This window comes from Acinetobacter sp. YH12064, assembly GCF_013419735.1.
Classification (GTDB): domain Bacteria; phylum Pseudomonadota; class Gammaproteobacteria; order Pseudomonadales; family Moraxellaceae; genus Acinetobacter; species Acinetobacter amyesii.
The window spans coordinates 55,392-113,062 of sequence record NZ_VOZP01000003.1; the positions used below are offsets into that span (position 1 = coordinate 55,392).

Here is a 57,671-nt window from a genome sequence, read left to right on the forward strand (position 1 = left end):
TCACGATCGATGCCGTGACTGTCACGATGTTAACTACTTTATTCGTAGCTAACCCCCTTCATCAAAGGGTCGCCCATTATAGCTATTGTTTAATGCATAAGCAAATCCCTTTTGCTGTTTTTCTTATATTTTTCATTTTTTATGCAAGATCAATTGCTTAACTTTTAATCAACAGGCATTTTTTCTTAATACATACTCTATTGCTTGGTTTAGTATTTGATTTCCCTCAATAAATTTGTTTTTTGCGCTTTTCCGCAGATCATGTACTGGCTGTACATGTGTTCCTGAAAAAAATGCCAACTCTTCATCATTTTCCAAAAATAAATCGAGTACTTCAGGGGTAATTTCAGGATGAAATTGAAAGCCCAAAACATTTTGTCCAATTTGATACATTTGATTACGACATGCATCATTTTCCGCCAGTAATACCGCTCCTTTGGGAATTTCAAATGTTTCACTGTGCCACTGCATGACTTTAAACTCTTCAGGTAGTTTGAAACAGCCATGCGGTACGTTAGCGACCTTACGGATGGTCGTCCAACCCAATTCTTGTTGTGCATTTCGACTCACCGCACCACCCAAAGCATTAGCAATCAATTGCCCACCTAAACAAAGGCCGATTGCGGGTTTACCGATGGCTAAATAGCGTCGCAGCCAACGTTTTTCTATTTTTAACCATGGGAAATTTGCCTCATCATTTACGCTCATGGTTCCACCCATAATGATAAGTAAATCGACATCTTCAACATGCGGCAAAGCCTCGAGATCTAAGGCTTGATCGACAGGTAATGCAAAGAATTCTGTGGCCGTAATTTTGGCCTGATGCTGTTTTAAAAATTCATAACAACTGCCGAACCCTTCGCCAGCAATATGCTGAAAATAATGTACTTTTAAATGCGACTTCATGCGCTAAACCTATTGTTGTTGCTCTGATATCGGTTTTGCAAGAATGAAGCCAACTTTGCTTTTCACTTAATTTTCTATACAAAAGCATCGTAAATCCATGCGTTTTAGTCGTATTCTTTTGAACATTCATTATTATTTTGATCATTTCAGAGCGCCACGTGAAAAAGAATCCTCAAACCGAACTCATTCATGCACCAAGAAAGGCACCGCAATACATCAATAGTGTTCAACCTCCCCTGTTTCGTGCATCCACTATAATTTTCGAAAATACAGATGCGCTATTTAATCGCCATTGGACTGATGATTATGACTATAGCTATGGCACACATGGTACCCCCACAACATTCACCCTAGGTGATCAGCTTGCTCAGATTGAAGGTGGCTTGTATCACTTACTCGCACCAAGCGGTTTATCTGCAATTAATTTGGTCAATTCATGTTTTTTAAGTCAAGGGGATGAAGTGTGGGTCGCAGATAATATCTATGGCCCAAATATGGACCATTTACGCAATTTAGAAACCCGCTATGGCATCGTGGTCAAGGTTTATAACCCTATTGATGTCGATTCATTTAGCCCTTCAGCGCAAGCCAAGCTTATCTGGTTAGAAGCGGCGGGTTCTGTCACTTTAGAGTTTCCAGATTTAGTCGGCTTGGTCAAAAAAGCTCAAGCGCAGAACATTCTCACTGCACTGGACAATACGTGGGGCGCTGGACTTGCCTTTAATGCTTTTGATTTTAGTGCTGAGCACCTGGGTGTCGATATCAGTGTGCATGCCTTGACCAAATACCCAAGTGGCGGCGGGGATATTTTGATGGGTTCAGTAATTACACGAGATAAAAAGCTTCATCACAAACTGTTTCGTGCGCACGCCATTCAAGGCATTAGTATCTCTGGTGATGACGCCGCGCAAGTACAACGCAGTCTGGCTTCTATGCGCCTGCGCTATGAACACCAGTCACAAAGTGCTTTAACTTTATTAAATTGGCTAAAACAGCAACCAGCCTTTGTACAGGTTTTACATCCTGCTGATGAAGCTTCCGCAGGACATCAGTATTGGAAAGAAATTTGTACAGAACAACACAGTGCCGGCTTGGTCAGCGTGGTATTTAATGAAAAATATAGCTTGCAAGATGTACGCCGTTTTTGCGATGCGCTGAAACTATTTAAACTCGGTTTTAGCTGGGGTGGCCCAGTCAGTTTAGTCATGTTATATAACTTAAAAGATATGCGTGTACTCGAACATTCACATATTCAAACCGGCTTACTGGTTCGCTTTTGTATAGGACTAGAACATCCTGCAGATTTAATACAAGATATAGAAAATGCACTACAACATTTAAATAAACAGCAACTCGAATAAATACAGGAACATCTATGGGTACACCAATTATTATTGGCAAAAAAACACAAGACACCACACAGGATGTGGTGCTTCATTCACAATTTGCAAACCGCCATGGTTTGATTGCTGGGGCCACAGGTACTGGTAAGACTGTGACGTTGAAGGTGTTGGCAGAAAGTTTTTCTCGGCTGGGTGTACCTGTATTTTTAGCCGATGCCAAAGGGGATGTTTCTAGCCTTGCCAAAGCAGGTGAAAGCAATCCTAAGTTTGACGAACGAATTAAAAGTTTAAATATCGAGAGCATTCCTTTTGCTGCCTCCCCTGTGGTGTTTTGGGATTTGTTTGGTGAACAAGGACATCCTATTCGCACCACCATTTCTGAAATTGGTCCACTTCTCCTTGCCCGAATTCTCAACTTAAATGACACGCAAGAAGGTGTGCTATCTGCGGTCTTTCGTATTGCCGATGATCAGGGCTTATTGCTCATCGACTTTAAAGACTTAAAAGCCATGATCAGCTACGTCAGTGAACATGCAGCAGAATTTAAAAATGAATATGGCAATTTATCACCTGCAAGCTTAGGTGCAATTCAACGTAATTTGCTCGCATTGGCAGATCAAGGTGGTGACAAGTTTTTTGGTGAGCCTGCGCTCAATATCATGGATTTCATTCAAACGGATGAGCAAGGTCGTGGCAACATCAACCTGCTCGCAGCCGACAAGTTAATGAATACCCCTAAGCTCTATGCGACTTTCTTACTTTGGATGCTGTCAGAACTATTTGAACAATTGCCCGAAGTTGGAGATATGGATAAACCCAAACTGGTGTTCTTCTTCGATGAAGCACATTTATTATTTGATAATGCCAGCCCTGCTTTACAAGAAAAGATTGAACAAGTGGTTCGTCTGATTCGCTCTAAAGGGGTCGGCATTTACTTTATAACGCAAAATCCACTTGACCTACCTGAGAGTGTTTTAGGACAACTGGGTAACCGTGTTCAACATGCCCTACGTGCATTTACCCCCAAAGATCAGAAAGCGGTCAAGACGGCAGCAGATACTTTTCGAGCCAATCCTGCGTTTAAAGTCGATCAAGTAATTACGGAACTGGCTGTAGGTGAAGCATTAATTAGCTGTTTAGATGAACAAGGCACACCACAAATCGTTGAACGTGCTTGGGTGATGCCACCCTACTCATCATTTAGCCCAATTGCTGTAGAAGAACGCAAAGCACTCATGACAAATAGCGTTGTTGCAGGCGTGTATGACACCGAAGCAGACCGTGAAAGTGCCTATGAACTTTTACAAAATAAAGTGGCGGAGCGCCAACAACAAGCCGTCCAAGCGGAACAAGATAAAATACAAGCCAAAGAACAAGAAGCGTTAGCCAAACAACAAGCCAAAGAAGCAGATGCACTCGCCAAACAGCAAGCACGTGAACAAGAACGACTTGCACGCGAACAACAAAAAGAAGCTGAGCGTTCAGCCAAACAACGTGAAAAACTGATTCAAGACACGGTAGGAACTTTTGCAAAAAGTGCTGCACGCAGCTTGGGTGGGTCGACAGGTCAGAAAATCGTACGCGGTTTGCTAGGTTCACTGTTTGGTAAAAAATAATTCGCCATTACGATTATCTATGCTGAATTTATGGGATATTTTAATATCCCATATTTTTTTTATGGTTTTTACTAAAACATGTATTGCGCGGATGTATTTAAAAATGTATTTTAAATACATCTTATAAATAACAGCCATGAGAGATCAGCTATGACTCCGCAGCAAATTGACCTAGTAAAAGCTACTGTTCCTGTTCTACGTGAAAATGGTGTCGCGCTGACTGGTTACTTCTATAATCGTATGTTGGGCAATAACCCTCACCTCAAAGAAACCTTTAACATGGGACATCAGCGCAGCGGTGCTCAGGCACAAGCTTTGGCGGGTGCTGTATTGGCTTATGCTGAAAATATTGAGGACCCATCTGTACTTTTACCAGTTGTAGAATTAATTGCGCATAAACATGTGAGTCTTAACATTCAAGCTCCAGACTATAATATTGTCGGCGAAAATTTGCTGCACTCGATCAGTGAAGTATTAAGCATTTCAATGGAAGATCCACTGATTGCAGCTTGGGCAGCAGCATATGGACAATTGGCAGACTTGTTTATCAGCACTGAAAAAGCGATTTATGAGCAACATCAGCAAACTAAAGGCAGTTGGTTAGGTTGGCGTAATTTCAAAATCGCGAAAAAAGTGGCTGAAAGTGATGAAATCACCTCATTCTACCTTGAGCCTTCTGATGGTGGTGATTTACCAAAATATGAAGCAGGTCAGTACATCTCTGTACGTGTATTGGTCGATGAGCTGGGTCTAAAACAACCACGTCAATATACACTGTCTACCAGCCCACAAGACAACTACTTACGTATCTCTGTAAAACGTGAAGATCAGAAAGGTGACTTGGTTCCAGGTTGGGTATCAAATACACTGCATGGCTTGGAGATCGGTTCAGAAATCGAAGTGTCTGCACCAACAGGTAATTTCTTCCTGATTGATTCACAAAAACGCAATGTCTTTATCAGTGGTGGTGTAGGTCTAACACCAATGATTGCGATGCTGAATCAGTTGGTGACTTTAGACATGCCACAACCTGTAACCTTTATCCATGCCTGCCGTAGCAAACAAGTGCATGCAATGCATAAACACATTCAGGATTTGGAAGCAAAATACCCACGTCTTAGCACTTTTACAGCGTATGAGTTCCCTCATGCTAATGATAAATTAGGTGAAGATTATGATGCTGCTGGTCGTCTAGACTTAGGCAGCATGGATACTGCACTGTTACCGATCAATGCGGATTATTACCTTTGCGGTCCAATGCCATTTATGGCTGAACAACAGAAAGCTTTAATTGCTCGTGGTATTCCTGCTAGCAATATTCACAGCGAAGCTTTCGGCACTGGTGGTGTAAAACACTAACTAAGCTATTCACCTGAAATACAAAGGGTTAGTTTAGTTATGCTAGACTAGCCCTTATTTATTTCTCTCAGACTCACAGTATTATCATGCAACTCAATAAATTCACCGATTATGCATTACGCATTTTGCTCTATATCGCACGCCCTCGTGATGTGCCTTATAACATTGCTGAAATTGCAGAAGACCTGCTTGTTTCGCGTAATCACTTGGTGAAAATTGTGCATTTTATGGCAAAACAAAACTGGTTAATCACCAGCCGCGGCAAAGGTGGCGGCATTCGCTTAAACCCTGAAGCACTTGACGCTCAGCTCGGTCAAATCGTACGAATTCTGCAAGGCCATCACCAGATAGTAGAATGCAATGACCCACCCTGCGTACTACGCAGTCAGTGTGGTTTAAAAAGCCTCTTAGACCAAGCTTTAGAACAGTTTTATCAAAGTCTCGATCAGTACAAACTTGCCGATGTTTTACAACCAAGCAGCGCATCTAAATTTACAACACAATCTCCAATTCAAATGATCAATCTCTAATTTCACTTTGCCTGCGACAAAATTCGCTTGCCTGCCCGACTTCCTTTATAATGCGTGTTGTTAAATCAGTTATTGAAGTTGGGTTATGCATCAGCACAGAGGAAAATCACGAAACAGTAAAGCGGCCAATGCGCCGAAGCAAAAGATTACTTATGAGAAAAAAGTAGACTCTGCGATTACTGAATATGCTGTGCGCTCGCTCAACTGGCTACGCAAAGCTGAGTTCTTAATGAGTGCGCCTAAACTCAACCTCTGCGTTGAAGATACCGGCTATGAAATTGCCTTTGCTGGCCGCTCTAATGCGGGTAAGTCGAGTGCCATTAATGCGCTCACTAACCAAAAACAATTGGCACGTGCGTCGAAAAAACCGGGTCGTACCCAAATGATCAACTTTTTCAGTTTAGGAAATCCTGATCAGCGTTTGGTCGACTTACCGGGTTATGGTTATGCCGCTGTACCTGAAGCAATGAAAATCGTGTGGCAAAAAGAGCTAGAAAACTATCTGATACACCGTGAAAGTTTACAAGGTCTTGTGCTGTTGATGGATATCCGTCATCCACTACAACACTTTGACGTCATGATGTTGGAATGGGCACATTCACGTAAATTGTTCGTACATGTACTGCTCACCAAATCAGATAAATTAAACCGTGGCCCAGCCTCTAAAGCACTACAAGAAGTGAAAGCGGCATTGAAAAAAATGAAGCTGAACTTCTCTATCCAATTGTTCTCATCATTGAATAAACAAGGTTTAGAAGAGTTAGCGAGTGTCATGGCGGGTCGTCTAAACTTCACTCTAGAGCAATCCACAGAGTTTGATCTCGACAGCATACCTGAAGCATCGGAAGATGATATTGAAATCGATGTGGACGCGGAAGCATTCAATGACTTCCACACTACATCTGAAGATTTACCCCAAGCTGAAGACAAAAAATCAGACCACTAATCCATTATTTTTAAAGTCAGCGCAAGGATGATTGTCTGACAAAAAGTATCATCTGAAGATAATGAAATGTCCTGTATTGCTAATCACAATGCAGGATTTTTTTTGGATACTGAATACATCAGATGTGCACTCGATCACATAAAAACAAGGATAGGTCATGAAATTACTCTCCCGCTTGAGAAACACAAAACTTGGATCATCAATCGAATATAAAATTAAGCCACGCAAAGTGAAATTTGAGTGGCAAGATACTCAAGTTGACTGGGTGCCTAACCAACCTTTTGTCAGCTATTTTATTAATGAAATTAATATGATCTTACCGGCTGGTGAGTTTTGGTTTTGCCGTCTGTATAACAAAGTATTGCCACAAATTAGAGATGAAAAACTAGCAGAGGACGTTAAAGCATTTATCCGCCAAGAAGCCATGCATGCTCAGGCACATAACTCTGCTAATAAAGAATACTTATCTCAGCGCAATATCAGTATTCAACGCAACCTTGAGATCATGGACTTTCTCTTTGGCAAACTGCTTGCGGACCAACCTCTAGGGCTCAACGTACCTAAAGCTTTGGATCATCAATGGGATCTCTTTCGTTTAGGGGTAATTGCAACAGTTGAGCACATGACCTGTGTACTAGGCAAATATGCTTTATATAATAAAGAGTGGGAACACCTCGGTGCTGATCCGAATATGCTCGATCTAGTAAAATGGCATGGTGCAGAAGAAATAGAGCATCGTACCGTGGCCTTTGATTTGTATCGTCACCTTGGTGGGGGCTATATTTCTCGCTATTATCAAAGTGTGATTGTGATTGCTGCCGTACTTGGTCTATGGGTCGATGGTGCTGCACATATCATGCAGCAAGACTCGCGCTATGCATCGATTAAACCTGCCGTATATAAACCGTGGATTTGGCGTGAATGGGCGCGTATCGCGCAAAAAGACAATCGCTTATTGCCACATCCGCTTTGGTTAGTGTCGCAGCAATTGGGGTATTTAATGCCTTGGTACGATCCTGTGCATGAAGCGAAAACTGAAGATGCGATTGCTTACCTCGACAACTCTCCTGCTGCAAAGCGTGCCGCACTGAAAGTTGCTTAAAACACCATTTAAAATCTGTATTAAGCAGGGTTCGCCCTGCTTTTCTTTGTGCTCACATCCATTACGCTCCATTTTTTTTATTGCGCAATCAACACACTCAAGATGGATAGGATCATAAGTTCGATGTTTAAAGTACAGTTATTCCGAACTCCCTATTCTCTTTAAAATGCATTTATATTCAGCCTCATCCTAAAATAAAAATACATCGTTCAGGAGCATCTCCATGCACGCTCACATCTCCGTCATTACACTGGCCGTGAATGATTTACATGCTGCATTTGCGTTTTATCAGGAGGGTTTAGGTCTAAATAGCGCAGGGATTATTGGGACTGAATTTGAACATGGCGCTGTGGCATTTTTTGATTTACAACACGGTTTAAAGCTCGCACTCTGGCCGCAAGATAGCCTTAGTCATGACACAGACATCAATACATCAGTATTTTGTCCAACTCAAATGTCTCTTGGTCATAACGTCAACAGTCCCGCAGCCGTCGATCAAATCATGCACCAAGCCCAACGCGCAGGTGCAAAAACAATTAACCCCGCACAGCCCACGTTTTACGGTGGTTATACAGGCTATTTTCAAGACTTAGATGGGCATCTGTGGGAGATCGTCTACAACCCACATTTTAGTTCTTTATCTGCTTAATTCGACAACGCAGGTTCATCTACATCTCGCGTATGACGATCAACCACCACGCTAATCATCATATCACCCTGTACATTCACCACAGTCCGTACCGTATCTAAGAGTCGATCTATCGGCAGCAATATCGCAATCGCTTCTGCAGGGAGTCCGACTGATTGTAAAACCATAATCATCGTCACCATTCCAGCGCTTGGAATACCCGGCGCGCCGAGTGACGCAATCATGGCGGTTGCACAGACAATTAACTGCTGACCCAAGGTTAAATCTAAGCCCATCAAGTTGGCAATAAACAAGGCAGCAGCAGCTTCATACAGCGCTGTACCATCCATATTCAACTGTGTGCCCAATGGAATCACAAAACCTGCTGTTTGAGGACGTACGCCTAAATTTTCCTGCGCACATTTCATCGACAGTGGCATCGTTGCTGAACTTGAACTAGTTGCAAAAGCAGTGATTAAGGCAGCTCGTGTTCCTCTAAAAAATGTCAGTGGGCTCATTTTCCCAAAAATCCATAGCAGCAGAGGTAACACCACTGCCCCATGGAAAATCGTCGTGCCCGTGACCACCGCAGCAAACTCCGCGAGGCGACTCAACACCGAAATATCTTCGGTAGCAATCAATTTAGCCAATAATGCAAAAATACCAATCGGTGCAAGCGTCATCACCCAGCCGATGATCATCATCATGATGTCGAAAAATTGCTGACTGAGCTTTCTCACACTTCGGAACTTTTCACCGCCTTTGACCAAGGCCACACCGAGAAATAGTGAAAACACCACGACTGCGAGTACGTTGCCATCACTAAAGGCTTTAAACGGATTAATCAGTGTATTTTGAATAAAATTGGTAAAGAATGAACCTGCTGTGAGGGTGTCAGGGCTCTGATGCTGTTGCATTGCATCTTGGAACATGACGATGTCCACGCCCTGCCCGACTTTAAAAATATGCGCGCATGCTAGACCCAAGATCAGTGCCAAAGTTGTGGTAGTGACACAGCACGCTAAGGTAATTTTCCACGTTCGACTCAGCTGACCACCCGCTTGTAAATTCGATACCCCCACCACAATCGAACTAAAGATCAACGGAACCAAGATCATTTTCAGCAAGCCAATAAAAATACTACTGGCAATCCCCAAGCCATACAGGCTGGCAGACAAAAACTGCGTCTCTGGAAACTGAATTAATAAAAAGCCAAATGCCACACCCAATATTGCGGCAATTAAAATCTGCGTATTTAAGCTCATTGTGCCTTGCATTTATCATCCTTTATTCAGGCACTATGCCATGCGACCCACCGGGAATCGAGGAATTTTTTGTCACATGTACTGCTACAATTCTGCAAAGCACGAATTCAGCTCCATTCAACTTGTACTGCACCCTAATAAGATAACTCGATTCCGTGAGTAGTTGCATAACCCAAAATTGACGGACATAAAAAAACCGAATCAGAAGATTCGGTTTTTTCCAGTATTCAGCTTTTACGACTTAACACATAGTGCTCAAAACTTATTGGGTTTCAATTTCGCGTAAACGGATCAAGCCTTCTTGTGTCGTACTACAGACCAACTCACCGTTTTGCCACATGCGACCGAAATTTAGACCACGTGAACTAGCACTGACGGTGGCATCCATGTCATAAAGCATCCACTCATCCACACGGAATGGCTTATGGAAATACATGGCATGGTCAATACTCGCACACTGCAAACTTGGTGATAAATAACTTAAACCATGTGGACGTAGTGCAGTCGTCATCAGCGTAAAGTCTGAATAGAATGCCGCAATAGCCTGATGTAAAGAGATGTCATCAACATCGGCAGCAATCGTATCATGGGTGCGAATATAGTGTGCATACGATGGCGCAGCAGGCTGCGGTTGGTACGGGTTTTGTGGATCAATCGGGCGAATTTCTACGTGACGGTCGCGCATAAAAGACGCACGGACGTTTTCAGGGACAAACTCCACCATCATTCGTTTTAGCTCAGCTTCAGATTTTAAATCCTCTACAGCTGGATATTCTGGCTCTGCAACTTGGTAGTTCAACCCTTCTTCTTGCTCTGCAAATGACACCATACACATAAAAATGGTTTTACCATGTTGAATCGCACGAACCTGACGACTCACAAAACTGCGTCCATCGCGAATACGATCCACTTCATAAATGATCGGTGCACTGATATCACCGCCAAATAAGAAATAGGCATGTAAAGAATGAGCAGGTCGATCTGTCGTATAAGATGCCGCACGTAGCGCCTGACCTAAAACCTGTCCGCCAAAGACACGTTTCCCGACCAAATTTCGGCTTTGCCCACGAAAAATATTTTCTTCTAATTTTTCAAGGCTGAGTAAATCAACCAACTCTTGTGTTAAGGCATTCATAACAAACCTATCTATCATTCGGGATTAAGCTAACGCAGGCAACATCAACAGATGTTGAAATATATTTTCCATTTTGCCATAAATCCAGACTAAAACCCTAAAGATTCGCTGACTGATCTGTCACCTTGCTGATGCAATATAACTGCTAAAAATACGTTTTTTAACGATAAAATCTTACAATATCTATGCAATTTGTCAGAAAATGACATACAGTTTTTAAGTACAATTACGCAGAATAGATTCCCCTCAGAATCTCTGTGGTTTGGTCATGAAAAGTAGGAGTTTGTATGTCCAAGAGCGGCTTTGGTCAGATGTATCGAAAGCTTTCGAGTAAACTGCTTGACCTTGTGGTAACACCGCATGTTTTAGGTGAAGTCCCTGTAGAACCTGTAGTGACTGAAACCGATACAGATACCGGCGTACAGACAACGAAAATTACCTGCTACGTTCTGCAAAATCATTCACGGAGTAATGCTTTAATTGTCGATGGTGAAACCCGTCGTTTAAAGCTACACCCTGCACTCGACCCAATGACAGTGGGTACGCAAACAGAAAAAGCCTCTGTGGTGTTTTTACAACATCATGATGAAGACAATTTACTCAATCCACCGCCACATGCCTTTCCACCTCGTTTATTACGTTTAATTGAGGTTTTGGAAAAAAATCCTGATGCGGATGTTGAGCTCGTTCCTGTAACCGTGCTGTGGGGCCGTGAACCCGATAAAGAAGATTCTTGGTTTAAATTATTATTTACCGATACATGGTCTACACCAAGCAAAGTGAAGCAGCTGGTCAATATTGGTTTGCACGGTCGTCAATCGTACCTCGAATTCCATGAGCCACAGTCTTTGCGTCGTTTGGTTGAATATGCCAAAACTACACATCCGAACCTGTCACCTGCGACTTATATTGTCAGCACACTGAATGATTATTTAGATGCACAGCGTGAAGTGGTTTTGGGGCCGGATTTATCTGACCGTCGTAATGTGATGCATGGCCTGATCAAATCTACGGATGTGCAAGATGCGATTCGTCGTGAAAGCATTCGCAGTAAAATCAGCATGGTCGAAGCTGAACGTCGTGCGATTGGTTATTTAAATGAAATCGTTTCTGACTATTCTGCATCAACAGTACGTTTTGCTGACTTAGCCCTGACTCGTCTGTGGACACAGCTTTACGATGGTGTAGAAGTACATAACTTCAGTACCGTTCGTGAACTGGCCAAAGACTACGAGATCATTTATACCCCATGTCATCGTAGCCATATCGACTATTTATTATTGTCATATGTGATCTATAAACGTGGCTTGATGGTGCCGTACATTGCTGCGGGCGATAACTTAAACATGCCATTTGTCGGGCAAATTTTACGTGGTGGCGGTGCATTCTTTATTCGTCGTTCATTCCGTGGCAATGGTCTCTACACCACTGTTTTTAAAGAATACCTCTATAGTATTTTGGCACGTAATACGCCGCTCGAATACTTCATCGAAGGTGGTCGTTCACGTACTGGTCGTTTATTACCACCGAAGACCGGCATGCTCGCCATGACTGTCCATGGTCATTTACGCAATCCAGCCAAACCAATCGTGTTCTTACCGACCTATATTGGTTATGAGCGTTTAATGGAAGGTGCGACCTACGTTGGCGAAATGAATGGTAAGCCGAAAGAAGGCGAATCGATCATTGGGATTATGAAAACTCTGCGTAAGATCGAACGTATTTTCGGTAAAGTTCATTTGAACTTTGGTGAGCCAGTTTTCCTTGATGATATGCTGAAAAAGCACAATGCAAGCAACATCAAAATCGAGAAGAATGACGATCCAATTCCGCCAGAAGTTTCGGATGCCATTAACAGTTCTGCACACGTGATTTTAGAAAATATTAACCGTGCAGCAGTGGTGAACCCAGTTTCATTGCTTTCACTGATTTTATTGGCAACATCTAAACACACTTTAGATGAAGAGATTTGCATTAAGCAGTTAGATACCTATCGCGATCTTTTAACTGCCTTACCTTACGATGAGCGCATGCAAGTGACACCGCTGTCAGGTAAAGAAATCATTGCTTATGGTTTAAAACTCAAGCTGATTAAACGTGTTAATCATGTCCTTGGCGATATTATTGCCATTGCTGATAATCAAGCGGTGTTGTTAACCTACTTCCGTAACAACATCCTGCACGCATTTATTTTGCCATCACTCATTGCCGCTTTGGTTGAACATAATGGTTCTATTCGCCGTGGTGATTTGATTAATGTCATTCGTACACTGTATCCGTTCTTAAAAGCTGAGTTATTCCTCAAATGGAATAATGAAGAGCTTAAAGATCAGATCTGTGCGTACGCAGGAGTACTGATTAAAGCCAAGCTAATTTCTGAAGATGCAGAAGGCAACCTGATCTCCCCTGCGCCTAACTCAGAGCAGCACAATCAGTTAGTAGTCTTGGCTGCACCCGTGATGCAAAGTCTAGAGCGTTACTACATGACTTTGGCTTTAATCACACAACGTGGTTCGGGTAATATCTCAACGCGTCAGGTTGAAGAACTCAGTCACTTGGTTGGTCAACGTCTATCTGTGTTGTATGAATTTAACTCGCCAGAGTTCTTTGATAAGGCCTTATTCCAAAGCTTTATTAAAGTCTTAACCCAACAAGGTTATATCAGCACCAATGAAAACAACGCCATTGTGTTTGATGAAAATTTCCAAAATGTTGCGCAATATGCCAACCTCGTTTTGGATGATGTGACCCTGCAAATGTTGCAGCACATTACAACCTTTAGTGATGAAGAGTTAAAAGAAGCACTTGATAAAGTTGCTGCGGAACAAGCTAAAAAGCGCTTGAAACGTAAGAAAAAATAAACAGTTCTGATTTTTTCGCCATAAAAGCGGAAGAAGATGAGCAAAATCAGGGACAAGTTGTAAAAGGCTTGTCTCTGTTCATTAGAGATAATGAGCTTTAAATTTTGGAATCTTCATTTTTTTCAGAAGAAAAATTAAAGTAATTATTTACTATGTATCTTAAAGCATAAAAAAACTCTACAGCCTCTTTCATCGTTGGAAGTTCATAATCAATGTCATGAGTTAATGCATTTCTTCTTATTGTTAAACTTGATATTTCATTCAAAATATCATTTGGAAGCTTCCCCTCCCATTTTGCTACTTGTTTCTTATTATATGGACCATCACACGAAACCATAAAATCTTTAAAAATTTCAAATTGTTCAATCATAATCAACTTTGATATTACAGGCTCAACCCTCGATTGATGCGGTTCAAGCTTTGATGTAGGTATCTGTGTTTTCCCCGTATTATGAAATTGATTATCTAAAACAACTCCTGCTATTGCACGCATATAAATACTTGATCTCATACAATATGGCTGGCTCCTATCCATATCTTTCTGATTTGCTCCCAATGACAAATAAGGGCCTTCCTTCCAAGCAGAATTATCTTCTCCCATATATTCCCATCCCATCATTTTTTCAGCAGAACGTGCTTGATCAAAGGTCATGACAGCATCACAAATAGCACTTGTGGAAAGCTTAATATAATCAATATAGCTCGACATAAATCCCCTTATAGTTAACTGAATTGAATTATTCTTTATAAATAAATATTAAAGCACTATTTGTTTTTATCAAATAAACTCAATAATTATTTAAATTCAAAATCTAAATACCCCAAAAAACTCAACACTCCAACTTAAAACCACTCTCCATCATCCGCGTTGCATAAAGCTTTTTACCTGTTTCTACTTCACTCCCTAAAACCAATTCGGGTAAATGCATAGCTCTTTGCAAATCCAAGATTCGCTCATGTAAAGGTTGAGGTTGGTTATTAGTACAAATATATGATTTTTCAGGATGTTCCACGTGGAGTAGATGACACAGAAATTTTGTCAAATCATCGATATGTATTCGATTGGACCAATGAATATTGGGATAGCGATGAGTCGTTTCGGCCAATTTCTGCATTCGTGTTGTCGATGTGCCATAAATCCCTGATGGACGTACGATCACGCATTCAGTAGGAAATGCTTGTGAGTAGCAATGCTCCATTTCGAGTAACAGCATCCCCTGCTCATCGATCGGTTGTGGCACAGTGTCATCATCAATGCGCTCCCCCGCATGCTCACCATAGACACGAGTGGACGACACCACGATTAAACGTTGTATTGGATGACTTGCTAATGCTTGAACAATCGGCTGTACAGAATCGACATAAGTGTATCGATAAGCATCCACAGCATTGAATTGAGCATGATGTGCAGGAGCCAAAAGAACATAGACAGCATCAATCGGTTGAACCTGCGATAAATCCAGTTGGTGAACATCTTGGATTAAATGTTCTGCAAAATCATCCTCTTTCGCACTACGACTCACTGTGGTAATTTGGTGACCTTGCTGAAATAATTGTTTAGCAACACGTTGCGATGTTTTACCATAACCGATAAATAGAATATGCATCAAACGACCTATTCTCAGAACTGATCCATTTAGATCATATAAACCGAAGTTGAGGGGACATGGCTGCCGTCCATCAATTGCAAGGGGTTGGCAATGCCGCCGCTGCTTTACTTGAAAAACTAAATATTTTCACAACAGATGATCTTTTGTTTCATCTGCCACGCGACTATGAAGATCGTAGCACGATCATCCCCATGAACCAATTGACCGTGGGGCGCAGTTATTTACTGGAAGGCACTGTCAAAAGTATCGACTTTCCTCCCGGTAAGCGCAAATCGATGGCCGCCCTACTGGATGACGATTGTGGCAAAGTTACTTTACGTTTTTACCATATTTACAAAGGCATTACTGATCGGGTGAAACCAGGGAATCGTTTACGGATTTTTGGTGAAGTCCGTGTTGGTGCTCGTGGCTTAGAAATGTATCATCCTGAACTACAGGTGATTACTGAACACACGCCTTTACCACAAACCCAACTCACTGCGATTTACCCCGCAACCGAAGGCTTAACGCAGTCCAAACTGCGTGAATATGTCAAACAAGCACTACAGTTATATAGTGATGACTTACCTGAATTACTGCCAGAAAAATTCACCAATGGCTATGCACTAAAACAGGCTTTGGACTATATTCATCATCCCCCTGTCGATGCCAATATGTTGCAACTCAGCCAAGGTTCTCATCCTGCACAGCAACGTTTAATTTTCGAAGAATTGGTTGCCCATCAGGTCAGTTTGCTCAGCCGCCGTGCTTATATTCAACAAATCGAAGCACCGTCATTCTCTACAAGTAAGAACTTCACCAAACAACTTTTAAGTACACTGCCATTTGAAATGACCGGCGCACAAAAACGTGTGTCCAAAGAAATTGCGGTCGATCTGAAAAAGAACAAACCTATGCTTCGACTCGTACAAGGCGATGTGGGTGCAGGTAAAACCTTGGTTGCAGGTGTGGCAGCCTGTCATGCGCTTGAGGAAGGTTGGCAAGTGGCCATGATGGCGCCGACAGAAATTTTGGCCGAACAACATTATCTAAATTTCAAAAAATGGTTTGAGCCGATGGGACTGACCGTGTCTTGGCTTTCCGGTAAACAAAAAGGTAAAGCTCGAGCTGCGGCAGAACAATGTATTCAAGATGGTTCAGCCAATTTAGTGGTCGGCACACATGCTTTATTTCAAGACAATGTACAATTTGCCAAATTGGGTTTAGTGATTATTGATGAACAACACCGTTTTGGCGTCGATCAGCGTTTGGCGCTACGAAACAAAGGTCTCAATGGCATGACACCGCATCAACTTGTGATGACGGCAACCCCTATTCCTCGTACCTTGGCCATGTCGGCTTATGGCGATTTAGATACCTCCGTCATTGATGAACTGCCGCCCGGTCGTACACCGATTCAAACAGTCACTATTCCACTTGACCGTCGTGAAGAAGTGCTACAGCGGATTGCCAGCAATTGTGCTGAAGGTAAACAAGCCTATTGGGTCTGTACCTTAGTTGAACAATCAGAAACTTTAGATGCTCAGGCCGCTGAAGCGACTTTTAATGAAATTAAAGAACGCTTTCCAGACCTCAATATTGGTCTTGTTCACGGCAAAATGAAGGCCGATGAAAAACAAGCAGTGATGCAGCAATTTAAAAATAATGAATTGCAATTACTGATTGCAACCACAGTGATTGAAGTCGGTGTTGACGTCCCAAATGCCTCAATCATGGTAATTGAAAATGCAGAGCGTTTAGGGCTTTCACAATTGCATCAGCTACGTGGTCGTGTAGGACGTGGTGCCAAAGCCAGTTTCTGTGCCTTGCTGTATAAAAATCCCTTATCGCAAAATGGGCAAGAGCGTTTACGCATCATGCGCGAGACCAATGATGGCTTTATCATTGCTGAAAAAGATTTGGAAATTCGTGGTCCCGGCGAGCTCCTCGGCACTAAACAAACAGGCGATATGGGCTTTCGTGTAGCAAAATTAGAGCGAGATGACCATTTACTCAATCAGGCACACTATGTGGCTCAACAAGTCCTAAATGATTATCCTGCACAGGCTCAAGCGCTTTTAAAACGATGGCTGCCTGAAGCACCCCGTTATGCCTATGTATAATTAGGATGATGTTTCGATCATCCTAAAATACAGATTGGCTTTAACCAGTAAGCTTGTCGAACAGATTGCTGTAGTGTCGTGATTGCACTTCACAGCAATCTGTGCAAAATACTCAAAAAAGAATGATTAGAATAAAAATATGCTCCAATCCATCCAACATTTCATCCGAAAAGGAATGCAGAGCGTTTCCCCTTGCCTGCTCTGTGGTATCGATCGACAACAACATCATTCGCTTTGTACTGACTGCTGGGAACAACTGCCTTGGTTTAAAAAAATGGTTAATCGCCATGAACACAGCATCTCTTGTGCCTTTCACTATGATTTTCCAATAGATCGCATCATCCAAAGCTATAAGTATGAGCAACAATTGCAGTATCAAAATTTACTGGCACAGAGCCTTTTAAGCATGCGCTTAGCTAGAGTTCAAGCCATCGTGCCGATGCCTATTTCAGTAGAACGCCTCAAAGACCGTGGGTACAACCAAATGCTACTCGTTGCGCACATGATGGCAAAGCAATTATGCATCCCTGTTTGGCAACCGGTGATGCGTCAAGCACAGCACGCTCAAAAAGGTTTAAGTCGGCTAGAACGCCTAGAAAATATCGAACAGCAATTTATTATCGACCCAACTGAAAAACGCCGTTTCCGTAAAGTCCTCATCATTGATGATGTGGTGACCACGGGAAGTTCAATCCATGCATTAAGCAAGCTGTTACATCAGCTACATTGCACGCAGGTATATGCCGCATGCATTGCTGCAGCACAGCCTTAGTTTCAAACATCAACCTCTAAAGAAAATGAACACGCGAAGCGGTTTAGCTTTCAACAAGAGATCCCGCCTGCTGCTTCACCCAAGGAATCACCACCTCACGTGTTAAAGGGGCGAGTTTTGTTTGTGTATCATCCAAGCTGACCCATTGCATTGCTGCAATTTCCGCATCAATTTTCGGTTCACCTTGCAACTGGACCAGATAGACATAACTCACCAGTAGATGATCGACTTCGTTCGCAGCAGCCGTTTCAAAACGACCAATGAATTGCTCAATCTGCGCAGCGCAGCCAATTTCTTCCTGAATTTCACGCAGCATGGTGATTTCAGGAGCTTCATGGGGTTCTAACTTGCCACCTACTTGCATAAAGAATGCCGTGTGTTTTTTACGAACCACTAAAAGTTCATGCTGTTCATTTAAAATAATGGCTGCGGCAACAGTGATAATTTTCATCTATCTTGTTCCAAATCGGCGATAAAGGCTGTACGTTCAACCATGCCCCATTTCGGCTCTGGCGCAGTGAAATGTTGAAACTGCTCAACAATCGTTTCAATATTATCTTCTGCAATTAAGCCTTCGATAAAACGCGGATGGGTAAAGCCTTTTTCTGCAGTTGTTTTTAGAAAATTCAATAAATCGTCATAAAAACCATCTACATTGAGAAAGGCACATGGCTTTAAATGAATGCCCAATTGAGCCCACGTCCACTGCTCAAAAATTTCCTCTAAAGTCCCTGCTCCACCTGGAATCGCCACAAAACCATCCGAGAGTTCAGACATTTTAGTTTTCCGTTGTTGCATATTTTCTACCACATGCAATTCGGTTAAATCTGGATGTGCCAATTCTTTATCGACCAGGACTTTTGGAATCACCCCAATGACTTGCCCGCCTGCACGCAAAGCACTATCTGCCACAACTCCCATCAAACCTGAACGACCACCACCATAGACCAGTGTGATGCCTTGTGCCGCCAAATGACGACCGACATTTTCAGCCACCTGTAAATAGGCAGGATTGTTACCAAGGGCGGAACCACAGAAAATTGCGATAGATTTCATTTATAATCACCATCAGATCAGGAACGCTATGCTGGAAAAATCAACTTTAAACAGATTTTTTCATAAATTAAGCATTAGAACAGTGTTTTTCAGCAAATCCTTGTCTAAAATACACCCATTCATTTTTAACTTACTGCGTAAGGGGAAAAGACAACATGCTTGAAGCCTTTTACGCCACAGAGCGCGGTAGCCTGGAAGATGTCACCATCAATGGTGACTTCGATTTACATCAGGATTTAGTCTGGCTCGATCTCATTGCCCCGTCTCAGGAAGAGCAGCAATGGATTATGGATGCCTATGATCAAAATTTACCCACATTAAAATCATTAGAAGATATTTCATCGAGTGCACGATTCTACCGTGATGACGATGGTATTTTGCACATCAGCACCTATTTTTTAACGAAAAATAAAAATTTCCAGGTCGATGGCGAACCCGAAGAAAATGCCAGCACCTTAGCTACCGTGCAGACAGTTGCCTTTATTTTGCATAAAGAGCGCTTATTCACTTTACGGGGTGAAAAGCTGGTGGCTTTCCGTGCCTTTCGTGCCCGTGCGCGTCGTAATGACTATGAAATTGACTATAAAGATCCAACTTGGATTTTATTGGGTCTTTTAGAAGCCAAACTCGATGAGCTTGCGGATATCTTGGAAGATATCCACAAGGACTTAGAAAAGTATTCCACAGAAGTGCTGAATAACCGTCATCGTGAGATGATTTTAGACTTAGATGACATGATTACCCGACTTGCGCATTTAGAAGATATGCTCGGGAAAGCACAGCTGTGTCTGATCGATTTACGTCGTGTTCTCACCTTCCTATCACGTCCTCGCGCCTTGGGCAGTCATATTTATGATGCCGACATCCGAGAACTCAGTGAAGACGTGCGCTCTCTTGTTGAGCATGATGCCTTCTTGTTCCAAAAGGTTCGATTCTTACTGGATACCACTTCTGGGTTCATTAACACCGAACAGAACGATACGATTCGTCGATTCTCGATTTTACCAAGTATGCTTGCGCCACCGATGTTAGTAGCTAGCGTCTATGGAATGAACACCGATGTACTGCCATTCGCGCATGGTACAACCAGTTTTATCGTGGTCAGCTTAATCATCGTGGCATTCTTTATTGGCCCATTGATGTACTTCCGCTGGAAGAAATGGATTTAATCCGTTCCTATTGCGTAGACTTGCGAGAGTTTCTTGTCCCGCTAAAATAAAAAAAAGCACCTTACGGTGCTTTTTTTTAGATCAATTGCAAGTCATGCTCAAGATGACAGGCTTGAATAATCTTCATCATTTTTTCAGGGACTGCTTTAAACTGTAAACCTTGCGCTTTTGGCGTTTGACGTAACCAACGGACCAAAACAGCTAAAGCCAAAGTACTGCCATGCTCAAGCTCAGCAAGATTGACCACTAAGGGAAAAGCTTGCTGCTGCTGTTGAATCAATTTCAAGCCGTCTTGATAGTACAATTCGGCATTGTTGTAATCGATTTTGCCTGAAACCATCAATTCTTGTTGATGAAGTTTAATCACACATCACCTATCTTATTTTTTCTTGTCTAATGCTGCATCAGCATCAGGTTTGAAGTTCGCAATTGCTTTATCAATGTTACCGCCATTACGTTTTACAGTTGCCGCAAACTGATTACGGAATTGTAAGCCTAGGTCGATACCCGAAACGTTGATATTACGAATTTTCCATTGTGAACCTTTATCCGCCAACTGGAAAGAGACTGGAATTTTTTCACCGTTGTTATGGAAATCAATCGTTACAACAGGGTTCTTACTGTTCGACGCTTTATATGGACGCATGCTATACGTTTGGTTACTAAACTTGGCAAAAGCTGAACCATAGTTTTCGATCAGTGTTGCACGGAAGTTACGTTCAAACTGCGCACGTTGAGCCGCTGAGCTGTATTGATTCGTTGCATACGTACCCATCACGATACGTGTGAACGCTTGTGAATCGATATACGGGTCTAAGTTTTGACGAACAATCGTTTTCACAGCCGCAGGGTTATTTTGTAGTTTTGCGTGGTCTGCTTTTAAACGTGTAATGAGGCCATCAGCCACTTTTTTTACAAATGCAGGTGGTGCTTCGCTTGGAGCAGCAAAAGCTGTACCTGCCATCATAGTTGATAAGATACTTGCTGTAAGCGTATGTTTTAACAATGTGTTCACTTAATTTCTCCTAAAAATTATTCAACAAATGCAGGTTCGTCTGCCGTTGTTGTGTCAGCAGCTTCTGTTTTTTGTTCAGCATCTGCTGTGTTGTCAGATTTGTTCCCTGCACCACCGGTCACAAATTTAGACACCAAATCTTCGATTTCCATCGTACCTTGGGTATTACCAATTTGGTCACCACGTTTTAAGAAGTTGACACCACCACCCGGTACAATTTTCAAATATTTCTCGCCCAATAAACCATTGGTTGCCACCATAATGTAAGCATCTTCATCGATATTGGTGATGGATTTCATGTTAGCAATCAGTTGCTGTTCCATTTCTTTTTGTTTCGCAGGTGTCGCTGCTTCATAGTCTGATGTGTAACGCAGTTCTTCGAGTGCATTCTTTTGCACTTCTTTTAATTGTTCTGCATTGTAGGAGGTTAATGAGCCATCCATAATGAGATGTGCTGTCACTAAACGCGTCACAGGATCGAGTTTCAACGATTCCACTTGACCAACTTTAACACCGCTTAAGGTGACTTTGGCACGGGGTTTAATCCCGTTTACATTTTCAAATGTCGCGGTCAATTCATAACTGTCTTCGATGTTATTGCCGACCAAACCACTCACACGCATCGCCAAGAAGAAAATAGCGATAGCAAACAGAATGACAAAAAAACCGACGGCCAGTTCACTCGTACGTGATTTCATTAAATACCTCCGAACATGACCGCAGTCAACACGAAATCTGAACCTAAAACACACAACGAAGAATACACGACAGTACGTGTGGTCGACGTTGCAATACCTTCTGAAGTTGGGACACAGGCATAACCCTGATAGACCGCAATCCAAGTACAAATTAATGCAAAAACAAAACTTTTGATGATGGTGCCATTAAAGACGTCTTTAAAGAATTGCACACTGTTCTCGATGCCACTCCAATAAGAGCCTTCATCTGCACCTAGAAAATCAACACCCACCAATTTACCGCCCATGATGCCGACTGCAGCGAAAATCACCGACAACATTGGCAAGCTAAAAATACCGGCCCAAAGTCGTGGCGAGATCACCCGTTTTAAGGGATCGACCCCGATCATTTCCATACTCGACAACTGCTCAGTGGCTTTCATCAAACCAATTTCAGCCGTTAAAGCTGAACCTGCACGACCTGCAAAGAGTAAAGCCGCAACCACAGGTGCAAGTTCACGTAATAACGTCAGTGCAACGGCGGTGCCGAGCATCGCTTCACTACCAAAAGTCGACAGAATGCTATACATCTGCAACCCCAGTACCGAGCCAATAAATAAGCCAGATACCACAATAATCAGTAATGAAAGCACACCAACACGGTACATCTGATCAATAAACAATTTCACGCCAAGTAAAGTCGGCATGGAAAAAAGAATCTGCAGCAACATAATGGTTGCTACGCCGATTCCTCGAACACGTTCAATGACGCGTCTACCTAATGCGGCAATAGCATTCATGAACGAACCTCATGATTTAAATAGGGCTGATGACTGAATTGATAATCGACTGGACCTTCTACCGAACCCGTCAAGAACTGCTTCACAAACGGCGAGGCATGTGCTTTTAACTGCTCAGGTGTTCCCTCGCCCTGCACTTTCCCTTCAGCCACGACGTAGATGTAATCTGCAATTGATAAAGTTTCAGCTACATCATGCGAAACAATAATCGTGGTTAAATCTAAAGCTTCACGTAGCGAACGAATCAAGCGGGTTAAAACCCCCATCACAATAGGGTCTTGCCCTGCAAAGGGTTCGTCATACATGATCAACTCAGGATCGAGTGCAATAGCACGAGCCAAAGCCACACGACGATTCATACCACCTGAAAGTTCAGAGGGCATCATTTGTTCTGCACCACGTAAACCAACAGACTCTAATTTCAACGCCACAATTTCAGCAATCAAATGCTCTGGCAACTTGGTATGCGCACGAATTGGAAAGGCTACGTTTTCGTATACCGACATATCGGTAAATAATGCACCGCTCTGAAACAACATCCCCATACGCGCACGCGCAGCGAAGAGCTCCTGACGTGACATCTGTGCAATGTTTTGCCCATCAAGCAACACTTCTCCATTATCGGGAGTCAATTGACCACCAATTAAACGGAGTAAAGTCGTTTTACCTGTACCAGATGGACCCATAATTGCAGTGATCTGACCACGACGAATTTTTAAACTGACATTGTCATAAATGACGCGCTCTCCTCGCTTAAAACTCAGGTTTTTCACTTCGATCAGTGCCTGAGTCTGAGAAGACGTTTGATTATTCATAGCTGAGGATTTTCCTGCATTTTTTTCAGCATGCATACTATAAAGGATTGAAGTTTAAAATGTTACCATTGCATGAGCGCATATCCCTGCATTCCATCAGGTAAATTGTTTTTTATTATTAATGCGATTTTATAGAGGGTGTTTTCAACCCAATAGAAGAATTTAGTTAAAATAATTGTATATATAGTAAACGATATTACACAATAAGAGTGTCAAACCGATATAAGGCATAAGTACCTCGATCATCACTGTACGCATATTTGCCAACGCGTTTCCGTTCATATTAATTATCATTAAACACATAAAGTTTGATCAAGTATACATTTTTCTGATTAAAAAGCTAATTTAAATCCATAAAAAAAACCGGTGTTTCCACCGGTTTTTTCGATATTTCTTTCGAAATTCAATTAGTCATTGAATTTACGACGTGGACGATCTTCACCGAAAGTGCGTTCGCCACGTGGTTTATCATCACCGAAACGTTTTGGACGGTCATCGCCGAAACGTTTTGGACGATCTTCACCAAATGAACGTTGAGGACGGTCACCGTTGAATTCACGACGTGGACGATCTTCACCAAATGAACGTTTTGGACGATCGCCATAACCTTCACGAGCTGGTTTGTAATCTACACGGTTACCACGGTTGTCATCGTTAGAACGACGGTCAAAACCACCTTCACGACGTGGACGATCGCTGTTAAATTCGCGACGTGGACGATCTTCAAAACCGCCTTCACGACGTGGACGATCGTTGTTAAATTCACGACGTGGACGATCTTCGAAACCGCCTTCACGACGTGGACGATCGTTGTTAAATTCGCGACGTGGACGATCTTCGAAACCACCTTCACGACGTGGACGATCGTTGTTGTATTCGCGACGTGGACGATCTTCGCCACCGAATGAACGACGTTCGCCATCACGGTTGCCTTCACGACGTTTGAAGTTTGATTCACCTTCAAAACGACGACCGCCACCGAAGCCACCACGACCACCGCGACCACCATCACGACGACCACGACCGCCATCACGGCTACCGCGTGCAGGAGGTGGAGATGGCTCAAGACCTTCAATTTCAGACACATTTAAACGTGCATCTAAGAAGTCTTCTAAAGCACGGATTTTACCGCGTTCACGGTAAGTCGCTAAAGTAATCGCGTTACCAGTACGGCCCGCACGACCTGTACGACCGATACGGTGTACATAGTCTTCGTTCTTCATTGGAAGACCGAAGTTAATTACGTGAGAAATAGTTGGTACGTCTAGACCACGTGCAGCAACGTCAGTCGCAACTAAGATTTTTGCACGACCTTCACGAATGCTGCGTAAACGACGGTTACGTACAGTTTGTGGCATTGCACCGTGAAGAGCGACAACTGAGTGACCTGCTTCTGCAAGTTCTTCAGCCAACATATCTGTATCTTCTTGAGTAGATGCGAATACAACTGCTTGATCTACAGACTCATCAGATAACCAGTGAGTCAAAAGTTTTTTCTTGTGTTCAAAACCGTCAGTCCAATGAAGAGTCTGAGTAATGTCAGTATTTGTAGAGTGACCAGTTTCAATCGCAATACGCTGTGGATCATTCATCATGCGTTCTGCAAGTGTAATGATACGCGGCGCAAATGTTGCAGAGAACATTAATGTTTGTTTACGGTTAGCAGCCAAGTCGCTGATCGCTTCTAGGTCTTCAGAGAAACCTAAGTCAAGCATACGGTCAGCTTCGTCAACGATTAACGCATCAACGTTGTCTAGTTTAATTTGACGACGGTTAACCAAGTCAAGTAAACGACCTGGAGTCGCTACGACAACTTGTGCACCTTTAAGCTGTTGAATTTGTTTACCGAAAGGCATACCACCCATAATTGCAGCAATACGAACACCTTTCATATGACGTACTAAAGCAATTGCGTCTTGGCTAACCTGTTGAGCCAATTCACGTGTAGGGCAAAGTACAAGAATAGACGGTGCAGTTACCGCTTTCATGCGCTCTTTGAAAGACATCAAAGTGTCTTGACCAGCCAAAGCATTCACAGTTGGGAGTAAGAATGCAGCAGTTTTACCAGAACCAGTTTGGCTTGATACAAGAAGGTCTTTACCTTCTAATGCAGCTGGAATTGATTGTTCTTGCACTGGAGTCGGAGTAGTAAAACCTAGACCTTGTAATGCTAGTTGTAACGACTCATGTAAAGGAAAATCAGCAAAAGTTTTGCTCATAGAGTATTTCACCCCAAAAATGGGTGCTCCATTAAAAATATAAATTCAGATGGACATCGGCAAAAAGCGGCACAGCAAAAAACGCTGAAAATATAGAATCAGCGGCGATCCGAGAACGACGATGTGTATAACGCACACATGATTACAGCCGCAACCTGAAGGAATCGCTTAGCGATTGGGTGGGGCGCGAAATATCGTCCTCTCTTTGGACCGGAACGCGCATACACAATGATAGAAGAGAATGTTCAGGTAATGAACGAAATTTAGTGCGTGCGGGGATTATAGCAGAAAGTTTTTAAATGTCACCTGTTTTAGTCAACTTCAGAATATTTTTTGTAAGAAGCTTTAAATATAGGTGTTTAAGCCTTTATTTTTGACCGATTAGACAAAAATAAAGCCCTCATAAAGAGGGCTTTATTTCATTATTCTGTCAATAAACTCGAACTAAGTGTTCTATTATTTAGCAGCTTCACCCCAAGCTGGAACAACAGCTTGCATAAGTGGTTTAAGCATTTTCATAGAACATGCAAGTACTTGACCATTGTCCATTGAGTCGTTACCACCACGAGCATCAACCACAGTACCACCCGCTTCTTTTACAATAAGTTCACCCGCAGCGATGTCCCATGGTTTCAAACCAAGTTCGAAATAACCATCGAAACGACCTGCAGCAACATATGCTAGATCAAGAGCAGCAGAACCTGAACGACGGTATTGAGCACCGGCTTCAGTCACATTTAACAATGAGTTGAAATGGTTTTTCGCATAAGAAACCACTTCACCATTACGAATTTTACGATACGCATGACCCACTGAAAGGAAAGTGTTTTCTAAGCTGTCTTTTACATTTACACGAATACGGCGTTGGTTCATCATCGCACCGCGACCACGGCTTGCAGAGAACAACTCATCTTTCACAGGGTCATAAATAACACCGTGCTGAGTTACACCTTTATGTTGAACTGCGATAGAGATACAGAAATGTGGAACACCATTAACGAAGTTTAATGTGCCATCAAGTGGGTCGATGATCCAACACCAATCAGCGTCATGACCTTTACCTTCTTGAAGACCAAACTCTTCGCCTAGGAAACTGTGATTTTTATAGCTTTTACGTAGGGTATCGATGGTCAATTGTTCCAAATAACGGTCTACACGCGTTACTGGACCATCAATTCCTTTTTCTTCGACTTGTAGATCGAGTTTATGACGATTTTGATGCGCTTTTAAAAGCTCTTGACCAACTAATTGAGCCGCACGCGCAGCCATAACCACCATAGGTTCCATTGAACACCCACTACAAATTTGAAGATACTGATAAAGAATAATGCATAAAAGCCCTTATATCTTATCAAATATAAGGGCTTTTAGGGAAAAAATGTTTCTAAAAATTAGAAATTCAGCAAACTACAGTTGAATTATGTTTTAGCCAGCTTTGTGTCACAGAAGTGATAATACCTTCAGCATCTAGTCCAGCTTGTTGTAGCATTTGAGCATGTGTCGCCTGATGCATAAATTCATCGGACAAACCTAAATTCAGCATCGGTTTAACAATACTAGCCTGCGCTAAATATTCATTTACCGCACTACCCGCACCCGCCATCACTGCATGCTCTTCAACTGTCACAAATAGTTGCGTGCTTGCCGCGATTTGATCGATCAACTGTGTATCTAATGGTTTTACAAAACGCATATTTAGCACACGAACTGCAACATCCAGTTTTTCAGCCAATACTTCAGCCGCCTCAACCGCTGCCTGAACACGGCTACCAAATGCTAAAATCGAAATTGTTGCATCTTGCTGAACATTGAAGTTTGCAAGAACTTCACCACGGCCAATTTCAAGCTCGGTCATCTCTTGCTGAATCTCGACACCTAGGCCATTACCTCGTGGGTAACGTACTGCCGCTGGGCCTTTATACAAATAAGCCGTATGCAACATTTGACGACATTCATTTTCGTCTTTCGGCGCCATGATCACCATGTTCGGCACGGTACGCATAAAGGCATAATCATATGCACCGGCATGCGTTGGGCCATCTTCACCAACCAAACCTGCACGGTCGATACCAAATGTCACATCAAGATTTTGCAAAGCGACGTCATGAATCAGTTGGTCATAACCACGTTGTAAAAAGGTTGAATAGATTGCAACAACCGGTTTTACCCCTTCACAGGCCATACCCGCAGCCAAAGTCACCGCATGTTGTTCTGCAATGGCAACATCAAAAAAACGCTCAGGGAACTGCTTTGCAAATTGCACCATGCCTGAGCCTTCACACATCGCAGGAGTAATCGCTAATAAACGATCATCCTGTACAGCTTCATCACATAACCACTGACCAAAAACATCTGAATATTTCGGTGCAGTTGCCACTGCAGCAGGTGCATTCAGTTTACTGATGGCATGGTATTTAATTTGATCTGCTTCGGCAGGTGCAAAGCCTTTACCTTTTTTGGTATAGACATGCATTAAACGTGGGCCTTTGCGTTTTTTTAAGGCTTCAAACACGTATGTTAATTGTTCAACATCGTGCCCATCAAAAGGACCAAAGTAGTCAAAGCCAATGGCTTTAAATAGGTTGTCTGCAGCATCGGTCGCAGCACAATGTAGGCGTGAGTTATACGCCCATTCAGGATGAGGTTGAATATAGGCTTCGCCATTTTCAGAAATATTCACCGATTGACCACTTTCCCAAATCGCAGCCAAATGCTTAGCAAAACCACCAGTACTGCATGAGATCGACATATCGTTGTCGTTCAATACCACCATAAGGTCAGCATTGTGTGCCACCGCATCGTTCATTGCTTCAAAAGCCATACCCGCTGTCATCGCGCCATCACCCACGATTGCCACCACATGACAGGGATCTTGCTTGAATCGACGTGCCAATGACATCCCAAGACCAGCAGAAATCGCAGTTGATGAATGGCCTACGCCAAAGGTGTCAAATTCAGATTCTTCACGGGCAGGAAACGCTGCCAAACCATCTTTAGCACGAATCGTCACTAATTGTTCACGACGACCCGTTAAGGCTTTATGCGGGTAGGCTTGATGACCCACATCCCAAATCAGACGATCACGTGGTGTATCAAAACAGTAATGCAATGCCACGGTTAATTCGATTACCCCAAGATTGGCACCAAAATGCCCACCACTTTGTCCGGCCGCATACAAAATAAATTGACGTAACTCATCCGCCACTTGCTCTAATTGGCTGCGCTCGAGTAAACGAAGTTGTTGAGGATGGTTAATCGTATCCAGCAACGGTGTTACAGGGCGTTGAAATGGTATTTCTTTATACAGCATAATGTGGCAAAGCCTTCTAAAGCCTGGCAAATTCCTAAGCTCGGTCTAAATGGGTAACTCGATCATATCGTCGAATTGTATCACCTTACAATCAGCCAAACTTGTAGCGATGTAATTTTTAGCAATGATCTCGTTGGGGAGATTTTGAATGAGTCAGATTATCCTGAATAATCTTCCTATTTATCAACTATTATCGTTCGCTTTATACAAAAAAGAAAATGTTCTGCATAAATTCGTCGTTGCAATTCTACCAATGTCCAAGCATTACGCTATACTTTAGCCAATTTATAATCGAATAAACGGGTTAAGCAGTGCCTATAGAATTTGTCGCAACGTCAAGATTACCGACCGCTTTTGGTGAATTCAATATTACGGTTTTTCAGGATCCTGAAACCGGTGAAGAACATGTCGCACTCTCTAAAGGACTAGAACAAGCTCCCACTGAACCTGTTTTAGTACGTATCCACTCCGAATGCCTCACCGGTGATGCCTTCGCTTCACTCAAATGTGACTGCGGCCCACAACTTCAAGCCACCCAAAAATTAATTAATGAAGCGGGTCAAGGGGTGATTTTATATTTACGTCAAGAAGGTCGTGGTATTGGTTTAACCAATAAAATCCGTGCTTATGCCCTACAAGACCAAGGCCATGACACAGTGGATGCCAATTTATTATTGGATCTTCCTGCCGATGCACGTCGTTATGATATGTGCCCTATCATGTTGAATCATCTCAACATTACGGCTGTGCGTCTCATTACCAATAACCCATTAAAAATTGAAGCGCTCCAAGAGCAAGGCGTGAATGTCGTTGATCGTGTTCCGCTGACTGTGGGTTTAAATCCCTTTAACGAACAATATTTAAAAACCAAACATGATCGTATGTCGCATATGTATCAAAAGGACGATTTTTAAAAAATCTCCCCTGCCCCCTCTTTAAAAAAGAGGGGGAAAATAAACCATCCTTTGAAAGAAAGATTTCACTCCCTCCTTTTTAAAGGGAGGTTTGGAAGAGATTCAAATCGTCATCGAAAAAATACGATTTTCAGGAACACGACGTTTTAATCGTAAATCAAAAGCCATGCAGATATTACGGACAAAAGGCTTGCCTGCATCACTCACCTGAATGTGCTGATCAAAAATCTCGAGCAAGCCATCTTCTTGCATTTCAGCCAATTGCGCTAATACTTCATCAAGCTCAGGAAATTGCATTTCTGGACCTGCCCAAGAAGTTTGGAAGGTACACATCAAATTGAGAATATGTTTACGAATGATTAAGTCCTCATCTGTCAGCACATGCCCCCGATAGACTGGAATTTCATTCGCTTCTAAACGTGCATAATAGTCTTCAATTTTCTTTTCATTTTGTGCAAAGCTGTACCAACTATCACTGATCGAAGATAAGCCGAGACCAATCATTACTTGGGTTTTCGATGCGGTATAGCCCATAAAATTTCGGTGCAAACTGCCCTGCTGAAAAGCTTGATACATTGGATCTTGGGTTAATGCAAAATGATCCATTCCAATTTCATGATAGCCTTGCGCCAGTAGCTGTTTTTTACCTTCTTCATAGCATTGACGCTTTAAATCATCTTTCGGGACATCGGCATCTTTAAAACCACGCTGACCATTGCCCTTAATCCACGGCACATGCGCATAGCTATAAAAGGCTAAACGATCTGGCATCAAACGATTGGTCTGTTCAATGGTATGCAACACGTCGTTTAAATCCTGAAATGGCAAACCAAAAACCAAGTCATGCGAAATAGAGGTATAGCCAATATCACGTGCCCACTGTGTCACTTGTTCAACATGTGCAAAGGGCTGAATACGGTGGATGGCTTTTTGCACCTTCTCATTATAATCCTGCACTCCATAACTTACGCGTCGAAAACCAACATCATACAAAGCTTGTAAATGCTCACGTGTGGTATTGTTCGGATGCCCTTCAAAGCTAAATTCATGTGTATCGGCAATATCAGCATGCACTAGAATGCCTTGAATCAACTGGGTGAGATGCTCAGGAGAAAAGAAAGTAGGCGTTCCCCCACCCAAATGTATTTCTTTAATTATTGGCCGGTCGACCAAGAGCTGACAATATAAGTCCCATTCTTTCAGCACCGCCTGAATATAAGGCAGCTCCATCTCATGTTTTTTCGTGACTTTTTTATGGCAACCACAAAACGTACATAAGCTTTCACAAAATGGTAGATGGATGTACAGACTGATGCCTTCGCTGTGATTGGTCTCATCAAATGAACGCTTCAATCCCTGTTTCCACTGTTGCAATGAAAACTCAGCTTCCTCCCAATACGGTACGGTTGGATAACTGGTATAGCGTGGACCTGGTACATTGTATTTTTGAATTAAAGAACTCGCCTGCTGAGACATCGATGCACCATTTCAATCAATGAGATTCAATTTAAATCTACCTTATGATTATTGTGCTGAGCTTCAGATGTGAATTCAACCTAGCAAATTTGTCGGAATAGTCCCAATTTCAGTCTGAGCAATTGCTGCTAACTTTGCATGATCTTTTGGTTTAATCACTAGATTTCCAGGTTTAAAGTAAAGAGCCGATGCTGAGTATCGGGAAAAATGCCTTAAGTTTTCACCTAATTTATGCTTTGATGACACTTATCTTTAAATTATTTTAATAAAGGTCACCATGCAGAATCCAACTTCAGCCGATATACAACGTGTAGATGAATTCCTTCGCGATTTACAGGCACAGATTTGTGCCGCATTGGAACAGCAAGAACGTGCTGGTGGCGGAAGTGCCGAATTTGCGATCGATGACTGGGAACGCCCTGAAGGTGGTGGTGGTCGCTCACGTGTTCTTCAAAATGGAACGGTGATTGAAAAAGGCGGTGTGATGTTCTCACACATCAATATTTCAAAATTACCCGCCTCTGCGACTGAACGCCATCCCGCTATTGCAGGTGCAAAAGCACAAGCCATGGGCGTGTCGTTGGTAATTCACCCGAAAAACCCCAACGTCCCAACCTCACATGCCAATGTGCGTTTATTTGTCGCGGAAAAAGAAGGACAAGATCCGATTTGGTGGTTTGGCGGTGGTTTTGACCTCACTCCATTTTATCCAAATGATGAAGATGTCTTGTCTTGGCATCAAACTGCCCATGATCTTTGTGCCCCATTTAGCGATACGCTCTATGAAGAACATAAAAAATGGTGTGATGACTATTTCTATCTAAAACACCGTGATGAACAACGTGGTGTGGGTGGTTTATTCTTTGATGATCTCAACCAATGGGACTTTGAAACCTGTTTCAAATATATGCAGGCCGTCGGTAATGGTTATTTAGAGGCAATTTTACCGATCTTCCAAAGAAACCAAGACAAAGCCTATACCGAAGCACAACGAGACTTCCAACTTTACCGTCGTGGTCGTTACGTTGAATATAACCTAGTGTATGACCGTGGCACCTTATTTGGTTTACAAACTGGTGGGCGTATTGAATCCATTTTAGTAAGTATGCCACCTTTGGCGGGCTGGTCGTATCGTCCTGAATGGGAAGAAAATTCTGCCGAGAAAAAGCTCACCGACTTTTATTTAAAACCGCATGATTGGCTTAATATATTGAAATAAAATAGATAGACATGTATTTGCCTCTGTCCATCAGGGGCTTTTCATTGCCTTTTAATTAAAGTATTTATATTTCTAGGTAATATCTTGATGCATAAATAAATTTTTTAAGCATTTACTTTGTAATCATATTGCTCAACAATGACACATCTTTTAAACAGCTTTACGCTATGTCATTGCACAATGTGTCAATAAACTCATGGCTGTAACTTTCTTGTACGGAGTACAACGCACATGACACATCAAACACTCAATAAAAAAGCAGTCAGTCTTACTGCCTTGGTGTTTTGGAGCTTTGCTGTTGTGCTGATCAGCGCTATCAGTACTAATATTTTTTCCGAAACGTCTTTGAATGACAATTTGGCTATTGGCTTCATGGTGGTTGCCTTGATTGGTTTAGTCATCAGTGCTGCCAGCATCTTGATTCAAAGCGTCTTAGATATTTGTAATCCTTAATTTTCCTCCTTTATTTCACGATTTTAAGACTGCCCGAACTTTAGCCATCATCACATTTGGCGTATATTGTCTGCTCTTTCACATCTACATGGACGCTGTGCAATGAGCAAACAATTTGCCGTGATTGGCAACCCGATTGAACAATCACGCTCACCTGAACTTCATCATGCCTTCGCTGAAAAAACAGGCCTCGACATTCAGTACAGCAAACGACTTGCGCCACTCGATGGTTTTCAGCACAGTGTCGAATCCTTCTTTGCCGAAGGGGGTATCGGTATGAATGTCACTGTTCCATTTAAAGAACAAGCGTATGCACAATGTACCGTCCTTACTGAACGTGCCAAAATTGCAGGTGCGGTCAATACATTATGGATGCAAGATGGTCAATTACACGGTGATAATACTGATGGTCAAGGCTTGGTGAATGCCATTCATGCCTTAGATTGGAATTTAGAACAGACCGATATTTTAATTATAGGTGCAGGCGGTGCAACACGTGGCGTAATTTATCCACTGGTACAAGCTGGGGCCAAAAAAATCGTCATTGCCAACCGGACTTTAGCGCGTGCTGAACAATTGGTCGCTGACTTAAAAACTGCTGTCACCAATGCCGAACTTATAGCCATTGCCCTCACTGACTTAGCAGGTCAATTTGATCTGGTGATTAATGCCACATCGGCAAGCTTAACGGGTGATCCGCTAATTTTGCCTGAAGCTTTACAATTCACCCACGCCTATGAAATGGCCTATGGCAAACCATCGACATTTTTGGATCAAGCCAAAGCACGCCACGTTCCAACCTCAGAAGGTTTTGGCATGTTGGTTGGTCAAGCGATTGAATCTTTTTCCATTTGGAATGGCGTCAAACCTGATCTAAAAGACTTTCTATAATTCAAAATGATTTGCTCAATTTACTTTCAAAGCAGTCGAAACACCTAAAAAAAGAACCTCGATTGAGGTTCTTTTTTTATCCAACTTAGTTCTTGTGTTTTTGAATGGCCTTATAGGTCTCATAATAAGCCGATTGGCTGAACAACTCTTCGTGTTCTGCTGTTAGGCCTTGTAATGACGCTTCTGATAATTTTCCTTTGATATCATCAGCGAAGGCTTGCGCATAGATTTTTGATGCTTTCACCAAATGCGCTTTTTCAGTTCCTTCCAGTTCATAACTGGCTAAAAAGTTTTGTTGATATAAATGTGCAAAAATCGCCTGATCAGTCTTATAAGTTTTTTGCAATTGTTTCCACTCAACCTGAGCTTTGTACTCACCAATCCCCGACTGCACATAATGATTGACTGAAGAACCTAAGTCATCAAAGTCTTGATAGCGATGCAAAGCATGCTTATCACGTAATTGATTTAAACGTTTCAGCGCATTGCCTGTTGGCTCTTTTAAGCCATCAACAAATCGATATGCATAAACTTCTGCAATTTCATTCAAATCATTGGCTGAGTAATAACGCACATACTGAGCGCGATAATTAGCAAATGCCACGACAAATGCCGCTTGATAGGCTTTCACTTCAGATTGATGACGTTTATAACTTTGCAATGCCACAGTACTGAGATATTCAGGAAGTTCGATTTCTTCATTTGCAGCACGGACATCATCGACCGATGCAGTTTCTGCTTCAACAAGCAGAGGATCATTTCCCGTGATTGGTGCAAGCAGACCTTTCAACATATTTTCAAAGAGTGAATCTTTACTGACTTCCTCAATGGATTTTGCCTGTTTCATGGCTTGACGATCAATTTTAGTCGCATTGCCATAATTCAAAATTTGGTTGCTACTTTTCAGCTTTAATTGACCTAAACGTGGCTCATTAAAGGCCAATTGATAGTCCATTACTTGGACGCGGCCTTTGTGATCTAAGCCTACATCCATCACCACATTCGAAGATGATTTATCCTGTGCATTCAGCACCTGTGCAATTTCAGCTTGATGCTTTTGCCATAATTGCTGGAATTGTTTTACATCGATAAATTGTTCACTTTGATATTGCTGGAATACTGGTTTTAACTGCTCAACAGCATCCGAAATCTCTGAATCTGTATTGGATGCGTCCGCAGCAGAGGCCGATGGTACAGCATCTTCTTGCAGCGGTATCACCCGAACATCTTGATAATCCTGACACAGTGTGACTTTACCAATCGGCACCTGTTTGGTGTTCACCAAGGCTTGACAGACTTCCTCAGATAAGTTCGCTGTTTCATCATCTTCTTCTGAAGCCGCATAAGCTTCGGTTACTTCAGTATCCGAACTATAGGCTTCTTCATCATCACCCGCGGTCGCCTCCGCATATGCACTTGCAGTATCGATCGCGTATTCAGCAGATTCAGCGGCAGAAGACGTTTGTTCTTCTTCCGTTTCATGTTGGTGATACATCAGGCCATGCATTTTCGCATTGAGCAGCTCATTCACACGTTCTACAGATGCATAAGCCTCATCAAAGTCTTCATCCTCAACTGCTGCCGCTACTGCAGTCCCTCCCGCCGCTTCAGCCGCAGCCATCGCCTCTTCGGAAGCACTGAGATGCACAGCTGCATCCACAGATTCATCTTGCTCAGCGTCACTATTACGCTGACCTTTGATTTGCGTGGTGTAATAGTTGGCGTTCACAAAATCAAAAAGTTCAAGCTGGGTGTATAGCGCATCAAGATCACCCACATAGCGGATTTTTTTAGTCAGCCCTGCATTTTTTTCATCACGTGTTAAAGCAATATTTTGCACTTGATTCGGCTCTGCCAAGACATAAGGCAAAGCATTCATTTGTTTTAAATAGTCAGCAAATTTTTTCAAATCGTACTGAGCAATCGTGTCTTTATGTTTTGAAAAATCCACATAAGCCAAGCTGCTTTGGCTTTCACGATTTACCATAAATGGCATGAACGCAAAATAGTTGGTATAAAATTTATGTTGGTTAAAATCAATGATCATCGGCAACTGTGCATTGACTTGCAAAGTCGGTTTTTGATAACTCAGTTGTAAGGTTAAGGCGGCAAGTTTTTCTCTAAAATGTACTGAACCGCTATAGCTAAACTGTAAATCATTCAACACATTCAGCAGTGATTGTGTAATTTTAGATTGCGGAGAAACGCCATCCTCTTCATCGCTATAACGCGCTGATGGTGGGATCGATTCATTGGCAATGGCTTGATAGAGCTGTTTCTTTTCTTTTTGGCTAAATGGAATATTTTGGGTTTTAATCAACTGATCCAGTTGTTTTTTAAGTTTAGGATCCAGCTCTGGCTGTGTGCTTATCGCAGGTTTTGACTTGGTTTCAGGCTTTTTTTCATCGAACTGAATATCGGTCTGAATTGAAAATTGCCCTTTCATGTCATAACTGGCATTTTCAAACATTGCGTTTAAGCCTTGAGTGGCTTGTTGCCCGAGAGACTGCTCCGTTGAATTGGTTTTTATGACATGTTGAGCACACCCAGTAATGCTCAAACCCAGTAAACAAAGTGTTATATATTTTAATCGCATAATTGTACGAAAGACCTAAGTTCTTTATGATTTATTAAAAGAAAAAAATGATCAAAAGATCAACATCCAGTCTATCAGAAGTTTACTTTTCACATGTTGGTTAAATATTACAATTCGCCTTTCTGACATTTTTTAAGGGCGTATTCATCAATGTTTTTTGGATGAAATTATGAATAATCAAATCATCAATACAGATAATCCAAAAAAATTTAGATATTAGGATTAAGACTATGCCTGCATATAAAGCGCCTTTACACGATATTCGTTTCTTAATGAATGAAGTGCTCGATTACCCAGCACACTACAAAACTTTGTCTAATGGTGAAGCTGCTGATGCAGATACTGTCGACATGATTTTAGAAGGTGCAGCGGATTTTTGTGAAAACATCCTTTCACCTTTAAACCAAACGGGTGATGAAGAAGGCTGTCATTTTGAAAATGGTGATGTGAAAACACCAAAAGGGTTTAAAGAAGCCTATGACCAATTTGTACAGGGTGGCTGGCAAGGTCTGTCTTTCCCTGAAGAATTTGGCGGACAAAACTTGCCACAGTCGTTGAATCTCATCAAATCTGAAATGATGGGTACAGCAAACTGGTCATTCCAAATGTATCCGGGTCTCAGCGTAGGTTGTATCAACACCATTCTACAATTTGGTTCAGAAGAACAGAAAAACCAATATTTACCGAACCTTGTTGCTGGAACTTGGTCAGGCACCATGTGCTTAACTGAACCTCAATGCGGTACCGACTTAGGTCAGGTAAAAACCAAAGCGGAACCTCAAGCTGACGGTAGCTATGCAATTTCTGGTACAAAAATCTTCATCTCTGCGGGTGAGCATGATTTAACAGAGAACATCGTACATATCGTTCTTGCACGTCTTCCAGATGCACCTGCAGGTACAAAAGGCATTTCATTATTCATCGTTCCAAAATTCCTTGTGAATGCAGATGGTACTGTGGGCGAACGCAATCCTGTAACGTGTGGTTCGATTGAACACAAAATGGGGATCCGTGCTTCAGCAACAGCTGTGCTGAACTTTGACAATGCCATTGGTTACTTGATCGGTGAAAAACACAAAGGCCTACATGCAATGTTCACCTTCATGAACACTGCACGTATTGGTACAGCAATTCAAGGTATTGCACATGCTGAATTGGCATTCCAAGGCGCACTTCCATACGCGAAAGAACGTATGTCTATGCGCGCACTTTCAGGTAAAAAAGATCCTGAAAAAGTAGCCGATGCGATTATTCACCATGCAGACGTACGTCGTATGCTTTTAACTCAAAAAGCGATTGCTGAAGGCGGCCGTTCAATGATTTACTATGCAGCTCAAATTGCGGACAAAATGACTGATGCTTTATCCCGCGGTGATACAGCAGCGTTTGAAGCACATGATGACCACTTAGGCTTCTACACACCGATTCTCAAAGGTTTCTTAACCGAAATGGGTTATGAAGCTGCAAACCATGGTATGCAAGTATACGGTGGTCATGGTTATATTAAAGAATGGGGCATGGAACAAATCGTTCGTGACTCACGTATCTCTACTCTCTACGAAGGCACAACCGGTGTTCAAGCACTAGACTTGATTGGTCGTAAAGTTCTGTTGACCTCTAAAGGTAAAGTGATTCGTGACTACACAGCAGAAATCTTGAAGTTCTGTGGTCAACATGCACGTAACAAATACATGCGTCGTTTCGCGTGGGACTTAACGAAGCTTTGCGCACAGTGGAATGCATTAACGGTTCGTATCATGCTTGCAGCACGTAAAGACCGTGACATCGTATCTTCTGCTTCTGTCGATTTCTTAATGTTCTCTGGCTACGTGATGATGGCTTATTTCTGGGCACAACAAGCTGCCGTAGCTTCTGAAAAATTAGCAGAAGGCAATGGTGCAGAAGTTCCTGAGTTCTATAAAGCAAAAATCAAAGTGGCAGACTTCTACTTTGAACGTCTATTACCACGCTCACAAGGTCACGCTGAAGCAATGGTTAACCCATCGAAGACCATGACTTCTTTGGCACCTGAACACTTTAGCTTTGACTACTAAGCTTTAAACCGAGTTAAATGACTCTATAAAAAGACCGCTTCAGCGGTCTTTTTATTGTCTTCTCTTTTAATTTTGATCTATAGGAATTACGAGTAGTATTCTTAATTTCTTCATGAGGTAACAACAATGTATAAAGGTGAACTTTATATGGAGAAATATTGTTGTATTTTACAACAAAAATAGAACACCTTATCGCTAAAACATAATTTTATTTAATAAATATTAAATACTTAAAGTAAATTTAACTTCACAATTTTAGCTTTACATTTGTATCTCATACAACTTCATATCTTCTCCATAGCCTCCCCCTATGATGACTTCATTGATTCATAGAGAGCGTAACCATGAAAAATTGATGTCTTCATTGATGATTGGTCTGATTGCAATAACTGCGACAATGTCTGCAATGGCAGCGCCTGCATTCGATCATAAAAATCCACCACCTGCTCCATACTTCGATAAAAAACCTGTACCGCCTAAAGCAACACATCACAAACCTGCTGGGCCGCAAATAGTGAAAAAAGAGCATCAACAAGCTCATGCAAAATTTGCCAAACAAAATCATAAGGCAGTAGCTTTTAAAGGCAATCAACACAAACCTGCTTCGCAGCATAAATTACCGCCAATGCCACCGAAACATCGTTAAGCTAAATTAAAAAAAGACCGCTCATGCGGTCTTTTTTAATATTTACTTTGCTTTATCAGCAATAAATTCTTTAATCTCTATGGGTTTATCTTTTACCAACTCAACTGTGCCTTCATTCACACCATTAAAGTTCTTAAAGTGAATTGAAACACCTTGGTCGTTGGCAAGTCGTACACCACTTCCTGAAACTGCTCGTTTCAATTCATACACACGATCAGAATTATCAGTCAATTGTGCGGTTTCAAAATTATCTTTGGTTTTTAACTCAAGGCTTAGATCTTGTGGCCCTGTAAAGTGAATCACTTGCTCATCTTGAGCTACTGCAACATCGTTTGTTTGTGCAGTTGTGGCCGTTGCCTCTGTTGCAACATTTTGTTCTGATGGTGCTTTTTTATCGGTGCAACCCACCAAAGCTATAGTTAATAACGTCGCAGTTAAAATATATTTCATTTTCTGAAGTTCCTTTATGCCATGTAAATTCAATTATCAACTGAATAATTTCATACACATTCTGCAAATTACATTCGAAATATGAAAAATTACTTGTCGCTCAAATTTTAAAACAAGTTTGACATAGCTTTCATTACAGGAATTCTTCCAATACTGAATTTAAAAAGATATGTCCCTGCTCGGTACAAGACAAAAGTGTTGGATCACTGACCATCAATTTACGTTCACGTAATGAGTTCAATAACTCGGCAATCGGCTCTAAACTTTCCCCTGTACGCTCGCTATATAGCTTGGCTTCCACCCCATGATTTAAACGAAGTGCATTCATCATAAATTCAAAAGGCATGTCGGCTGCTTCGATGCGCTTAAACTGAAGATGTTCAGCAGGTACTTTGGCTAAATAATCTTTGGGCAAACGGGTTTTTTGGAAACGATACACCCCGTCTGGCATGGTCACTTTGCCATGTGCGCCTGCACCAATCGCCAAATAATCGCCAAACTGCCAATAATTTAAATTATGTGCCGACGGCTTTTCTTTACGCCATGCCGATACTTCATAATTAATAAAGCCTTGCGCTGTTAAATAGGCTTCGCCCTGTTCTTGAATATCTTCAAGCACATCATCGACAGGTAAAATCGGTTTTGTGCGAAAGAAAACCGTATTAGGTTCAATGGTCAACTGATACCACGACACATGCGTTGCGCCATTTTCAACAGCAAGTTTTAAATCCAACAGTGCTTGCTCAATGGTTTGTTCAGGCAGGCCATGCATCAAGTCGACATTTACGCGTTCAAAACCCGCCTCTTTTGCATGCTGAATGGCAGAAATCGCATCATCATTCGAATGAATCCGGCCCAATTTTTTCAGTTGGTCGGTATTAAAACTTTGCACACCGATAGATAGACGATTAATCCCTGCATCTAAATAACCGGCAAAAGGATCGTGCTCAACCGTGCCCGGATTGGCTTCCAAGGTAATTTCACAGTCCGCTTCAAATGGCACTAACGCTTTGAGTTGAGCAAATAACCATTGATAGCCTTTGGATGAAATGAGCGATGGTGTACCCCCACCAATAAATACACTATGAATCAGGCGACCCTGAGCAAAATCGACTTGCGTTTTAAAGTCTTCAACCAACGCCTGTAAATATTCTTGTTCTAAGTCTAAAGACAATTCACCATTCGGCACCGCATGCGAATTAAAGTCACAGTATGGACATTTGCGCACACACCACGGCATATGAATGTATAAAGATAACGGAACAACTGCAGGATTTAATTCAGCCAAGGAAAATGCTCAAAAGGAACAAAAGAAGTAAGCGCATTTTAACATGACTGCATCAGAGCGCTTATGAAAACTCATCCACAATACAGTAGACTAATAAAATTAAAGAAGAATTAGATGATTAGAAGATGAAAATAAGCAGCCATTTATTGTACTTACTGCCGCTCGCGATGGGTGTTGGTATCGCCATGACCATTCAAACAGCGATCAACAGCCAATTGCGTGAATATTTATATTCACCGCTGCAAGCTGCCCTTTTTTCTTTTTTGGTTGGTACAATAGTCCTCGCCTTTATGGTGTTTTTTCAATCGGCCGAAAAACCGGACTTTGCAAGTTTTGCTCAAATCCCTTGGTATTTATGGCTGGGGGGATGTTTGGGTGTTTATGCCATCAGTATCAGTATTTATACCGCACCGAAACTGGGTTTTTTATCCCTCTCCGGTCTGATTATTTTTGGACAGATCTTAATGTCGATGGTATTTGACCATTTTGGCTTGCTCGGCACTGAAAAAACCCCGATTAACTGGCAACGCTTATTGGGTGGCGTGGTGATTTTTATTGGTGTGCTTCTCACTTTCCAACGCTAAGACCTCATTCCTAAGCACCTCACAAGAAATGAGTACATTCTGTGTCTACTGTCACGGCTGTAACAAGCAGCAAGTATGAATTAAAACAACTGTTTCATTTAATGATCCCGATATTGATCACGCAGTTTGCGCAAGCGGGATTTGGTCTCATTGATACCATCATGGCTGGACACATGTCCGCCAATGACCTTGCAGCCATTGCGGTCGGGGTCGGCTTATGGATACCAGTCATGCTGCTGTTCAGCGGCATTATGATTGCCACCACCCCATTGGTGGCCGAAGCCAATGGTGCTCGGACGCCTGAAAAAATTGCCACCATCGCCCGTCAGTCTTTGTGGGTTGCGTTGTTTCTTGGCATTATCGCTGCACTGGTTTTACAGGCAATGCCGCTTTTACTTCCTGTACTTGGTGTACCTGAGGCCTTGCTTCCCAAAGCCAGTTTATTTCTACATGCGATTAGTTTAGGTATGCCTGCTGTCACCATGTACGCAGCTTTACGTGGTTACTCAGAAGCATTGGGGCATCCGCGTCCAGTCACTGTGCTGAGTCTGCTGGCCTTATTGGTGTTAATTCCACTGAATTTTATTTTTATGTATGGTTTAGGCCCAGTCCCTGAATTAGGTTCTGCAGGATGTGGTTTTGCCACCGCGATTTTGCAATGGTTAATGTTCTTTGCTTTGGCGATGTACGTTTTCAAAGGAGCGGCCTATCAAAAAACCCAACCTTTCGCTGCTTTTGAAAAAATGAACAGTGAATGGATCAAACGTATCTTAAAACTTGGCTTTCCCATTGGCTTAGCCATTTTCTTTGAAGTCAGTATTTTTAGTACAGCCGCTATTGTTTTGAGTCCCTTGGGCGAAGTCACCATTGCCGCGCATCAAGTTGCCATTTCGATTACCTCGCAATTGTTTATGATTCCCATGTCACTGGCGATTGCGCTGACCATTCGGGTCGGTACCTATTATGGGGAAAAGAACTGGCTAGCGATGCGAAAAGTCCAGAAAGTCGGTATGTTGACAGGGACGGTATTTGCCCTGATTACCATGTTGCTGCTTTGGCTTTTACGTAATGAAATTGTGTCACTCTATACCAATGACTATGATGTGACTCAGCTTGCAGTATATTTGGTCTTGTTCGCGATTGCCTATCAGTTGATGGACGCATGGCAAGTGAGTGCCGCAGGGTGTTTACGCGGCATGCAAGACACCAAAGGGCCGATGTGGATCACTATGATCGCGTATTGGATCATTGCCTTCCCTGTCGGGATCTATCTTGCACGCTTCACTACGACTGGTGCTGCAGGCGTTTGGATTGGCCTAATTGTGGGTCTGACTGTCGCATGTATACTGCTACTTACACGTTTATTTATGATGAATAAACGTTTAGCTCAAGCGGGATAAGCCCTTAAAAATCATCTAAAAAGTTACTTAAAAAAGACGGCTAGGCTATGCAGAAGATTAATGCAAATTAACACGCTGCATAGCAACGCCATAAATAAAAAGCACGAAGAAGAGGAAAATAAACATGTCCCATGTATTTCGCTCGATCAGTCTCTGTCTGAGCTTAGGCTTTTCCATGTCACTACAAGCTGAACAAACGATCAACCGACATGAATTTCCTTTATATCACGCACCCATCAAAGTCCAATCACAACCCGAATTTGATTACATCAATCAAGCACTTTGGACAGCCTTTCGCTTTTATCATGAACAACAAGCAGACTCATATACCGCACGTTTAAAATTAAGTTGTCAGCAGTCTGGTATGGCGTATACCTATCAGGACTTCATCAAGGCCAATCAAAAGTTTGCCTCTGCGGATGATCAGGATTTTATCGTGACGCAAAACCTTATCACCTTGAATGAAAATTTACACCATAACCAATGCAGTAAATATCTCAGTCCACATTTAGAACTGGAAAAAACTGAAGCAACTGATGTTACGGAGTGACATCAGTTGCTCAATTTGATTCAAAAAAAGAACGATACACGAAAAATTCATCTGCAATTGTTTGAGACAGGACTAGTTCTAATCAAAAGTGTTTTTGCAATACTTTAAATAATTAGACGCTAGCGAACGAGTTTTGTCGGTGAGGTGCATTGCACCGCAAGATGGTTTCCTTGCGAAGCACGCTTCTCATTTTGCCGAATGAGAAACAACGTTTCGTAAGAGTACCTCCAGTTGAAGGCTAATCCCTTTATTCAATCCCTGGATGAAAGACTCTACCGAATAGAATTGAAAACCTTTTTTTTAAATGCGTAAATACTTTTACAGACATAACATCAGTGAAGCAAGCAAAGTACCAAAACCAACTAATTAAGCGCCTCGATGGCATTTTTTAAACCTTGTGGCACTTGGCTGTCGTTCTCTACGTCTTTCACGATCGCCTGCCCGACAATCACATCTGTCCCATTAAAACTCATGGTCGGTGATCCATACAATTCATAGCCTTCATTTAAAGCTTTGGTCACACGGGCACAGAAATTGACATCATCTTTACCGGTTAAATAGCGATACACTTTCATCGTTCAGTTCTCTTCTAGCGACGCGATATTTTAAACCATTCAGCGCGTGGCTTAAATTTGCCTGAATTATTTTCAGTATTTACATTTTTGCCCATCATTTTATCAATGGAAATAAAGTCTTAACAATTTAAAGTAGGCAGTTTGTGTTTTGTCGCCTATGATCGGTAATAGATAATAAATGATGATCTTGAGGAACATCACATGGCAAAAACGGCTAGCACACCGGGTCGTCGCTTTATGAAACTTGCCAGTATGACGGCAAGCATTGCTACTAAAACCGTTTCCAATTCCATCCGCAATATCACTGCCGATGAAGAACAGAAAAATGCATCTCGCAGTAAACTTTTTCAGGACATCGGTCTGCAAATTGCAGACACTTTGGGTGAAATGAAAGGTGCGGTGATGAAAGTCGGACAAATTGCCTCGCAGTACAAAGACATTTTTCCACCTGAAGTCGCAAAAGCCATTAGTAAATTACAACGCCAAGCGCCAGCCATGCCTTTTGCTGAAATTAAGGCCCAAGTAGAACAAGAACTCGGCAAGCCCCTCGCGCAGATTTTTAAAAGTTTTGAAGAACAACCTTTTGCCGCTGCATCCATTGGGCAGGTGCATAAAGCCGTGTTACCTAATGGTCAGCAGGTGGTGGTGAAAGTGCAATATCCGGGTGTCGAAGAAGCCTGTGAAAGTGACTTAAAACAAGTTCGGCTTGCACTTCGTTTGATGGGCGTATTGAAAATTGATCGGAAGTTACAAGACAAGCTATTTCGTGAAATTCAGGACAGTTTAGACAACGAACTGAACTATGAAATTGAAGCACAAAACTTAGATGTGGCGCGTGCGTTTCATAGTGCGCTGGATGACAAAATCATTATTCCACAGGTCTATAAAGATTATTCTTCACGTCATATTTTGACTTTAAGTCTAGAGCTTGGTGACAGTATAGAAACTGCCAGCACATGGTCACAAGAAATCCGAAATGCCTTGGGAAGACGCTTATTCCGTGCCATAGGCCGTGAAATTTTCTTCCTTAAACGTTTCCACTGTGACCCGCATCCGGGCAACTTCGCCTTTCGTGAAGATGGTTCAGTCATCGTATATGACTACGGCGGTGTGAAAACCCTATCTCCTGAAATCGTGTCGCACTTTAAGCAATTGATCAATGCTGCACGCAAGCACGATATTCCACTGATGGAACAGCAACTCGATGCCCTACATTCCCTCAATGAACTCGGTAAATTCCCTACAGAGTTGTATGAGCAATGGCTTGAAGTACTGATGCGTCCGCTGACCACACAATACGACTTTGCTGAAAATTCAGCGCACCATGACGGGGTAGAATTAATTAAGCCATCTCTTAAATACTGGGATGTGTTTAAACCGTCGCCAGACACCCTGATGGTGAACCGGACTGTTTCAGGACATTATTGGAATTTGATTCATTTGAAAGTGAATGACAATCTCAATGATCTCTTTGATGAATTGGTCCCACCTAGCGCTTAAGGAAACATGACGCGCTGATTGCCTGATGAATTTCGGGCAATATTTGCATTTCATATTGTTATGTTATAACATTCCCTTAATCAATAAATTTAAGGAACAGAAGAATGCGTGCCAACATCCATCCCGAATACCGTGAAGTACTCTTTCATGACACCAATGCCAATGCCTTTTTTGTGATTGGCAGTACTTTAAGTACCAATCAAACCAAAGAGTTTGAAGGCAAGACCTATCCATATGTGACACTCGATATTTCAAGTGCATCACATCCTTTTTATACAGGTGAACAACGTCAAGTGAATAACGAAGGACGTATTGCGAACTTTAATAAACGCTTTGCGCGTTTCAAACGCTCACAATAAGTTCAGTTTAGATTAAGTTTTTTCTTTTAAAATTAAAACATTAAAGAAGTTCAGGGTTCCCCTCCTCCAGCCTGAGCTTCTTTTTTTATGTCTGAAATTTTGTGGTTTTCAAGCGTTGTTTTAAACATCTATTTTTAAAATCGAATGAAATAAGTAATATCCCAGCCCCAATACGATGACACCAATCACCACACTGGAAATGGCATAACTAAATGCCAGCCCACTTTGCCCTTGTCTAAGTAGTTGAAAGGTTTCTAAGCCGAAACTCGAAAATGTGGTAAAGCCACCTAAGATCCCGACCATAAGCAATAAGCGTGCTTCATTTTGTAGAACGGGATATTTTTGGCTAAATGCAAAAAACACACCTGCACAAAAGCAACCTAAAATATTCACCCACCATGTTGCCCACGGAAAGAGCACGGTTGGCTTGGCCAATAACAGTCCTGCTGCATAGCGAAGTGTTGCCCCAATTGCGCCGCCACATGCGACCAAAAGCCAGTTCATAGTTGTCCTACTTCAACATCATTGGTATCTACAATTTAGGCAACAGACTGCCTAAGGTCGCCCTTCAATATACACGCATTTAATTTACGCAAATAGTGTTAAATGTTTGGGCCAAAGCTTGCTATAGTCTGCAACACTTTGCGGTATTTTTTTATTGAAAGAGGACATTATGGCTCAGGAATTATTAGATCAACTCCAAGCAGCGACTGCGAAATTTTCAGATGTGATTGCATTTATTGAAGCGCGTTATAACCACACACCAACTGCTTTTACCAATGGCAAACAAGCCAATGCAGCGACTGAAAACCAAGGCAGTGCCAAAGTATTTTCTTTTGCCCAATTGAATGGTCTAAACCAAGCTGAAACCTTAAGTCTTTTTGCTGAACATTATGCTGCTGTTTTGGCGACACCAGACGCAACTGACCACCAAAACATTCGCCAATTTATGCAAAATGGTTGGGAAGGTATTCAATTTGACGGTCAAGCGCTCAGCGCGAAATAATGCTTAGGTGGACGTTCTAAATCTGTTCGTCTGCAATAAAAAAGCCAGTATAAATACTGGCTTTTTCTATCGTTCATCATCGGTTCAAATCAAGATACTCGAACTCTGCAAGTCCATTCAGCCATCGCGGTTTTTTCCCAAGCCCGTGCATGCTTCAAATGTAGTAATTCTTCACCTGCAGTTGTTGCAGTAAAACGATAAGTTTTTTGACCGCCTGCGCCTAGTACTGGTGTAGTATCCGCAGCAGCTTGTTGTTGTTGAGCTGACTGAAACACTTCTTCAACTTTAAAAAGTTTCGGTTGCTCAGCCAAAGACCATACATATCCGGTACTTGGATTTTCGTTTAACAGTACTTCTAAAGTTTGTCCACGATCCATCTCAAGCAAGGTCGGACAACTTTGCTGTTCAGTAAATACATGGGTTTTCCCATCTACAGTTGAACTCATACTGGTACATCCACCAAGCGCCAAACCACTCGCCAACATTAGACTCAAAATAAGCTGTTTCTTTATCGTCATTTTCATCATCAAATTATTTTACCTTGAATCTAATGCACACCGATTTCAATACGATCTCGATGTAATCGAAGTTTAGCCTTTGACTTTTTCAATCCACTGAATCGAACTTACACGAAAAACTTCACAAGCCCCATCACCCGTATCTGTTGGGGTCAAAGATGAAGTCCAAACCAAATCTTTGTCTTTCACCTCAACCAAATCCCCTTTTAAACGCACAAGATCGCCACGTTTTACTTGAGTAATTTGTTTAGCAATTTGCGGGTTTGCAGGAATGATGTGCATATTCGACACCATCATCATGGCTTGCTTTTGCGGTACAGGAACACGATCCATTTTCCAATTTAAGAAACGGTCATATTGATTGACTGAAATCGTACGAGCAATTTCTGGCTCTGCAAATAAGCCCCAACTGACCGCATAATCGATCGGAGAAAATTTTGCTTGTTCATCTGTTTGATAGGTTTTAGAACCTAAAATTCGGAAATCACCTTTAAATTCTTTCAAGGTAGAAATCGACTGGCCTTTGGCAGCAGGTGCTAAGCCTTTGGCAATATTATAATCTGAAGACGCTTGGACACCGACATTCAATAAAAAGCCTGCAAGCACAGTACTTAATGCAATTCGCTTGATCATCGCGTTATCCTCTTACCCTGTAATACTTCACATTACTCAATTTTAATTCTGCAATTGAGCCGACTTCATCTATTCATAATGCCCCAACCTGAACATGAGCTTAAAATCGCGTAGGTTGAGCCTGATGAATGTCGTTTTCACTAGTTGTAACTCTATATTACGCACACAGTCTGCATAAACCTTATGAACTTGGTAACAAAATGCTGTTATTCAGTCAATTGGCCCATATTCATGCTCCACGACATGATTTACACTTTAAAAAAAGCCAACAATAATGCCCGCTATGATTTATAAATTTTATCAACAACACATTTTTCCGCATCTTTTAAATCAAGTCATGCAAGTACCAAGCTTGATGGATAAACGACGTGAACTCCTGTTAGCCGTATCTGGTGAGGTGCTCGAAATTGGCTTTGGTACAGGTTTGAATTTAGCGTTTTATCAAAATGTCGATACGGTTTTTGCCCTTGAGCCCAATCCCGATATTTTTCATTTAGCTGCTGAACGTGTACATGCAGCACCTTTTGAGGTACAGCATATTTTAGCTGGTGCTGAAAAATTACCCTTTGCAGATGAAAGTCTAGATCATATCGTGAGTACATGGACCTTATGCAGCATTGCCGATATTGAAACTGCGCTTGAAGAAATCTACCGTGTCCTTAAACCAACAGGGACATTTCATTTGGTTGAGCATGTACAACACAATGAAAATCGAAAAATTAAGCAGTTACAGCATTTACTCACGCCCATTCAAAAGAAAGTCGCGGATGGCTGTCATCTGGATCGTAATATGCAAAAGTTGCTTGAAGATGCCCAGTTTGAATGTTTTGAAACGCAGTATTTTGATGCTGAAGGCATTCCAAAAATTGGTCAGCGCATGTTGCTCGCCCGCGCACGGAAGTTGAGTTAAAGCGTCCAAGGCCATGTTTAAGCACAATCAAATCTAGATAAAAATACCTAGTCTTTGATTAATCGAATGGCATTAATTTTTAGGATATGACAGGGCTTTTTATTCAACACATTATAGGTGTTATACGACTTGCCTGTTTTGATGGAATGTACATCCACCCATGCACCCAAAATCTCCACACGATCCCCTGATTTTAAACGACGAATACGATTTGCAACGTCTTCGGATTGAGCAATCACACTGACATTTTGCAATTCAGACTTGAGCTGTTCAACTTGTGTCGACGGCACGTCTTTCGCTTGTACGTTAAAACAGCGGTTCTGCTGCGACCATTCAAGATGATATTTTAAAGACTGGAAATCATTTGCGCCTGAACCCAGTAGCAAATCAATATTGCTGACATACGCCAAGTCTTGAAAGCCACCCACCACGGTCGGTGCGACCGGATGTAATGTACGACTACTCGCACTGTAGTAGCGTTTATCCAACAGCAAATATTCACCGGCAAATGCCTGAGTCGGTGTGACCTGAAAATTTTTCAGCACACCAGTTTGCTCTAAATGTGGAATGGCACGAAAATATTCAGACCATATCCACAGCATGAGCGCAAAAACGGCTGCAGTCGCTAAGAGTTTTTCCATGTGGATATTCTGTCCTTATTACTTTTCGACGGTTCTGAGCCTGAATCACGCGAGCTTAAATATGCTCAAAATCAATTCGAATGGTTTCAAAACGCACTCGCCCTTCGGCAATGGCTTGAGCAATCGCTTGTTGCCCTTTGGTCAAACGTGCGCCACCACTTTTAATATCAATCAGCACCACTTCGATGTCTTCAGCGAGTCCATCACCATCACGAAAGTCGGTATAGCCATCAAAAACCACATAATCGATCGGGTCACCGAGAAACTTTGCATCGCTAGGTAAATATTGAAATTCGGGCATGATCGGCGCCATTTGTTCGGCCATTTTGCCTTTTAAAACAGCACGACTAGTATTTACACTGCGTTTTTGTGCGTGGGCCAATGCCTGCTGATGTTCCAATTCTAGTTCTGCAATATATTGCTCATATTCTGCCTTTATCCTTCCATTGCGACTGCCACTTAAAATTAAGGTGGTCAGTACAATCCCAATACACGCGCCAATGAGCATGGCCATCCAGACAGACATTTAAAATTCCTAATCTTTTTAATATATTACAGCGAAACCTATAGAAAAAACTTAGACTTTGGTTCTTTGTCATATTCCCCGCATTAAACAATGATATGCTAGGGATGAGCAGAATAAAATCTATTTAGGTCGATGAAAACGATATTAATTGCCAATCAAAAAGGTGGTTGTGGCAAAACCATCACAGCAATCAGTTTAGCCTCTGCACTTGCGCAAAAAGGTTATAAAGTGGCCTTGGCAGATGCTGACAATCAAAAGTCTGCACGTCAATGGCTCAAACAGCGCCCAGAGACTGCAGCCCCAATTCAGAGCCTAGATTGGCGTCATGAAAAATCAATTGGTGATGTGCCGAAAGGGATTGAATATCTAATTATCGATGCACCGGGTGCGTTATCGGGTGAACATGCAGATCAGTTGGTGAGTGAAGCTCATGCCATCATTACCCCGCTACAACCATCTTTCTTCGACATCGACTCGACCCGTCGTTTTTTAAAGCATTTGCAAGAAATTAAGCGGATTCGTAAAGGTAAAGTCCAAATCCTATTGTTGGCCAATCGTGTCAAACCCAATTCTGCTCATTCCAAAGAAATTCAAGATTTTTTCAATAAAGTTGAACAACAGCCCGTTGCTTGGATTTCTGAACGTACCGCTTATGGTCAACTTGCCATGCAAGGTCTTTCGGTTTTTGATAAAACGCAAAAATTGTACCTCGGCATGCAGCAACAATGGCAACCTGTGCTCAATGCCATTATTGAAGACGAAGCCGAGTGGTTTTAACCCATCATTCCACATTTTGCTGATATAAAGGCCAATCTTGCAAGGATCTAGCCTGAAAGATATTCACCATAAGTTAACAAGCTCTCGTTTTCGGGAGCTTTTTTTTCGGTTAAGATTGAACACAACATGATGAAAAAATCAGAGCACGCATTGCCAACGTTCGCACCTACATTACAAAAAGTCTTATTGTTCGGATTATTTTTTATCCTGATTTTTTTGAGCTTTAGCGTACTCAAATACTTTATTGTGCCTGTTGTTTGGGCAGCGATTATTGCCTATATGACATGGCCGCTGTATCAATCGGTGCATCGTTTTTGTGGCAATCGTGCAAATCTAAGTGCGGCGCTGATGATCTTACTGGTGGTGCTCGTGGTGGGTCTGCCGGTGATTTTTGCGATCTTCTTGCTACAACATGAAGGCCGTAACTTGTATTTTGAATTACAAAAGCAGGTCTTCTCAGGTCATGTCAATGTGCCTGATTTTATTCGCCAACTACCGTTTATTGGTAAAGAAGTCAGTCGTACCCTGCATGAACTGAACAATGATCCAAACAGTATTATTCAATCGGTACAAATTTGGATTCAGGGGCATTTGAACTACGGTAAAGTTCTGGTCGGCGAAGTCAGTAAAAATATCTTTAAGCTGTGTTTTGCCGTGATGTCTTTATTTTTCTTCTATCGTGATGGTCAAACTATTTTAAGTCAGGTCAGTAAAGCCCTCGAAATGGTGATCGGGCCACGTATTCATCATTATCTTGCCACCATCTCGGATACTACACGTGCCGTAGTGTACGGCATCGGTCTCACCGCCATTGCCCAAGCTTTACTTGCCGGTCTCAGCTATTTTGTTGCCGATGTGCCTAACCCAATGTTATTAACAATCATTACCTTCATGTTGGCACTGATTCCGTTTGGCCCACCGATTTCATATACCGCTGTGTCGTTGTGGTTATTTTCACAAGGTCAAACCATTGAAGCCATTGGCGTCATGGCTTGGGGTGTTTGTATCGTGAGTACGGCCGATAACGTGATTCGTCCTTTAGTGATTTCAGGGGCAACGCAGATTCCATTCTTATTAATCATGTTTGGTGTTTTGGGTGGGATCGCCAGTTTCGGTCTTGTCGGTTTATTTATCGGCCCAGTGATTTTGGCAGTATTGTTAGCCATTTGGCGTGAATGGTTGCATGAAACCCAAATTGAAGCCGTCATGATGCCCAAAGCAACGTTGGCACATAACTTAGACAATATAGATGATAAGCCTGAACAACCTTAATTCAGGCTTGAATTCATTAAACAAATATTACAATCAAATACTTAAATTATCTGTCATCCTGTATCCGCATCTGTTTCAATGGTTGAAACTCCATAAAAACAGACAGGATGCCAAACATGTCTTCACTATTTAAATTCGGTGCGCTTGCTGCGGTCAGTGCCCTGATGTTTACAGGCTGTGCGAGTACCTCGACTTCAACAGGTCTGAATGCAAAAACCGTGACGGTCAATGCCGTGACTGCTCAAGGTATTGGTCAAAGCATCGGTCAAATTAACTTGGTTGATAGCCCTGCTGGCTTGGTTATTCATACCAATTTAACCCAGCTTCCTCCGGGTCCACACGGTTTCCATATTCATGAAAAAGGCTCTTGTGCCCCAGCTGAAAAAGATGGAAAAGCGGGTGCTGCTCTTGCTGCAGGTGGTCACTTTAACCCTAAAGCTGCACCTCACCACGGTACACCGCTAACAGGTCACTTGGGTGACTTACCGATCCTTCAAGTTCAAACCGATGGCACAGCAAAAGTGAATTTAATTGCACCGCGTTTGAAATTGGCGGATGTACAAGGCTTAGCCATCATGGTCCATGCCGGTGGTGATAATTACTCTGACGACCCTAAACCTCTAGGCGGTGGCGGTGACCGTATTGCCTGTGGTGTGATTCAATAATCGACCTTGCATATAGATTTGAACAAGCGGACTTTAAGTCCGCTTTTCTATTGAATAAAAATTGACAGTTCACAGAAAAAAGCTCAGTCTAATTTACAAAATCATTCGAATACTTCATAACTCTGTGAACACGCGACTCTCTTGGTTTCAACAGTTTCAATCCAGTGCAATCATTATGTATTGCCTGCAAATTTGTATTGTTTTGAGTGGCACCACGCTCGGATTATATTTTCTCGGTTTTCATAGTTTTATTGTGCCCGTCACCTTAGGTGCGATTGCTACCGCGCTCACGGACTTTGATGACCGACTCAGCATCCGACTGCGTAATTTGCTCTATGTCTGCGTACTCTTCTTTAGTGTCAGTAGTATTTTAGATTTTCTCTATCCCTATAAGCTGCTGTTTATCTTATATCTTTCACTGTCCAGTGCAGGATTTATTTTATTGGGGGCTTTGGGGCAACGCTATGCCGTCATTTCCTTCGGTACAATCTTGCTCTCTATCTATACCATGTTCGGTTTAGGAGAATATCAAGATTGGTATTTTCAACCCTTATGCTTTGTTCTAGGGGCCTTATGGTATGGCTTGACCTCAATTCTCTTTTACCTGATTAAACCCACCCTACCCGTACAGGACAATCTCTCGCGTTGTTTTTTACAAATCGCCGAAGTACTCAATGCAAAAGCACGCTTATTTGACCCAGATAATGTCGACAATGTGGAACACTTACTGTATGAATTATCACTCAAAAACAGTGATGTCATCCCAAGTTTAAACACGACTAAAGCTTCTTTACTCACCCGTTTAAAAGCTTCAAGAGCCAATAAAAACACCATCTACTGGCTGAATTTATATTTCTTGGCACAAGATATTCACGAACAGGCTAGTGCGAATTATTTACACTACGAACAAATTCATCAGAATTTTAGCCGTACCGATTTAATTTTCCGTTTTCAAAAAAATATTCGATTACAAGCGCAGGCTTGCCAACAGTTGGCCTACTGTATTTTGCATCGACAGCCCTATCAGCCTGATCCCATTACCGCACAAGCACTGGCACATTTGCATGCCTCTTTGCAGGAGTGGATGGCGAATAATCCGCAAAATATAGAAGTGAAAAACCTACAGCTGATCTTGAGTAATTTGGACAGTGTACAAGAACGCTTTTCGCATGTTCAGGATTTAGATCATTCACAGCAACAGGCCTATCAGCAGCATATCGACAACCTCAATTTACTCGATGACGATATTCATGGATGGCATGATTTATGGCTTAAACTGAAACAGCATTTGAGTCCCGAATCTGCCTTATTTCGCCATGCCGTTCGCATCGCTTTTGTCTTTGCGATGGGCTACGCCATTTCGCTACTGCCCTTTGCCAAAAATGGCTACTGGATATTATTGACCAGTTTATTTGTCTGTCAGATGCGTTATTTTGCGACCAAAAGTCGTTTAAAAATGCGGACTTTGGGAACTATATTAGGGGTCTTAATTGGCATTCCTATTTTGTATTTTGTGCCTAGTGTCGAAGGTCAATTACTACTGACGATTATTTTTGGCGTGTGCTTTTTCTATCTGAGTGCCAAAAAATATGCCATGGCGACCCTCATGGCAACCTTAATGGTCTTGCTGATTTTTAATTTAAAAGGCGCTGGTTATGCAGTTATTTTACCGCGTATCGTTGATACCCTACTCGGCTGTTTTATTGCATGGTTCGCAGTGAATGTCATCTGGCCAGATTGGGACTTTCGCAATATTTCCAAGACCATTCAAAAAAGCTCTGCTGCGACCTTGCATTATTTTGATGCCGTAGTTGAGCAATATCTCCATGGGAAAACCAATAGCATTGATTATCGACGTGCCCGTCGTTCAGCCCATAATGCTCAAACTGAGTTGTCGAGCATGATTTCAAGTTTAAGTACCGAGCCTGAACCCGACCAAACTTTGATTCAACATGCTTTTCGCTATTTGGTCTATAGCCATAGTCAGCTCAGTTATATTTCGGCATTGGGGAGCCACCGTGAACAGGTACAAGACCAACAAGTCCTTGAACTGCTGAAATGGTGTCAAAGCACCTTAGACGAAGTCTTAATTCAGCAAAAACCGCTTAACCCTGAGAAAATTCAGCAAAAACTCTTTGAAATTAAAACACTCAGCACTGAAGAAATGCGGTCTAATCACCTACAACTGGTGCTCAAGCAGATCAGTTTATTATTAGAAACATTAGCCGAACTGATTCAGCTTCGAACACAGCTGATTCAGGCAGAAATAAAATAGAATCATTTGAGACTCATGATGAAAATGCTTAGTTTAGGTTTTAGACGCCTCATATTACCTACGATTGTGGCGACCTCATGTTTAGCTGCGTCTTCTGTTTTTGCAGCACCGACAGCACAAGATTTGAAGCGTATTTTGGAATGTCAGGCCGATTATGATACTTATCATGACACTTTGCTCGATTATGAAAAGGCTCTGGGGCAATTGGGCTGGAAACGCCATGATGACCCACATCAACCGTTTATTTATATCTATAAAAATAAGCAGCCTGTTGAATTTTTTGGCATGCCGACCCAAGAAATTGGCCTGTCTTCCAATGCCGTATTCGCGATCTATCGCCAAGCCGATGTGAAAAAACTTGCCCAAAAATATGGTATTGAACAGCATCCGATGTTTGCCGATATGCCATTTTTCCGTGGTGAAAAAATCCTACGTACGGAAGCTGAAACGGATGATCTGCATGCCATCAATCACAAACTGAGCCTGTCTGAAATGACCGGAAAAAGCCCAATGATTTTATTCGGCTGTAACTATGAATTTGATCAAGGTTCGATTGAAGATGCCTTAACGGATCTAGAAGGTTAATCCGAGCAGATAACTCAGAATTAACTTAAAAAACATTTACTTAGATTCAATATGCGAATCAATTATTTCAACAGGAACGCTTCGTTCCTGCTGTGCTTTCAGGTACACTCAAGGCTGAAATCACTTTGAATTTAGACTTCGCATGAATATCAAGACCTTACGCTTTGTAGGCCTACTCGAAGGCATCTCCTTTTTATTATTGTTGTTCATTGCTATGCCAATGAAATACCTGATGGATAATCCAATATTGGTCAAATACGTCGGTATGGGACATGGCGTCTTGTTTATTGCCTTCTTGGTGGTGCTATTTGTGGTCTGTGAAAAGCAAAAATGGTCGCTTAGCGTATTTCTAATGGGCCTGATTGCATCGATTTTGCCTTTTGGCCCGTTCATTTTCGATCGCAAATTAAAAAATGCAGAACAACCGGCAACATCAAATTAAGACGGTATAGAGCAAATAAAAAAGCCCAATGTTGTTCTACACAGCATTGGGCTTTTTCTATGATGGCATGAACTCAAATTTAAAATTCACCCGTCAATTTACGCTGTCGCATAATATCTCGCACCACCAAGCGTGGTAGGCTGAACCACAAGATAATGAGGGTAAATCCTGCCAAACTATAGGCCCAAAGGCCAAAGTTTTCATACAGCACGCGCACGATTTCGATCACGGCAAAGAACGTCAGCATCATGATCACAGACACTGCCGCAGCCACTGTGCCCTTCGACATTTCAGACGACATTAAGGCAAAACGATAGAGCACAGAAAAGCTAATCCCTTCACCAAAACTGACCAAACTCATGCCGAGAATGAGAAAGGTCAGAAAATAACTTTCAGTCATCGTCCCAATCACCACGAGGCTCGTTCCGAGTAACATCAGCGGTAGCCCGATCATCACAGACTGACCTAGAGGCAATTTGTCGATGATTTTAATCAGGACAATATTACCGAGGATCAGCCCGCCCAAAACAGGAAACTGTGCCATGCCGTATTGCATACTACTCAGTCCAAGCTGCTCCACCAATATGACTGGAGATAGCGCAATCCACAGCATCAGTGGCATTGCCACCATCGGTAGACCCAGTGTCAGTGCCAAAAAGCGCTTGTTTTTTAACACCTGTTTAAAGTCATCAATGATATAACCCACCGGTTGCTTGGGGATGCTGATGTGTTGAGTCGGCATCTTGGCTTTTAAACCAAACCAACTCAGAAAAGATAAAAATGCGATTCCAATAAAGCCCCAATGCCATGACACATGATCAATCATAAAAGCACCGAGGACGGGGCCGATCAGTGGTGCCAGTAGTGAGATATTGGCCATGATCGCCATGACTTTGATGGCATCTCGCTCTTCAAAAGTTTCCTGAACAGCAGCATAGCCCACGGCTGAAATAACCGACAAGCCAAAACCTTGTAAAAAACGCAACGTTAAAAAGCTTTCGATATTATGTGTGAGCAATATCGCTAAACAGCATAAGCTAAAGAATGCCACACCACCCAACAAGACTTTTTTACGGCCTAATCGATCTGACAAGGGTCCTAATATCGCAGCGACACAAGCACCTCCCAATAAGTAAAATGACATCGACGAGGGTGCCCATGCACTACTCACACCAAACTCTTGGGTAATTGCAAGCATGGCGGGTTGGACTAAGTCGTTTCCGATATAGA

At 42.1% G+C, this 57,671-nt stretch carries 56 protein-coding genes (1 of these 56 only partly in view); 30 read left to right on the forward strand and 26 right to left on the reverse strand.

Annotated elements, in window-relative coordinates; all coding sequences use genetic code 11:
- Window positions 1-168 precede the first annotated feature (168 nt).
- Complete coding sequence (locus FTU13_RS03600) at window positions 169-906, reverse strand: type 1 glutamine amidotransferase (protein ID WP_180126829.1); 738 nt, start codon at window positions 904-906, stop codon at window positions 169-171.
- Between the two features lie 158 nt (window positions 907-1,064).
- Between FTU13_RS03600 and FTU13_RS03605 the strand changes: the two genes are divergently transcribed.
- The 7 genes from FTU13_RS03605 to FTU13_RS03635 all read left to right on the forward strand — a co-directional run bounded on the left by FTU13_RS03605 (window position 1,065) and on the right by FTU13_RS03635 (window position 8,451).
- Window positions 1,065-2,267: a PLP-dependent transferase gene (locus tag FTU13_RS03605; RefSeq protein ID WP_180126831.1), complete on the forward strand. Its 1,203-nt coding sequence runs from the start codon at window positions 1,065-1,067 to the stop codon at window positions 2,265-2,267.
- Window positions 2,268-2,281: 14 nt separating this feature from the next.
- Entirely contained in the window at window positions 2,282-3,865 is a 1,584-nt protein-coding gene (locus tag FTU13_RS03610; protein ID WP_180126833.1) for a helicase HerA-like domain-containing protein, read from the forward strand.
- Window positions 3,866-4,015: 150 nt separating this feature from the next.
- A complete protein-coding gene (gene hmpA, locus FTU13_RS03615; RefSeq protein ID WP_180126835.1) occupies window positions 4,016-5,224 on the forward strand; it encodes an NO-inducible flavohemoprotein in 1,209 nt (402 codons plus the stop codon).
- An 86-nt stretch (window positions 5,225-5,310) separates the two neighbouring features.
- Window positions 5,311-5,754: an Rrf2 family transcriptional regulator gene (locus tag FTU13_RS03620; protein WP_180126837.1), complete on the forward strand. Its 444-nt coding sequence runs from the start codon at window positions 5,311-5,313 to the stop codon at window positions 5,752-5,754.
- Window positions 5,755-5,839: 85 nt separating this feature from the next.
- Window positions 5,840-6,700, forward strand: a complete 861-nt coding sequence (gene yihA / locus FTU13_RS03625) for a ribosome biogenesis GTP-binding protein YihA/YsxC (RefSeq protein WP_180084610.1) — start codon at window positions 5,840-5,842, stop codon at window positions 6,698-6,700.
- A 157-nt stretch (window positions 6,701-6,857) separates the two neighbouring features.
- Complete coding sequence (locus FTU13_RS03630; RefSeq protein WP_180126839.1) at window positions 6,858-7,802, forward strand: metal-dependent hydrolase; 945 nt, start codon at window positions 6,858-6,860, stop codon at window positions 7,800-7,802.
- 223 nt (window positions 7,803-8,025) lie between these two features.
- Window positions 8,026-8,451, forward strand: a complete 426-nt coding sequence (locus FTU13_RS03635) for a VOC family protein (RefSeq protein ID WP_180126841.1) — start codon at window positions 8,026-8,028, stop codon at window positions 8,449-8,451.
- Here the strand turns inward: FTU13_RS03635 and FTU13_RS03640 are convergent.
- On the reverse strand, window positions 8,448-9,707 hold the full coding sequence (locus FTU13_RS03640) for a dicarboxylate/amino acid:cation symporter (RefSeq protein WP_180126843.1): 1,260 nt from the start codon (window positions 9,705-9,707) through the stop codon (window positions 8,448-8,450). The genes FTU13_RS03635 and FTU13_RS03640 overlap by 4 nt on opposite strands.
- A gap of 250 nt (window positions 9,708-9,957) precedes the next feature.
- Window positions 9,958-10,830 carry an acyl-CoA thioesterase II gene (locus FTU13_RS03645; protein ID WP_180092996.1) on the reverse strand — a complete coding sequence of 291 codons (873 nt, stop codon included), beginning with the start codon at window positions 10,828-10,830 and terminating at the stop codon, window positions 9,958-9,960.
- Between the two features lie 287 nt (window positions 10,831-11,117).
- On the opposite strand from FTU13_RS03645, the gene plsB reads away from it, so the two are divergent.
- On the forward strand, window positions 11,118-13,691 hold the full coding sequence (gene plsB, locus FTU13_RS03650; RefSeq protein WP_180126845.1) for a glycerol-3-phosphate 1-O-acyltransferase PlsB: 2,574 nt from the start codon (window positions 11,118-11,120) through the stop codon (window positions 13,689-13,691).
- Between the two features lie 97 nt (window positions 13,692-13,788).
- Here plsB and FTU13_RS03655 read toward each other — a convergent pair whose 3' ends face one another.
- Window positions 13,789-14,400, reverse strand: coding sequence for a hypothetical protein (locus FTU13_RS03655; protein WP_180035655.1), 612 nt, complete (start codon window positions 14,398-14,400; stop codon window positions 13,789-13,791).
- A gap of 121 nt (window positions 14,401-14,521) precedes the next feature.
- A complete protein-coding gene (locus FTU13_RS03660) occupies window positions 14,522-15,298 on the reverse strand; it encodes an NAD-dependent epimerase/dehydratase family protein (protein ID WP_180126847.1) in 777 nt (258 codons plus the stop codon).
- Between the two features lie 59 nt (window positions 15,299-15,357).
- Between FTU13_RS03660 and recG the strand changes: the two genes are divergently transcribed.
- On the forward strand, window positions 15,358-17,403 hold the full coding sequence (recG, locus tag FTU13_RS03665) for an ATP-dependent DNA helicase RecG (protein WP_180126849.1): 2,046 nt from the start codon (window positions 15,358-15,360) through the stop codon (window positions 17,401-17,403).
- Window positions 17,404-17,542: 139 nt separating this feature from the next.
- A complete protein-coding gene (locus FTU13_RS03670; RefSeq protein WP_180126851.1) occupies window positions 17,543-18,175 on the forward strand; it encodes a ComF family protein in 633 nt (210 codons plus the stop codon).
- 43 nt (window positions 18,176-18,218) lie between these two features.
- Here the strand turns inward: FTU13_RS03670 and FTU13_RS03675 are convergent, their stop codons facing one another.
- Both FTU13_RS03675 and FTU13_RS03680 read right to left on the reverse strand, forming a co-directional pair.
- Complete coding sequence (locus FTU13_RS03675) at window positions 18,219-18,626, reverse strand: NUDIX domain-containing protein (RefSeq protein WP_180126853.1); 408 nt, start codon at window positions 18,624-18,626, stop codon at window positions 18,219-18,221.
- Complete coding sequence (locus FTU13_RS03680; protein WP_180126855.1) at window positions 18,623-19,231, reverse strand: TIGR00730 family Rossman fold protein; 609 nt, start codon at window positions 19,229-19,231, stop codon at window positions 18,623-18,625. The genes FTU13_RS03675 and FTU13_RS03680 overlap by 4 nt, the downstream gene beginning before the upstream one ends.
- A 155-nt stretch (window positions 19,232-19,386) precedes the next feature.
- Between FTU13_RS03680 and FTU13_RS03685 the strand changes: the two genes are divergently transcribed.
- On the forward strand, window positions 19,387-20,400 hold the full coding sequence (locus FTU13_RS03685; RefSeq protein WP_078189297.1) for a CorA family divalent cation transporter: 1,014 nt from the start codon (window positions 19,387-19,389) through the stop codon (window positions 20,398-20,400).
- 76 nt (window positions 20,401-20,476) lie between these two features.
- Here the strand turns inward: FTU13_RS03685 and FTU13_RS03690 are convergent, their stop codons facing one another.
- From FTU13_RS03690 to dxs, 8 genes are all read right to left on the reverse strand, one after another.
- A complete protein-coding gene (locus FTU13_RS03690) occupies window positions 20,477-20,740 on the reverse strand; it encodes a lipid asymmetry maintenance protein MlaB (RefSeq protein ID WP_218948628.1) in 264 nt (87 codons plus the stop codon).
- 39 nt (window positions 20,741-20,779) lie between these two features.
- Window positions 20,780-21,415 (reverse strand): phospholipid-binding protein MlaC, encoded by a 636-nt coding sequence (locus FTU13_RS03695; RefSeq protein ID WP_078189299.1) that lies wholly within the window; start codon window positions 21,413-21,415, stop codon window positions 20,780-20,782.
- 17 nt (window positions 21,416-21,432) lie between these two features.
- Window positions 21,433-22,113, reverse strand: a complete 681-nt coding sequence (locus tag FTU13_RS03700; RefSeq protein WP_180093012.1) for an outer membrane lipid asymmetry maintenance protein MlaD — start codon at window positions 22,111-22,113, stop codon at window positions 21,433-21,435.
- Window positions 22,113-22,892, reverse strand: a complete 780-nt coding sequence (gene mlaE, locus FTU13_RS03705) for a lipid asymmetry maintenance ABC transporter permease subunit MlaE (RefSeq protein ID WP_180077073.1) — start codon at window positions 22,890-22,892, stop codon at window positions 22,113-22,115. The genes FTU13_RS03700 and mlaE overlap by 1 nt, the downstream gene beginning before the upstream one ends.
- Entirely contained in the window at window positions 22,889-23,707 is an 819-nt protein-coding gene (locus FTU13_RS03710; protein ID WP_168379103.1) for an ABC transporter ATP-binding protein, read from the reverse strand. Before FTU13_RS03710 ends, mlaE begins: the two co-directional genes overlap by 4 nt.
- 407 nt (window positions 23,708-24,114) lie before the next feature.
- Window positions 24,115-25,926 carry a DEAD/DEAH box helicase gene (locus FTU13_RS03715; RefSeq protein ID WP_078189302.1) on the reverse strand — a complete coding sequence of 604 codons (1,812 nt, stop codon included), beginning with the start codon at window positions 25,924-25,926 and terminating at the stop codon, window positions 24,115-24,117.
- Between the two features lie 456 nt (window positions 25,927-26,382).
- The gene (locus FTU13_RS03720) at window positions 26,383-27,213 is read right to left on the reverse strand and encodes an inositol monophosphatase family protein (protein WP_078189303.1); all 831 of its coding nucleotides are present in this window, start codon (window positions 27,211-27,213) and stop codon (window positions 26,383-26,385) included.
- 112 nt (window positions 27,214-27,325) lie between these two features.
- The gene (gene dxs, locus FTU13_RS03725; RefSeq protein WP_180126857.1) at window positions 27,326-29,236 is read right to left on the reverse strand and encodes a 1-deoxy-D-xylulose-5-phosphate synthase; all 1,911 of its coding nucleotides are present in this window, start codon (window positions 29,234-29,236) and stop codon (window positions 27,326-27,328) included.
- Window positions 29,237-29,547: 311 nt separating this feature from the next.
- On the opposite strand from dxs, the gene ribA reads away from it, so the two are divergent.
- The gene (gene ribA, locus FTU13_RS03730) at window positions 29,548-30,150 is read left to right on the forward strand and encodes a GTP cyclohydrolase II (RefSeq protein WP_168379100.1); all 603 of its coding nucleotides are present in this window, start codon (window positions 29,548-29,550) and stop codon (window positions 30,148-30,150) included.
- A gap of 102 nt (window positions 30,151-30,252) precedes the next feature.
- On the opposite strand, the gene hemN is transcribed toward ribA, so the two are convergent.
- Window positions 30,253-31,626, reverse strand: a complete 1,374-nt coding sequence (gene hemN / locus FTU13_RS03735; protein WP_180126859.1) for an oxygen-independent coproporphyrinogen III oxidase — start codon at window positions 31,624-31,626, stop codon at window positions 30,253-30,255.
- Window positions 31,627-31,903: 277 nt separating this feature from the next.
- On the opposite strand from hemN, the gene hemF reads away from it, so the two are divergent.
- The 3 genes from hemF to aroE all read left to right on the forward strand — a co-directional run bounded on the left by hemF (window position 31,904) and on the right by aroE (window position 34,189).
- The gene (gene hemF / locus FTU13_RS03740) at window positions 31,904-32,845 is read left to right on the forward strand and encodes an oxygen-dependent coproporphyrinogen oxidase (RefSeq protein WP_180126861.1); all 942 of its coding nucleotides are present in this window, start codon (window positions 31,904-31,906) and stop codon (window positions 32,843-32,845) included.
- Window positions 32,846-33,076: 231 nt separating this feature from the next.
- Window positions 33,077-33,298: a hypothetical protein gene (locus FTU13_RS03745; protein ID WP_078189308.1), complete on the forward strand. Its 222-nt coding sequence runs from the start codon at window positions 33,077-33,079 to the stop codon at window positions 33,296-33,298.
- A gap of 102 nt (window positions 33,299-33,400) precedes the next feature.
- Window positions 33,401-34,189, forward strand: coding sequence for a shikimate dehydrogenase (gene aroE, locus FTU13_RS03750; RefSeq protein WP_180126862.1), 789 nt, complete (start codon window positions 33,401-33,403; stop codon window positions 34,187-34,189).
- 85 nt (window positions 34,190-34,274) lie between these two features.
- Here the strand turns inward: aroE and FTU13_RS03755 are convergent, their stop codons facing one another.
- Complete coding sequence (locus FTU13_RS03755; RefSeq protein ID WP_180126864.1) at window positions 34,275-36,785, reverse strand: hypothetical protein; 2,511 nt, start codon at window positions 36,783-36,785, stop codon at window positions 34,275-34,277.
- A 230-nt stretch (window positions 36,786-37,015) separates the two neighbouring features.
- Here FTU13_RS03755 and FTU13_RS03760 point away from each other — a divergent pair, with 230 nt between their 5' ends.
- Both FTU13_RS03760 and FTU13_RS03765 read left to right on the forward strand, forming a co-directional pair.
- On the forward strand, window positions 37,016-38,839 hold the full coding sequence (locus tag FTU13_RS03760; protein WP_180126866.1) for an acyl-CoA dehydrogenase C-terminal domain-containing protein: 1,824 nt from the start codon (window positions 37,016-37,018) through the stop codon (window positions 38,837-38,839).
- Between the two features lie 310 nt (window positions 38,840-39,149).
- On the forward strand, window positions 39,150-39,485 hold the full coding sequence (locus FTU13_RS03765; protein ID WP_180126868.1) for a hypothetical protein: 336 nt from the start codon (window positions 39,150-39,152) through the stop codon (window positions 39,483-39,485).
- Window positions 39,486-39,527: 42 nt separating this feature from the next.
- Here FTU13_RS03765 and FTU13_RS03770 read toward each other — a convergent pair whose 3' ends face one another.
- Window positions 39,528-39,935 (reverse strand): hypothetical protein, encoded by a 408-nt coding sequence (locus tag FTU13_RS03770; protein ID WP_078192483.1) that lies wholly within the window; start codon window positions 39,933-39,935, stop codon window positions 39,528-39,530.
- A gap of 133 nt (window positions 39,936-40,068) precedes the next feature.
- Complete coding sequence (gene hemW / locus FTU13_RS03775; protein WP_180126870.1) at window positions 40,069-41,223, reverse strand: radical SAM family heme chaperone HemW; 1,155 nt, start codon at window positions 41,221-41,223, stop codon at window positions 40,069-40,071.
- Window positions 41,224-41,348: 125 nt separating this feature from the next.
- On the opposite strand from hemW, the gene FTU13_RS03780 reads away from it, so the two are divergent.
- The 3 genes from FTU13_RS03780 (at window position 41,349) to FTU13_RS03790 (ending at window position 43,757) form a co-directional block, all read left to right on the forward strand.
- On the forward strand, window positions 41,349-41,807 hold the full coding sequence (locus tag FTU13_RS03780) for a DMT family transporter (protein ID WP_180003411.1): 459 nt from the start codon (window positions 41,349-41,351) through the stop codon (window positions 41,805-41,807).
- A 41-nt stretch (window positions 41,808-41,848) separates the two neighbouring features.
- Entirely contained in the window at window positions 41,849-43,207 is a 1,359-nt protein-coding gene (locus tag FTU13_RS03785) for an MATE family efflux transporter (RefSeq protein ID WP_373423861.1), read from the forward strand.
- A 124-nt stretch (window positions 43,208-43,331) separates the two neighbouring features.
- Window positions 43,332-43,757, forward strand: coding sequence for a hypothetical protein (locus tag FTU13_RS03790; protein WP_180112988.1), 426 nt, complete (start codon window positions 43,332-43,334; stop codon window positions 43,755-43,757).
- Window positions 43,758-44,119: 362 nt separating this feature from the next.
- On the opposite strand, the gene FTU13_RS03795 is transcribed toward FTU13_RS03790, so the two are convergent.
- Window positions 44,120-44,332: a DUF1737 domain-containing protein gene (locus FTU13_RS03795; protein ID WP_180126872.1), complete on the reverse strand. Its 213-nt coding sequence runs from the start codon at window positions 44,330-44,332 to the stop codon at window positions 44,120-44,122.
- Window positions 44,333-44,533: 201 nt separating this feature from the next.
- On the opposite strand from FTU13_RS03795, the gene FTU13_RS03800 reads away from it, so the two are divergent.
- Window positions 44,534-45,832 (forward strand): AarF/ABC1/UbiB kinase family protein, encoded by a 1,299-nt coding sequence (locus FTU13_RS03800; protein ID WP_180126874.1) that lies wholly within the window; start codon window positions 44,534-44,536, stop codon window positions 45,830-45,832.
- Window positions 45,833-45,936: 104 nt separating this feature from the next.
- The gene (locus FTU13_RS03805; RefSeq protein ID WP_078189321.1) at window positions 45,937-46,191 is read left to right on the forward strand and encodes a type B 50S ribosomal protein L31; all 255 of its coding nucleotides are present in this window, start codon (window positions 45,937-45,939) and stop codon (window positions 46,189-46,191) included.
- Between the two features lie 120 nt (window positions 46,192-46,311).
- Here FTU13_RS03805 and crcB read toward each other — a convergent pair whose 3' ends face one another.
- Window positions 46,312-46,695, reverse strand: a complete 384-nt coding sequence (gene crcB, locus FTU13_RS03810; RefSeq protein ID WP_180126876.1) for a fluoride efflux transporter CrcB — start codon at window positions 46,693-46,695, stop codon at window positions 46,312-46,314.
- A gap of 169 nt (window positions 46,696-46,864) precedes the next feature.
- On the opposite strand from crcB, the gene FTU13_RS03815 reads away from it, so the two are divergent.
- Entirely contained in the window at window positions 46,865-47,197 is a 333-nt protein-coding gene (locus FTU13_RS03815) for a HopJ type III effector protein (RefSeq protein WP_180126878.1), read from the forward strand.
- Window positions 47,198-47,286: 89 nt separating this feature from the next.
- Here FTU13_RS03815 and FTU13_RS03820 read toward each other — a convergent pair whose 3' ends face one another.
- Window positions 47,287-47,715, reverse strand: a complete 429-nt coding sequence (locus tag FTU13_RS03820; RefSeq protein WP_257226714.1) for a protease inhibitor I42 family protein — start codon at window positions 47,713-47,715, stop codon at window positions 47,287-47,289.
- Between the two features lie 72 nt (window positions 47,716-47,787).
- A complete protein-coding gene (locus FTU13_RS03825) occupies window positions 47,788-48,348 on the reverse strand; it encodes a hypothetical protein (protein WP_078189325.1) in 561 nt (186 codons plus the stop codon).
- A 283-nt stretch (window positions 48,349-48,631) separates the two neighbouring features.
- On the opposite strand from FTU13_RS03825, the gene FTU13_RS03830 reads away from it, so the two are divergent.
- A complete protein-coding gene (locus tag FTU13_RS03830) occupies window positions 48,632-49,258 on the forward strand; it encodes a class I SAM-dependent methyltransferase (protein WP_180126880.1) in 627 nt (208 codons plus the stop codon).
- A gap of 47 nt (window positions 49,259-49,305) precedes the next feature.
- Here FTU13_RS03830 and FTU13_RS03835 read toward each other — a convergent pair whose 3' ends face one another.
- Entirely contained in the window at window positions 49,306-49,899 is a 594-nt protein-coding gene (locus FTU13_RS03835) for a hypothetical protein (protein ID WP_180126882.1), read from the reverse strand.
- 55 nt (window positions 49,900-49,954) lie between these two features.
- Window positions 49,955-50,425, reverse strand: a complete 471-nt coding sequence (locus FTU13_RS03840) for a Holliday junction resolvase-like protein (protein ID WP_078192492.1) — start codon at window positions 50,423-50,425, stop codon at window positions 49,955-49,957.
- A gap of 132 nt (window positions 50,426-50,557) precedes the next feature.
- Between FTU13_RS03840 and FTU13_RS03845 the strand changes: the two genes are divergently transcribed.
- From FTU13_RS03845 to FTU13_RS03870, 6 genes are all read left to right on the forward strand, one after another.
- Window positions 50,558-51,202 carry a ParA family protein gene (locus FTU13_RS03845; RefSeq protein ID WP_078192493.1) on the forward strand — a complete coding sequence of 215 codons (645 nt, stop codon included), beginning with the start codon at window positions 50,558-50,560 and terminating at the stop codon, window positions 51,200-51,202.
- A 150-nt stretch (window positions 51,203-51,352) separates the two neighbouring features.
- Window positions 51,353-52,474 (forward strand): AI-2E family transporter, encoded by a 1,122-nt coding sequence (locus tag FTU13_RS03850; protein ID WP_180127027.1) that lies wholly within the window; start codon window positions 51,353-51,355, stop codon window positions 52,472-52,474.
- A 116-nt stretch (window positions 52,475-52,590) separates the two neighbouring features.
- Window positions 52,591-53,139, forward strand: a complete 549-nt coding sequence (sodC, locus tag FTU13_RS03855) for a superoxide dismutase family protein (RefSeq protein WP_078192494.1) — start codon at window positions 52,591-52,593, stop codon at window positions 53,137-53,139.
- A 124-nt stretch (window positions 53,140-53,263) separates the two neighbouring features.
- Complete coding sequence (yccS, locus tag FTU13_RS03860) at window positions 53,264-55,414, forward strand: YccS family putative transporter (RefSeq protein ID WP_373423859.1); 2,151 nt, start codon at window positions 53,264-53,266, stop codon at window positions 55,412-55,414.
- A gap of 15 nt (window positions 55,415-55,429) precedes the next feature.
- The gene (locus FTU13_RS03865) at window positions 55,430-55,999 is read left to right on the forward strand and encodes a hypothetical protein (RefSeq protein ID WP_180126884.1); all 570 of its coding nucleotides are present in this window, start codon (window positions 55,430-55,432) and stop codon (window positions 55,997-55,999) included.
- A gap of 142 nt (window positions 56,000-56,141) precedes the next feature.
- Complete coding sequence (locus FTU13_RS03870; protein ID WP_078189335.1) at window positions 56,142-56,441, forward strand: DUF3817 domain-containing protein; 300 nt, start codon at window positions 56,142-56,144, stop codon at window positions 56,439-56,441.
- Window positions 56,442-56,520: 79 nt separating this feature from the next.
- On the opposite strand, the gene FTU13_RS03875 is transcribed toward FTU13_RS03870, so the two are convergent.
- A protein-coding gene (locus FTU13_RS03875) for an MFS transporter (protein ID WP_078189336.1) crosses the window boundary here: on the reverse strand, window positions 56,521-57,671 show its 3' portion. Its footprint extends 79 nt past the window's final position; 1,151 of the gene's 1,230 nt are visible here — the last part of the coding sequence; its start codon lies off the right edge, out of view; its stop codon occupies window positions 56,521-56,523.

Excerpts from the sequence above, each read along its gene's own strand:
- FTU13_RS03600 (WP_180126829.1), bottom strand. The coding sequence starts at position 906 with ATGAAGTCGCATTTAAAAGTACATTATTTTCAGCATATTGCTGGCGAA.
- FTU13_RS03610 (WP_180126833.1), top strand. The coding sequence starts at position 2,282 with ATGGGTACACCAATTATTATTGGCAAAAAAACACAAGACACCACACAG.
- hmpA (WP_180126835.1), top strand. The coding sequence starts at position 4,016 with ATGACTCCGCAGCAAATTGACCTAGTAAAAGCTACTGTTCCTGTTCTA.
- FTU13_RS03620 (WP_180126837.1), top strand. The coding sequence starts at position 5,311 with ATGCAACTCAATAAATTCACCGATTATGCATTACGCATTTTGCTCTAT.
- yihA (WP_180084610.1), top strand. The coding sequence starts at position 5,840 with ATGCATCAGCACAGAGGAAAATCACGAAACAGTAAAGCGGCCAATGCG.
- FTU13_RS03630 (WP_180126839.1), top strand. The coding sequence starts at position 6,858 with ATGAAATTACTCTCCCGCTTGAGAAACACAAAACTTGGATCATCAATC.
- FTU13_RS03635 (WP_180126841.1), top strand. The coding sequence starts at position 8,026 with ATGCACGCTCACATCTCCGTCATTACACTGGCCGTGAATGATTTACAT.
- FTU13_RS03640 (WP_180126843.1), bottom strand. The coding sequence starts at position 9,707 with ATGCAAGGCACAATGAGCTTAAATACGCAGATTTTAATTGCCGCAATA.
- FTU13_RS03645 (WP_180092996.1), bottom strand. The coding sequence starts at position 10,830 with ATGAATGCCTTAACACAAGAGTTGGTTGATTTACTCAGCCTTGAAAAA.
- plsB (WP_180126845.1), top strand. The coding sequence starts at position 11,118 with ATGTCCAAGAGCGGCTTTGGTCAGATGTATCGAAAGCTTTCGAGTAAA.
- FTU13_RS03655 (WP_180035655.1), bottom strand. The coding sequence starts at position 14,400 with ATGTCGAGCTATATTGATTATATTAAGCTTTCCACAAGTGCTATTTGT.
- FTU13_RS03660 (WP_180126847.1), bottom strand. The coding sequence starts at position 15,298 with ATGCATATTCTATTTATCGGTTATGGTAAAACATCGCAACGTGTTGCT.
- recG (WP_180126849.1), top strand. The coding sequence starts at position 15,358 with ATGGCTGCCGTCCATCAATTGCAAGGGGTTGGCAATGCCGCCGCTGCT.
- FTU13_RS03670 (WP_180126851.1), top strand. The coding sequence starts at position 17,543 with ATGCTCCAATCCATCCAACATTTCATCCGAAAAGGAATGCAGAGCGTT.
- FTU13_RS03675 (WP_180126853.1), bottom strand. The coding sequence starts at position 18,626 with ATGAAAATTATCACTGTTGCCGCAGCCATTATTTTAAATGAACAGCAT.
- FTU13_RS03680 (WP_180126855.1), bottom strand. The coding sequence starts at position 19,231 with ATGAAATCTATCGCAATTTTCTGTGGTTCCGCCCTTGGTAACAATCCT.
- FTU13_RS03685 (WP_078189297.1), top strand. The coding sequence starts at position 19,387 with ATGCTTGAAGCCTTTTACGCCACAGAGCGCGGTAGCCTGGAAGATGTC.
- FTU13_RS03690 (WP_218948628.1), bottom strand. The coding sequence starts at position 20,740 with ATGGTTTCAGGCAAAATCGATTACAACAATGCCGAATTGTACTATCAA.
- FTU13_RS03700 (WP_180093012.1), bottom strand. The coding sequence starts at position 22,113 with ATGAAATCACGTACGAGTGAACTGGCCGTCGGTTTTTTTGTCATTCTG.
- mlaE (WP_180077073.1), bottom strand. The coding sequence starts at position 22,892 with ATGAATGCTATTGCCGCATTAGGTAGACGCGTCATTGAACGTGTTCGA.
- FTU13_RS03710 (WP_168379103.1), bottom strand. The coding sequence starts at position 23,707 with ATGAATAATCAAACGTCTTCTCAGACTCAGGCACTGATCGAAGTGAAA.
- FTU13_RS03715 (WP_078189302.1), bottom strand. The coding sequence starts at position 25,926 with ATGAGCAAAACTTTTGCTGATTTTCCTTTACATGAGTCGTTACAACTA.
- FTU13_RS03720 (WP_078189303.1), bottom strand. The coding sequence starts at position 27,213 with ATGGAACCTATGGTGGTTATGGCTGCGCGTGCGGCTCAATTAGTTGGT.
- dxs (WP_180126857.1), bottom strand. The coding sequence starts at position 29,236 with ATGCTGTATAAAGAAATACCATTTCAACGCCCTGTAACACCGTTGCTG.
- hemN (WP_180126859.1), bottom strand. The coding sequence starts at position 31,626 with ATGTCTCAGCAGGCGAGTTCTTTAATTCAAAAATACAATGTACCAGGT.
- hemF (WP_180126861.1), top strand. The coding sequence starts at position 31,904 with ATGCAGAATCCAACTTCAGCCGATATACAACGTGTAGATGAATTCCTT.
- FTU13_RS03745 (WP_078189308.1), top strand. The coding sequence starts at position 33,077 with ATGACACATCAAACACTCAATAAAAAAGCAGTCAGTCTTACTGCCTTG.
- aroE (WP_180126862.1), top strand. The coding sequence starts at position 33,401 with ATGAGCAAACAATTTGCCGTGATTGGCAACCCGATTGAACAATCACGC.
- FTU13_RS03755 (WP_180126864.1), bottom strand. The coding sequence starts at position 36,785 with ATGCGATTAAAATATATAACACTTTGTTTACTGGGTTTGAGCATTACT.
- FTU13_RS03760 (WP_180126866.1), top strand. The coding sequence starts at position 37,016 with ATGCCTGCATATAAAGCGCCTTTACACGATATTCGTTTCTTAATGAAT.
- FTU13_RS03765 (WP_180126868.1), top strand. The coding sequence starts at position 39,150 with ATGATGACTTCATTGATTCATAGAGAGCGTAACCATGAAAAATTGATG.
- FTU13_RS03770 (WP_078192483.1), bottom strand. The coding sequence starts at position 39,935 with ATGAAATATATTTTAACTGCGACGTTATTAACTATAGCTTTGGTGGGT.
- FTU13_RS03780 (WP_180003411.1), top strand. The coding sequence starts at position 41,349 with ATGAAAATAAGCAGCCATTTATTGTACTTACTGCCGCTCGCGATGGGT.
- FTU13_RS03790 (WP_180112988.1), top strand. The coding sequence starts at position 43,332 with ATGTCCCATGTATTTCGCTCGATCAGTCTCTGTCTGAGCTTAGGCTTT.
- FTU13_RS03795 (WP_180126872.1), bottom strand. The coding sequence starts at position 44,332 with ATGAAAGTGTATCGCTATTTAACCGGTAAAGATGATGTCAATTTCTGT.
- FTU13_RS03800 (WP_180126874.1), top strand. The coding sequence starts at position 44,534 with ATGGCAAAAACGGCTAGCACACCGGGTCGTCGCTTTATGAAACTTGCC.
- FTU13_RS03805 (WP_078189321.1), top strand. The coding sequence starts at position 45,937 with ATGCGTGCCAACATCCATCCCGAATACCGTGAAGTACTCTTTCATGAC.
- crcB (WP_180126876.1), bottom strand. The coding sequence starts at position 46,695 with ATGAACTGGCTTTTGGTCGCATGTGGCGGCGCAATTGGGGCAACACTT.
- FTU13_RS03815 (WP_180126878.1), top strand. The coding sequence starts at position 46,865 with ATGGCTCAGGAATTATTAGATCAACTCCAAGCAGCGACTGCGAAATTT.
- FTU13_RS03820 (WP_257226714.1), bottom strand. The coding sequence starts at position 47,715 with ATGACGATAAAGAAACAGCTTATTTTGAGTCTAATGTTGGCGAGTGGT.
- FTU13_RS03825 (WP_078189325.1), bottom strand. The coding sequence starts at position 48,348 with ATGATCAAGCGAATTGCATTAAGTACTGTGCTTGCAGGCTTTTTATTG.
- FTU13_RS03830 (WP_180126880.1), top strand. The coding sequence starts at position 48,632 with ATGATTTATAAATTTTATCAACAACACATTTTTCCGCATCTTTTAAAT.
- FTU13_RS03835 (WP_180126882.1), bottom strand. The coding sequence starts at position 49,899 with ATGGAAAAACTCTTAGCGACTGCAGCCGTTTTTGCGCTCATGCTGTGG.
- FTU13_RS03840 (WP_078192492.1), bottom strand. The coding sequence starts at position 50,425 with ATGTCTGTCTGGATGGCCATGCTCATTGGCGCGTGTATTGGGATTGTA.
- FTU13_RS03845 (WP_078192493.1), top strand. The coding sequence starts at position 50,558 with ATGAAAACGATATTAATTGCCAATCAAAAAGGTGGTTGTGGCAAAACC.
- sodC (WP_078192494.1), top strand. The coding sequence starts at position 52,591 with ATGTCTTCACTATTTAAATTCGGTGCGCTTGCTGCGGTCAGTGCCCTG.
- FTU13_RS03865 (WP_180126884.1), top strand. The coding sequence starts at position 55,430 with ATGATGAAAATGCTTAGTTTAGGTTTTAGACGCCTCATATTACCTACG.
- FTU13_RS03870 (WP_078189335.1), top strand. The coding sequence starts at position 56,142 with ATGAATATCAAGACCTTACGCTTTGTAGGCCTACTCGAAGGCATCTCC.